Origin of the sequence: Micromonospora sp. NPDC007220, from assembly GCF_040634035.1 — a bacterium.
Classification (GTDB): Bacteria; Actinomycetota; Actinomycetes; order Mycobacteriales; family Micromonosporaceae; genus Micromonospora; species Micromonospora reichwaldensis.
Genome location: NZ_JBEYEU010000014.1, coordinates 56410 through 112652, shown reverse-complemented (window position 1 = coordinate 112652; position 56243 = coordinate 56410). Strand labels below are relative to the sequence as shown.

Genomic DNA, 56243 nt, shown 5'->3' with positions numbered 1-56243 from the left:
CGTAGAACCAGGCGGTGTCGGCGAAGGCGGTGAGCCCGAACCCGACGCCCATCACCACCGACGCCAGGGCGAGCACGTGCGATCGGCTCCGGCCCCTGATCAGCCGGGGAACGAAGAGTTGGCCGACCACGATCAGCACCCCGTTGAGCGCGATGACCGAGCCGTAGGTGGTGGGGCTGAGCCCGGAGTCGCCCATGGCGATCGGCAGCATCGAGATGTGCTGGAGGAAGACCAGCGCGGCGAACAGGTTGAGCGTCACGAAGCCGAGGAAGACCCGGTCGCGCAGGATGGTGCGCAGCGCCCCGACGGGGGCGCCGGCGCCCCGCTGGCCGCCCCCGCCGGCGGGGACCCGCCGGGTCTCGCCGACCTTGAGGAAGATGACCAGTGCGGTGATCACGGTGGTGGTCGCGTCGACCACGAAGAGCAGCAGGAAGCCGGCCTCGGCGGCGAGGCCGGCGAGGATCGCCGCGCTGGCGAAGCCGAGGTTGATCGCCCAGTAGTTCAGCGAGAAGGCGCGCAGCCGGTCCTTCTCCGGCACCACGTCGATCACCATCGCGCCGAACGCGGGCCGGGCCGCCTCGGCGAACATGCCGAGCAGCAGGGCGCCGAGCGCCACGGCCCACAGTTCCCGGGCGAAGCCGAGGGCGAGCATCATGGTGGCCGCGCCGAGATGCGCGGTGAGCAGGGTGGGCCGGCGGCCCCAGCGGTCGCTCAGCGTGCCGCCGGCGGTGGTGCCGAGCGCCCCGCCGACGCCCCAGAGGCCGAGCACCAGCCCCGCCTGCGACGCGGAGAAGCCGCGCTCCTGCGTCAGGTAGATGGCCAGGAAGACCAGGACGAACGAGCCGAGCCGGTTGATCAGGGTGCCGGCCCACAGGTACCAGAAGCTGACCGGTAGGCCGCCGGTGGTGTCCCGGAACCAACCCCGCATCGTCCGCACGCCAGCGCCCCCGTAATGACCGTCTTGATTGTTGCGCCTTACAACCTAGTGCCAGGCCGGATCTCCGGGCAGCGCATTTTCCACGTGGTGGTCGTCACGACCACCGCCCGCGCGTCGCCCGACGACGTGCGGCAGGATGATCGGCATGACTGCTAGCGAGGGGCCCACCGTCGGGACGCTGGTCCTGCTGCGGCACGGCGAGAGCGACTGGAACGCCAAGAACCTCTTCACCGGCTGGGTCGACGTCGACCTGACCGAGAAGGGCGAGACCGAGGCGCGCCGCGGCGGCGAGCTGCTGCGCGAGCACGACCTGCTGCCGGACGTGGTGCACACCAGCGTGATGCGCCGCGCGATCCGCACCGCCGAGCTGGCGCTCAACGCCGCCGACCGGCACTGGATCGCCGTGCGCCGGTCGTGGCGGCTCAACGAGCGGCACTACGGCGCCCTCCAGGGCAAGAACAAGAAGCAGACCCTGGAGGAGTACGGCGAGGAGCAGTTCATGCTCTGGCGCCGTTCGTACGACACCCCGCCGCCGCCGATCGCGGACGACGACGAGTTCTCGCAGGTCGGCGACCCGCGTTACGCGCTGCTGCCGGGCGAGCTGATGCCCCGCACCGAATGTCTCAAGGACGTCGTCGAGCGGATGCTGCCCTACTGGTACGACTCGATCGTGCCGGACATCCTGGCTGGCCGTACGGTGCTGGTGGCCGCGCACGGCAACTCGTTGCGCGCCCTGGTGAAGCACCTGGACCAGATCTCCGACGAGGCGATCGCCAAGCTCAACATCCCCACCGGCATCCCGCTGCGCTACGACCTGGACCCGCAGCTGCGCCCGCTCACCCTGGGCGGCACGTACCTGGACCCGACCGCCGCCAAGGCGGCCGCCGCCGCGGTGGCCAACCAGGGCCGCTGACGTAGCCACGGAAAGGGCCCCTTCCCGGCGCGACGCGCGTGGGAAGGGGCCCTTTGCGCGCGCTCAGCCCGCCGTGGGGGTGGTCTGTCCGGTGATCAGGTAGACCACGTGTTCGCCGGCGTTGACGGCGTGGTCGGCGAAGCGCTCGTAGAAGCGGCCGAGCAGGGTGGCGTCGATGGCGGTCTCCACCCCGTACGGCCAGTCCTCGCCGAGCAGCAGCCCGAACAGGCTGCGGTGCAGGTCGTCCATGGCGTCGTCGTCGCCGTCGAGTTCGGCGGCGAGGTCGGCGTCGGGCTTGGCGAGCACCGAGCCGATCTTGATGGCCATCCGGTCGGCGATGGCGGCCATGTCGGTGAAGGTCGGCCGCAGCTCCGCCGGGACGGCCGGCGAGGGGTGCCGGCGCAGGGCGGTCTTGGCGACGTGGTCGGCCAGGTCGCCCATCCGCTCCAGGTCGGCCGCGACGTGCAGCGCGGTGATCATCGCGCGCAGGTCGGAGGCGACGGGGGCCTGCCGGGCGAGCAGGTCGCAGACCCGCTCCTCGACGTGCCGGTAGAGCTCGTCGATCTCGGCGTCCCGCTCGATCACCGTCTCGGCCGCCCGGCGGTCCGCGGTGAGCAGGGCGTGGGTGGCCTGCCGCATCGCGGCCCGGACCCCTTCCGCCATGTCCACCAGCAGTTGGCTGACGATCTGGAGGTCAGCCCGGAACTCGTCGCGCATTGTCACGTCCTGTGGTCGCTGGTTGTCGGTCGCCCGGCCGGGGGGCCGGCGCAACGGTCGCCGGCTCCGTGGCGCGGGCGAGGGTCGCTGGTCGCCGGCCCCGGCCGGCGGGGGCAGGTACGCCGCCCACGGTAGGTCGGGCGGGGAGACCCGAGGTGAACCTCGGTGAACGACGCCGGACGCGGGAGTGAACTTTGCCGGAAGCGAAGGTGATTCATCCTATTTGTGGTGGTTGCCAGGTTAACAATGACCCTACGATCGCCGGGTGGAATGGGCGGTGACGGTCGCGGTGGCCGTGGGGCTGGCGGTCGGACTGGTCGCCGGGGTGCTGCTGCCCCGGCTCGTTCCGGCGCTGGGCGAACGCGCCACGCGGGCGGGGAGCCGGTCCGGCTACCCCCACACCTCCGGGAGGCTCCCGATAGCCGAGGATCCGCAGTCCGGCATCGGCCGCCGGACCATCGACTCCCTACGGGCCGGCGTGGTCGTGCTCGACCCCGACGACCTGCCCGTCCTGGTCAACCCGGCCGCCCGGGCGATGGGGCTGCTCCGCACCGGCCCCACCCAGGGCTCGATCGCCGCCCACCCACTGATCCGTACGCTCGCCGGGCAGGTGCGCCGCACCGGCGTGCGGCGCGAGATCGAGCTGGACCTGCCGCGGGGCCGCGACAACGCCGGGGTGAACCCGCTCGGGGTGCACCTGCGGGCGATGGGGATCGGGGCGGGCTTCATCGCCGTCGAGGCCTCGGACGTGACCGAGTCGCACCGGCTGGCCCGGGTCCGCCGCGACTTCGTCGCCAACGTCAGCCACGAGCTCAAGACCCCCATCGGGGCGCTGCAACTCCTCGCCGAGGCGCTGCTGGACGCCACCGAGCCCGCCGGGGCGGGCGCACCCGACCTCTCCGAGGACCTGGTCGCCGCGCGTCGGTTCGCCGAGCGCATCCAGCACGAGTCGACCCGGCTGGGCCGCCTGGTGCAGGAGCTGCTGGAGCTGACCCGCCTCCAGGGCGCCGAGCCGCAGCCGCCCCCGGAGCCGGTCGCGATCGACTGGGTGATCGCCGAGGTGATCGACCGGACCCGCACCTCCGCCGCCGCCCGCCGGATCGAGGTGGCCGTCGACGCCGAACGGGGCCTGACCGTCCACGGCAGCGACGCGCAGCTCGCCACGGCCGTGTCGAACCTGGTGGAGAACGCCGTCAACTACTCGGGCGAGGACACCACCGTCCGGATCACCGCCCGCGCCGCCGACGAACACGTGGAGATCTCCGTCGCCGACCAGGGCATCGGGATCGCCCCGACCGACGTCGACCGGATCTTCGAGCGGTTCTACCGGGCCGACCAGGCCCGGTCCCGGTCGACCGGCGGCACCGGCCTCGGGCTGGCCATCGTGAAACACATCGCCGGCAACCATGGCGGAAGGGTGGAGGTGTCGAGCACTCTTGGTGGTGGATCGACGTTCACCCTCCGGCTGCCCACCCGTCCCCCCGACGAGGGCCTGGCGACACCGCCGCCCGCTGGGATCGAGGCCGGTCCGGCCGAGCTCCGGCAGGCCTGACAGCACATGGAAAGGAAGTCCCGTTGAGCCGCGTACTGGTGGTCGAGGACGAGGAGTCGTTCTCCGACGCCCTGTCGTACATGCTCCGCAAGGAGGGTTTCGAGGTGTCCGTCGCCGCGACGGGGACCGCCGCCCTCACCGAGTTCGACCGGACCGGCGCCGACATCGTGCTGCTCGACCTGATGCTGCCCGAGATGTCCGGCACCGAGGTGTGCCGGCAGCTCCGGCAGCGTTCGCACGTGCCGATCATCATGGTCACCGCCCGGGACAGTGAGATCGACAAGGTGGTCGGCCTGGAGATCGGCGCCGACGACTACGTGACCAAGCCGTACTCGCCCCGGGAGCTGGTCGCCCGGATCCGGGCGGTGCTGCGGCGGCAGAGCGCCGAGGCCGCCGAGTCGGGCGGGCCGACGCTGGCCGCCGGCCCGGTCCGGATGGACATCGAACGGCACGTGGTGACCGTCGACGGCGCCGCGGTCCAGCTACCGCTCAAGGAGTTCGAGCTGCTGGAGCTGCTGCTGCGCAACGCGGGCCGGGTGCTCACCCGGGGCCAGCTCATCGACCGGGTCTGGGGGGCCGACTACGTCGGCGACACCAAGACCCTCGACGTGCACGTCAAGCGGCTGCGCTCCAAGGTCGAGCCGGAGCCGTCCGCGCCGCGCTTCATCGTCACCGTGCGGGGTCTGGGCTACAAGTTCGAGCCCTGACCGGCGTACGCACGACGGGGCCCGCGCCGCGCGCGGGCCCCGTCGTCGTCGGTCGGTCAGGCGCCGTCGGCGGGGTGCGGGGCGACCATGCCCTGCCGCCTGCGCGCCCCGCACACCTCGGCCAGCTTCGCGTACGCGGGGGCGCCCACGAGCGCGGTCAGCTCCGGGCCGTACGAGACGTACATCGGCTCGCTGCCGACGTGCGCGTCGGTGGAGGACGTGCACCACCAGTCCAGGTCGTGCCCGCCGGCACCCCAGCCCCGCCGGTCGAACTCGGAGAGCGTGGAGACCAGCACCTTCGTGTTGTCCGGACGCTTGACCCACTCCTGGTCGCGGCGGATCGGCAGCTGCCAGCAGACGTCGGGCTTGTATTCCAGCGGGTGCACCTCGTCGCGCAGCGCCTGCGCGTGCAGGGCGCAGCCGGCGCCGCCCGGGAATCCGGCGTCGTTGAGGAAGACGCACGGCCCGTCCGCCTCCTGGGTGGCGGTGCGGCGGGCGGAGCTCTTGCCGTCGATCGTGTCGTTCTCGGTCCAGTTCTTGAACCCGCGCCGGAAGTGCTGCCACGTCGCCGGGGTCAGCCGCTTGACCGCGGCCCGGACCCGCTGCTCGTCCTCGGAGTCGGTGAAGAACGCGCCGTGCGAGCAGCAGCCGTCGGCGGCCCGGCCGGCGACGATGCCGTGGCAGCCCCGGCCGAAGATGCACGTCCAGCGGGAGAGCAGCCACGTCAGGTCGGCCCGGATGAGGTGGTTGTCGTCCGCCGGGTCGGCGAACTCGATCCACTCCCGGGGAAAGTCCAGGGGCACCTCGCGGCTGCGGGGGTCGTCCGGGTCGTCCACCAGCACACGGAGTTCGATCTGGCCTGTCACCCGGCCCAGCGTACGCCCGGTGCCCCCACCGGTCCGCCGAGCCGCGCAATCCGGTTGGCCCTAGTGTCTTCAGCATGCGACTGGGTGTCCTCGACGTCGGTTCCAACACGGTGCACCTGCTGGTGGTCGACGCCCATCACGGGGCGCACCCCTGGCCGGCGCACTCGGAGAAGGTCGTGCTGCGGCTGGCCGAGCAGATCGGCCCGGACGGCGCGCTCACCGAGGCCGGCGCGGACGGCCTGGTCAAGGCGGTCGGCATGGCCAGGGCGGCGGCCGTGGGGCTGGGCGCCGAGGACCTGATCGCGTTCGCCACCTCCGCCGTCCGCGACGCCACCAACGCCGCCGAGGTGCTGGCGCGGGTGCGCGACGAGACCGACGTACGCCTGGAGGTGCTGCCGGGTGCGGACGAGGCGCGGCTGACCTTCCTCGCGGTGCGGCGCTGGTTCGGCTGGTCGGCGGGCCGGCTGCTGGTGCTGGACATCGGCGGCGGCTCGCTGGAGCTCGCGGCCGGCATCGACGAGGACCCGGCCGTGGCGGTCTCCCTGCCGCTCGGCGCCGGCCGGCTCACCCGGGACCGGCTCCGGGTGGCCCCCGACAGCGCGGCGCCGCCGCCGGCCGAGGCGGTCGACGAGCTGCGGGCGTACGTCGACGGGCTGCTGGAACCGGCCGTCGCGCAGCTGACCGCGGTGGGCTGGGAGCGGCCGGTGGCCACCTCGAAGACGTTCCGGACGCTGGCCCGGCTGGCCGGCGCGGCGCCCTCCGGCGCCGGACTGTGGGCGCCCCGCCGGCTCACCCGCGCCGGGCTGCGCCAGGTGCTCGGGTTCATCCGGCACATCCCGCCGGCCCAGCTCGCCGAGCTGGAGGGGGTCAGCGCCGGCCGGGCCCACCAGTTGCTCGCGGGGGCGGTCGTCGCCGAGGCCGTGCTGCGCCAGTTGGACGTGGACGCGCTGGACATCTGCCCCTGGGCGCTGCGCGAGGGCGTGATCCTGCGCCACCTGGACCAGCTCGGTCCGGTGTGAACCGCGAACGGTAGACGGTCCGGTGTGATCTGGGCGGTTTGCGGTCTCTCGTCACGAGGTGTCGATCGACCCCGGCTACCCTCGATGGTGTGACTTCCCGCGTCCCCGTGCTCCTGTCCACGTCCTCGGTCTTTCCTGAGCGGACCGCGGCGGCGTTCCAGTTGGCCGCCGCGCTCGGCTACGACGGCGTCGAGGTGATGGTCTGGACCGACGCCGTCAGCCAGGACTCCGGCGCGCTGCGCGGGCTCGCCGAGCACTACGGCGTCCCGGTGCTCTCCGTCCACGCGCCCTGCCTGCTGGTCACGCAGCGGGTGTGGAGCCCCGACCCGTGGGAGCGGCTGCGTCGTTCCGCGGAGCTGGCGGCGACGCTCGGGGCGCCCACCGTGGTGGTGCACCCGCCGTTCACCTGGCAGCGGGACTACGCGCGCAACTTCGCCGACGGGCTCGCCACGATCGCCGCCGACTACCCCGACCTGCGCTTCCCGGTCGAGAACATGTACCCGGTCCGGATGGCGGGGCGGCAGTTCGTGCCGTACGTCCCGGGCTGGGATCCGACCGAGACGGGGTATGACTCCTACACGCTCGACCTGTCGCACTGCGCCGCCTCGCACACCGACTCGCTGGCGATGGCCGACCGGATGGGGGCCAACCTGGCCCATGTGCACCTCGGTGACGGCACGGGTGAGGGCCGCGACGAGCACCTGGTGCCGGGGCGCGGCACCCAGCCCTGCGGCGAGCTGCTCTCCTCGCTGGCCGGGCGCGGCTTCACCGGCTCGGTCGCCGTGGAGGTCACCACCCGGGGCGCGAAGAGCCGCGCCGTGCGGGAGGCCGACCTGCGGGAGTCGCTGGCGTTCGCCCGCCAGCACCTCGGCACCCCGTCCCCGGTCGACGCCTGACCGCCGCGCCGTGCCCGGTGGCCGCCCGGAGGGCCGCCGCCCCGTGCCCGGTGGCCGCCCGGAGGGCCGCCGCGCGTGCCCGGCCGGCACCGGAGGGCCGGCCGGGCACGGCGTCAGACGGTCGTGCTGAGCGATTCCTTGCTGTTCACGCCGGCCTGCTCGCCGATGGCCGCGCGCTTGCGGGCGCGGTGGGCGGCCACGTGCGAGCGGGTGGCGCAGCGTTCCGAGCAGAACCGCCGGCAGCAGTTGGACGAGGTGTCCAGGTAGACGTTGCCGCAGCGGTCGTCGGCACACACCCCGAACCGGGCGCTGCCGTACTCGCAGAGCCAGACCGACAGCCCCCAGGCGGCGCCGGCCAGGTATTCGGCACTCACCGAGGCGCCCCGGCTGGTCACGTGCATGTGCCAGTCGCTGGAGTCGTGCCCGGAAATGCGGGGCTGCACCGGGAACGCCTCCAGCAGCGCGTTGAGCTCGGTCACCGCCTGGGCGTCCCGCCCGGATGTGCCGTACTCGAAGACGTCGCGCAAGCGCTTCTGCGCCCGCCGGAATGTCGCGAGGTCCCGTTCCGCCACCTCGTCGCGCATCCACGCGTTGTCGTCGGGGAAGAGGGCCCGGAGGTCGTCGAGGTCGTCCAGGCGGGCGTTGACGAGGTCAACGCCGGTCCGGGCGTACGCGTCGAAGTTCACGCCCACAACCGTAGACGACTCAGGGGACCCGTGGCGCGTCGATGTAGTGCGGCAGGAACCGCGCGTAGCCGTCGGTGATGAGGCTCGCGCTCTCCCGCACCCCCACCCCGGCCGACTCGCCGTCGACGATCCAGCTGCCCAGCACCATCCGGTTGCCGGCGAACTCCGGCAGCGCCCGGAACTCCTGGTAGCACCAGCCCTCGTCGCCGTAGATCCCCGGGTTGGTGATCTCGGTGTCGCCCGTGACGATCCGCACCGAGCCGCCCTCGCGGCCGAGCAGCGGCTTGGCCACGTACTCGGTCATGCCGCGCGGCGAGTCGAGGTACGCGGGCAGCAACAGCTCGTGGCCGGGGTACAGCTCCCAGAGCACGGCGAGCAGCGCCTTGTTCGACAGCAGCAGCTTCCACGCCGGCTCGATCCAGGTCGTCGGGGTGCCTGGCTCCAGCGCCAGCGGCCCGTACGGCTCGGCGAGCATCCACTCCCAGGGGTAGAGCTTGAAGCAGGTGGTGACCGGCTGGTCGGCCGCGTCGACGAAGCGGCGGCCGTCCCAGCCGAGCCGCTGGATCGGCTGGAGCGTGACCTCCAGCCCGGCCTGGCGGGCGGTCTCGGCGAGGTAGCCGGCGGTCATGTGGTCCTCGCCGGACTCCTCCTCGTTGGACCAGACCACGTGCACCCGGCGGTCGTGCAGCCCCGCGCCGATCTTCGCCCAGGCCTCGACGAGGCGCTCGTGCAGGCTGTTCCACTGGTCCAGCTCCGGCCGGGTGTGCTCCAGCCAGTACCACTGGATGATGCTCGCCTCGACCAGCGCGGTGGGGGTGTCGGCGTTGTACTCCAGCATCTTCGGCGGCCAGGTGCCGTCGTAGGCGAGGTCGAAGCGCCCGTAGAGGGTGGGCGGCGCCTCGCGCAGCGACCGGGCCACGGCCTCGGCCGCCCAGGCGGGGATGCCGAACTCGGCGTAGCGGTTGCGCGCGACGACGTGCTCGGCGGCGGCGACCGACATCCGGTGCAGCTCCTCGGTCGCCTCCTCCAGCCGCAGCACCTCGTCCAGCTCGAACGCGTACGCGGCGGTCTCGTCCCAGTAGGACATGATGCCGCCGTCGGGCAGCTCGGTGTCGACGTACACCAGGCCCTGGGAGCGGATCGTGGCGTCCCAGTCCGGTCGGGGGGTGACCGACTCCCGGCGCACCTCAGCCGCCGCAGGAGGCGAGGTGGGTGCCGAAGCCGCCCCGGTCGGGCACCGCCGCGGCGGCCGGCTCCGGCGCGGTGCGCCCGGCGGTCACCGTGGGCGCCCGCAGCGCCAGGGCCACCGTCTCGCCGCCGCCCACGGGGCCGAGGGCGCAGTCGTCATCGTCGTCGTCCGAGGACATGTTGCAGCCGGAGAGGGTGAGCGCGAGGACGGTGAGCGCGCCGAGCTGCACGGAGGCCGACCGGAGCCGGCGGCGGGGGCGTTGTTCCACGTCATCGTTGTAACCGATGGGGGCCACCGCCGTCCGCCCCCGGTCGGTGCCTGTGACGGTGTTGGGACCTGGCGACCGAGGCTGCGCCCGCTGCCCCGCGCGGGGCCACCGGCGGGCGTTACGCTCGGTCCATGCTCCGTACCGTCATCCTCGCCGCCTCCCGGTCACCCCAGGTCGAGCGGCTCGTCGCGACGGCCCCGTTCAGCCGGGACCTCGTCCGCCGGTTCGTCGCCGGCGCCAAGACCGACGACGCGTTGCGCGCGACCCGCGAACTCGTCGACGACGGTCTCGCGGTCACCCTCGACAACCTCGGCGAGGACACCGTCACCCCCGAGCAGGCCACCGCCACCCGCGACGAGTACGTCGGGCTGCTCCGGCGGCTCGCCGAGGCGGGGCTCACCCCGGCCGCCGAGGTGAGCGTCAAGCTGTCGGCGCTGGGCCAGATGTTCGACGAGCAGCTCGCCTACGACAACGCGCGGGCGATCTGCGCCGCCGCCGAGGAGGCGGGCACCACGGTCACCCTGGACATGGAGGACCACACCACCACCGACTCGACGCTGGACATCCTCGCCAAGCTGCGCAAGGACCACCCGTCGACCGGCGCCGTGCTCCAGGCGTACCTGCGGCGGACGGAGTCGGACTGCCGCGAGCTGGCCACGGCCGGTTCCCGGGTCCGGCTGTGCAAGGGCGCGTACAAGGAGCCGGAGTCGGTGGCCTACCAGTCCGCGCGCGAAGTGGACAAGTCCTACGTGCGGTGCATGAACATCCTCATGTCCGGCGACGGCTACCCGATGCTGGCCACCCACGACCCCCGCCTGATCGCCATCGGGGAGGACCGGGCCCGCTGGTTCGACCGCGGCCCCGAGCGCTTCGAGTTCCAGATGCTCTACGGCATCCGTCCGGAGGAGCAGGCCCGGCTGGCCGGCGAGGGCTACACCGTGCGCACCTACCTGCCCTACGGCGAGGACTGGTACGGCTACCTGATGCGCCGGCTCGCCGAGCGCCCGGCCAACCTGATGTTCTTCGGCCGGGCCGTGCTGTCGAAGAAGTAGGTCAGCCGTTCGACCAGCCCCGGGTGCTCAGCACCAGGCGGTAGCCGTCCGGATCGGCCACCGTCACCCCCCAGCGGTCCCAGTACGGGCCGGCGGAGACCCTCGTCCCGCCGGCCCGTTCCAGTTCTCGGACCAGCCCGTCGTCGACGGGGCCGTCGAGGTAGAGCACCAGCAGGTCCTCGGCGGTCGGCGTCGGCGCGACGGCGTGGTCCCCGCCGACGAGTTCGAGGTGCCAGTGGTCGCCCGGCCGGCCGACCATCAGCAGGTCGTGCTCGCCCGGCGCCTCGGCGGCGGAGCGCCAGAGCACGTCGAGGCCGAGTCCGCCGACCCAGAAGCGTTCGGCGGCTGCCAGGTCGCGGCTCGGTCGGGCGATGCGCAGGTGCGTGGGGGCGAGCGACATGACCCGATCGTGCGACCTGAAGCCGACGTGAGGTCAAGCCCTTGACGGCGTTGGCTAACTACATTAGCTTATCGGTTATGATGGTTAGCTATGTGGAGCGGGACGGCGGGCGGATCGCCTACGAGGTGCACGGGCAGGGGCCGCTCGTCGTCCTCTCGCACGGCATGGGGGAGAACCGCGGCTCCTTCCGCCACCTGGTCCCGCTGCTCGTCGCGGCCGGGCACCGGGTGGCGGCGGTGGACGTCCGGGGGCACGGCGCGTCCAGCGCCGGCTGGCCGACGTACGCCCCGGCGGAGGTCGGCGCCGACCTGCTCGCGGTGGTCCGCGACCTCGGCGATGGACCGGCCACCCTCGTCGGCAGCTCGTCCAGCGCGGCGGCCGTGGTCTTCGCCGCCGCCGACGATCCCGCGCTCGTCAACGGCGTCGTCCAGCTCGCCCCGTTCGCCGAGGAGCCGAAGCTCAACCCGTTCATGCGGGTGGCCCTGGCCGCCGTGCTGCGCAGCCCCCGGCTGTTCGGGCTCTTCCACCGCACGCTCTTCCCGTGCGAGCGGCCGGCCGACGACGCCGCGTACCGCAAGGCCATGGTCGCCACCCTGCGCGAGCCCGGCCGGATGGCGGCGATGCGCGGCGTGATCGCCCCGGCAGACCCGCACTGGACCGCGCGGGCGCGCGAGGTCCGGCAGCCGGTGCTGGTGCTGATGGGCACGAAGGACCCGGACTTCCGCGACCCTGGTGCCGGGGCGCGGGCGGCCCGCCGGCTCTTCGCCACCGCCGAGGCACGGATGATCGACGACTCCGGCCACTACCCGCACGCAGACCAGCCGGCGCGCACCGCCGCCCAACTCGCCGAGTTCCTGGCGGTCACCGGTGCCTAGGGCCGGGCTGACCCAGGCGAGCGTGGTGCGCGAGGCGGCCCGCCTCGCCGACGAGGTCGGCGCCGACCAGCTCACCCTCGCCGCGCTGGCCAACCGGCTCGGCGTCGCGCTGCCGAGCCTCTACAAGCACGTGCGAGGGGCCGACGCGCTCGCCCAGAAGCTCTCCGCGTTGGCCACCGCCGAACTCGCCGACGAACTGACCGCCGCCGCCGCGGGCCGGGCCGGCGGGGACGCGCTGCGGGCCGTCGCCACCGCCTACCGGGCGTACGCGCACCGGCACCCCGGTCGCTACCCGGCCACCCAGCGGGTCCCGGACCCGGCCGACCCGGAACACGTCGCCGCCGGCGAGCGGGCCGTCGGGGCGATCCGGGCCACCCTGCGGGGCTACGGGCTCGACGGCGACGACGCCGTCGACGCGACCCGGATGCTGCGTAGCACCCTGCACGGGTTCGTCTCGCTGGAGGCGGCCGGCGGCTTCGGCATGCCCCGCGCTGTCGATGCCACGTTCGACAACCTGGTCGCCGCGCTGGACGGCGCGTTCCGGTCCTGGCCCCGCGCGGACCGCCGCTGACGGGCCTGGGTCCGCTGCCGCTCTTCCCGCTGGAGCCGGCCGTGCCGGCCGTCGGCGGCCGGTGGGGCTGACCCTGGACGCGGCGACGCCCGGCCGAGGTGGGTGGCCGCCGTCGCCGTGCCGCCGTCTGCTGCCGCGCTCCGGGCTGCCAGGCGGCGTGGCTCGCCGGGCCGTGGTCGCCCGGCCGGCCCGATGGTCGTACCCTTCGGCGGGTGACTGACGGGCAGCCCGGAACGGACGGCCGACCGGTGACGGACGGCACGCCGGCCGCCGCGACAGAAGAGGCCGGGCCCGCTGACGGCCCCGAGCCGGCTGATGGGGCCGGGCCCGCTGATGGGGCCGGGCCCGCTGACGGCGCTGAGCCCGCTGACGGCGCCGGGCCCGCTGCCGAGGCCGGGCCGGCTGACGGTGCCGAGTCCATCGTCGAGGCCGAGGCCGAGATTGAGGCCGAGCCCGCCGAGAGGGCCGAGCCGGCTGGCCCCGCCGAGCCCGCCGAGAGGGCCGCGCCTGTAGAGGGGGCCGAGCCCGCCGAGGAAGCCGCGCCCGCTGAGAGGGCCGCGCCCGCTGACTCCGCCGGGACGGCCGCGCCCGCCGCGCCGGCCCTTCCGGCGGTGGGCAGCGAGCGGTCGTCGCGGCGGATCCGGCCGCTCGGGGTGGCGCTGGCGGTGGTCGTACTGCTGCTGGCCTGCGGCCTGCCCGCGGCGCTGGTGGCCGGCCTGGTGCGCGCCGGTGACCCGCCGGGGCCGGGGGCGTCCGCCGCGCCGGCCGACGACCCCGCCACCGCGGCCGCCCGCCGGCTCGGCGAGCGGATGACGGCGGAACTGGCCCGGCAGTCCGCCGCCCTGCTCGGCGGGGACCGCACCGGGTTCCTGGCGGTTGCGGAGCCGGTCGCGCATCCGGACCTGCGCCGCCGGTACGCCGCGCTGCGCGCGCTGCGGGTGACCGCCTGGCAGGCCGGCGCCAACGGCCTGCCCACCCCGGTCGAGGGCCGGCCCGGCGAGTGGCGGTTGCTTGTCGAGTTCCGCTACTGCTTCGTCACGCCGGACTGCCGCACCAGCCGCGTGCTGACCGGCACCCGGTGGCGGGAGGGGGAGCGGCCCCGGCTGCTCGCCGTGGAGCCGTCCCGGTCCGCCGAGACCGGCACCCGGCCCTGGGAGGTCAGCGCACTGGCCGTGGCCGTCGGTCGGCGTACGCTCGTGGCCACCACTCCCGCCCTGCGCAAGGAACTGCCCGACCTGCTGGCCCAGGCGGAGGCCGCCGCCCGGGTCGCCGACACGTACGCCGTGGGTGGCCGCACGCCGGACCGGTACCGGATCTTCTACGCGGGCCGGGGCGAGTGGCAGCGCTGGTACGGCGGCGGCCGGCCGAAGTGGACGGGTGGGTACGCGGTCACGGTCGGCGGCGGCCACCACGAGGTGGTGCTCAACGCCGACGGACTTGTCGCCGGCGGGGTGGACGACCTGCTCCGGCACGAGCTGACCCACGCCGCGTCCCTGCCCGAGCGGGGCTACCCGGGCAAGGGCACCTGGTGGCTGGTGGAGGGGCTGGCCGAGTACGCGGGCGCCGACGGCGAGCCGATCGACCGGTACGCGGGACTGGACGAGGTGCGGCGCCTGCTCGGCGGCGGCTGGGACGGCCGGCTCGACAGCCTCAGCCCGGCCGACGACGCCCCCGCCGACCGGGTCAGCGGCAGCTACGGCGTCTCCTACCTGGCGGTCCGGCACCTGGTCGACCGATTCGGCCCGGAGCGGCTGCTCGCCTTCTTCGCGGCCGTGGTGCACGAGCGCACGCCGGTGGACCAGGCGGCCGAGCGGGTCCTCGGCGAACCCTGGTCCGCCCTGCACGACGAGTGCGTCGGGTACGCCCGGGCCGTGGTCGGCTGACGGGCCGGGCGGCGCCGTGGCCCCCGCTGGCGCCGGTCCGGGCGGCCCTCGACATTCATGATCGACCGCTGTCGGGCCGCGCCGGGCGACCTGACACACTGGTGCCCGCTCCCAGCGCGGAGCCCCGGTCCGCGTCCGGAAGCGGCCCGGGGCACCCGTCCGGTGGCTCCGGTGGCGCCGCCGGAGCCACCGGACGCCTTCCGCGCGGCGGCCCGCTTCCGACCGTCGGGGCGGCCACGTGCGTCGGGCAGCGTCCCGACCGTCCCGGACCGGGCGGCGTGTCCCGGGCGGGGACCGATCGGACGCCGGGCGCAACAGGTTCGACAACGAACCGACCGGTCGGGTGGACACCGGCGAGAATCATGATCAGTTGTACGAAGGGATCGCGCCGGTCACAGCCGTCCCGCTACCGTACTGGTAACACGCGCGTCGCCGGTCCGGGCGGGACGAACCCGTCCGGTGGCACGCGCCGGGCATGGGATTGGTCGGTGAGCCATGGCCGGGTCGCAGTCCGACGGACGGCTGTCGGAGGTCAAGTTCCTCACCGTCGCCGAGGTGGCGACGGTGATGCGGGTGTCGAAGATGACGGTCTACCGCCTGGTGCACAGCGGTGAGCTCACCGCTGTCCGGGTCGGCCGGTCGTTCCGGGTGCCCGAACACGCGGTGCACGAATACCTGCGGGGCGCCTTTCAGGAAACCGCCTGACCCTCCCGCGGGCCGTCGTTCAAGCACGACGTAACGGGCATCGACGGGGGCGCGTTGGTCCTGCTGACGCTCTCCGGCTACCCTGGACCCCGACCGTGACCGCAGGTGCGCCCTGCCGCTTACCCCGCTGGTCCGGTCCGTTGTCCGCAAGCGGTCGCCGACGCCACACCGTGGCGTCATCCGGTCGCCCCGCACGTTGCATCGAAAGGCTTTCGTATGGGCTCGGTGGTCAAGAAGCGCCGCAAGCGCATGGCTAAGAAGAAGCACCGCAAGCTGCTGCGCAAGACCCGCGTCCAGCGTCGCCGTCTCGGCAAGTGACCGGGGCCGGGTCCCGGCCCGGCTCCCGTCGTCACTTGCCAACTGTCGACCCCCGGAGGCTCAGGTGATCACGCCGCGGATTTCCCGGTTCGATCCCTCCTGCCGGGGAAGGTGCGCGACATGACCCCCGGTGGCACCACAGGTGCCCCGGGGGTCGTCGTCGTCACCGGGGTCAGCCGGTACCTCGGCGCGCACGTCGCGGCCCGGCTCGCGGCCGACCCCCGCATCGAGCGGGTCATCGGCGTGGACCAGCCCGAGCCCGGCGCCGAGTTCTCCGACCTGCTCGACCGGGTCGAGCGCGTCCGCGTCGACGCCGGCTCGCTCGGCGGCCTCCTCGCCGACCTCGACGTCGACGCGGTGGTCCACCTGGCCCTGGTCACTTCGCCGGATCCGCAGCACGGCGGTCGCTCGGCGATGAAGGAACAGAACGTCATCGGCACGATGCAGCTCCTCGCCGCCTGCCAGCGCGCGCCCCGGCTGCGCAAGCTCGTGGTCCGCTCCTCGACGGCCGCCTACGGGGCGTCGTTCCGCGACCCGGCCGTCTTCACCGAGGAGACCGAGCCGCGCGAGGTGCCGCGCGGCGGGTTCGGCCGCGACATCCTGGACATCGAGGGGTACGTCCGCGGCTTCCGCCGCCGCCGGCCCGACGTCACCGCGACCGTGCTGCGCTTCGCGCCGTTCATCGGCTCGACCGCCGACACCACCCTCACCCGCTACTTCTCCCGGCCGGTGGTGCCCACCGTGTTCGGGCGGGACCCCCGGTTGCAGTTCCTGCACTTCGACGACGCGCTGGAGGTGCTGCACCGGTCGATCGTCGAGGACCATCCGGGGACGTACAACGTGGCCGGGCCGGGCGTGCTCTCCCTGTCGCAGGCGATCCGGCGGGCCGGTCGGGTGGCCGTGCCGGTGCTGGAGCCCGGCCTCTCCAGCGCCGCCGCGATCGCCCGCAACCTCGGCTTCGGCCGCTACGGCCTGGACCAGGTCGACCTCTTCGTGCACGGCCGGGTCGTCGACACCAGCCGGCTGGAGCGGGAGTACGGCTTCACGCCCCGTTCCACCGCCGCCGCCTTCGACGACTTCATCCGCGCCCACTACGGCGGTGTCGTCGTGAACCGGGACCAGTTGGCCGTCGCGGAGCAGCTCGTGCTGGACGGGATCCGGCAGGTCCGGGCGGCCGTACGGGAGGGCTCGTGAACGGGCCGGAGGAGCGGCGCGACGGCCGCTACGACGTACCGCTGACCGTGCCCGCGCCGGACGCGGAGCCCGCGCGGGCGAACGGACACCATCTCGGCACCCCCGACGAGCCCGACACCTCCGCCACCGACGAGACGGTCGCGCACGACGCGCCGGCCCCCGCCGACGAGCCCGACCCGGCGGCTACCGACGAGCCGGCCGCCGCCGTGGCGGACCCGGCGCCGGGCGGCACGGGACCGAACGGGGCCGCGCCGGCCCCCGCCGGGCCGGCGGTGGAGGACCGGCCCGGCGACCACTGGGACCGCAAGGTCGCCAAGGGCCTGGCGTTCCTGCGTCGTCGGCTCTCCGGCGACTACGAGGTCGACGAGTTCGGCTTCGATCCCGAGATCACCGACGCGGTCTTCCACCCGCTGCTGCGGATGCTCTACCGCGACTGGTTCCGCACCGAGGTCACCGGCCTGGAGCACGTGCCCACCGAGGGTGCCGGCCTGGTGGTCGGCAACCACTCGGGCACCGTGGCGCTGGACGCGCTGATCCTCTCGGCCGCGCTGCACGACCAGCACCCGGCCCGCCGCTACCTGCGGCTGCTCGGCGCCGACCTGGTCTTCCGGATGCCGGTGGTCTCCGAGCTGGCCCGCAAGACCGGCGGTACGGTCGCCTGCAACCCGGACGCCGAGCGGCTGCTCGGCAACGGCGAGCTGGTCGGCGTCTTCCCCGAGGGCTTCAAGGGCATCGGCAAGCTCTACTCCGAGCGCTACAAGCTGCAACGCTTCGGCCGGGGCGGGTTCGTCTCGGCGGCGCTGCGCACGGGCACCCCGATCGTGCCGGTCGCCATCGTCGGCGGCGAGGAGACCTATCCGATGCTCGCCGACATCAAGCCCCTGGCGCGGCTGCTCAAGCTGCCCTACTTCCCGGTCACGCCCACGTTCCCCCTGCTGGGGCCGCTCGGCGTGGTGCCGCTGCCGAGCAAGTGGCTGATCGAGTTCTGCCCGCCGATCCCCACCGCGCACCTGACCGACTCCGCCGATGATCCGCTGGTCGTGTTCAACCTCGCGGACCAGGTGCGGGAGACCATCCAGCAGACCCTGCACCAGTTGCTGGAGCGTCGCCCGGACCCGTTCGGCCCCTGACCGATGCGGGCGGCCCGCGTCGCTGAGGGCGCGGGCGGTCGGTGCCGCTGACGGCGCGGGCGGCCCGAGCCGTCAGCCGTCGCGGCGGCGCCGGTGCAGCGCCAACCCGGCGCCGACCGCCCCGGCGACCAGGCCGGCCGCGGCGGTGGACGGTACGGCGATCTTGACGGCGCGGCGGCCGGTGCGGAAGTCGCGGACGTCCCAGCCGCGCTGCCGGGCCTCCTTGAACAGGGCCGCGTCCGGGTTCACCGCCACGCCCCGGCCCACCATGGAGAGCATCGGCAGGTCGTTGCACGAGTCGCTGTAGGCGGTGCAGCGGCGCAGGTCCAGCCCTTCGACCGCGGCGAGCTGGGTGACGGCCTCCGCCTTGGCCGGGCCGTGCATCAGGTCGCCGACCAGCCGGCCGGTGTACGCGCCGTCGACGATCTCGGCGACCGTGCCGACCGCGCCGGTCAGACCCAGCCGCGCGGCGATCACCCGGCCGATCTCCACGGGCGCGGCGCTGACCAGCCAGACCCGCTCGCCGGCGTCCAGGTGGCGCTGGGCGAGCTGGCGGGTGCCGGCCCAGATCCGGGGCGCCATCAGCTCGTCGAAGATCTCCTCCGCGAGGCGCTCCACGTCGACCACCCGCCAGCCCTCGACGAAGGCGAGGGCGGCCTCCTTGGCCTGCGACATGTCGCCGGCGTGCTCGGTGGCGAGCAGCCGGAACCGCAGCTGCTGCCAGGCGAACCGGGCCAGGTCCGCGGTGGTGAAGTAGTCGCGCGCGGCGAGGCCCCGGGCGAACCAGTAGATCGACGCGCCCCGCATCATCGTGTTGTCGACGTCGAAGAAGGCCGCCGCGGTCGGATCGGGTTCCGGGGGCGCGAGGGGCGCGAAGTCGGTCTCCGCCCAGCCGGCGGTGTGACCGTGGGCGTCGGTGCTGACGGTCACCTTGCGGCTGCGGACCACGCGACCTCCCTCCGCTCGACCGGCGCGACATGTGCTTCCGCGAGGGTAGCCGGGCGCGCGTGGCGGCCCGCCGTCCATGGGGAGAACTGTGGCGCGGACGTCTCGGCCGGTCCGGCCGAGGCCGGGTCAGCGGTCGCCGGGGCAGGTGGCGGGGGCCGGGCCGAGGGCGTCGCTGCCGACGGGTGCGGGCCCGCCGCAGGCGATGGCCGCGCGCAGCGCGTCGGAGCGCTTACGGGCCGCGTCGAGCAGGGCGAGCGAGCGGCGGGTCCGGTCGCGTTCGGCCCGGCTGGCGTCGTCGAGGAGCCCGCCGACCGCCCGGCGCTGGCCGGTGAGGAAGGAGTTGACCGCGTCCAGCGCCGCCGGGTCCGAGCGCTGCGTCGCGGCGGTGGTCAGCAGGCGTACGCCCTGGCGGGTGTCGGCGTCCATGTCGTCCAGCACCGCGCTGAAGCCGTCCTCGTTGCCGCGCAGCGCGGCCGCCTCGGCGAGCCGGGTACGGGCGAAGTCCAGGAACAGTTGGCCCCGGCTGACGTCGGAACTGGCCAGCGCGAGCTGGGCGCGTTCGGTGGAGCGCTTCATGCCGTACAGCGCGTCGCCGGGGACGGCGTTCTCGCTGGCGGCCGAGATGCCCGAGAGGGCGACGGCGCCGGCCGCGACGCCGACCAGGATGGCGCCCCGGGCGCGGGCCCGGCGGGCGGTCACCGCCGGCAGCAGCCGGTTGCGGCCGGCGTCGGCGGCGGAGCGCCGGGACGACGGCTCGGTGGTGACGGCGGCCGGGGCACCGATGCCCTCGCGTTCGGCGGTGGCCAGGAGCATGGCCCGCAGCCCGGTGCGGAACTCCGGGTCCATCTCCACGGCGGGCGGGGCGGCGGGCAGCCGCTGACCCACCGCGACGAGCGTGGCCAACTGGTCGTCGGCCCGGGAACGGACGTGGTGTCGCCGGCCCCCGTTGGCCTCGTCGAGAAGCTGCGCGAAGCGCTCCGCGCGCCGACGGGAGAAGAGGTTGCTGTCCACCGCGGGCACCTCCTCTCGCTGGTCGCGGCCGGTCGGCCGCTGTCTTCGACAGCGACCGGTGACGGCGGGACACCACGGACGAAGGTCGTGGCCGGCCGCGCTGCCGGACCTCGGGGGCCCGGGGGATGCCGGGGCTACCACCGGTCGCACCCGGAGAAACGGTCCGCACCGGACATGGGTTACGGGGCCGGCGGAGGCGAAATCACGGAAAGTGATCGCTGTCACGGGGGCGCGACGCCACGGACCTGCGCGTACATCGCATCGATGCACGGCGTTCTTCCTGCCCGGGACTACGGTTGGAAGCCGTCCGGCAGCAGCCGGGCCAGCGCTCGTACCGCGCGGTACTGGAGGGCCTTGATCGCGCCCTCGTTCTTGCCCATCGTGCGGGCCGTCTCGGCCACGGAGAAGCCCTGCAGGAAGCGGAGCACGATGCACTCCTGCTGCTCCGGGTTGAGCTGCTTGACGGCGCTGAGCAGGGCCACGTTGGTGATGTGCTCGACGACCGCCGCCTCCGGGCTGCCCTCCGGGCCCCGGTCCTCGCGGTCGGCGTCCAGCACGTCCCCGGTGGTGACCTCCAGCCGGTAGCGGCCGGACTTGAAGTGGTCCGCCACCAGGTTCCGGGCGATGGTGACCAGCCAGGCGCCCAGGTCGCGGCCCTGCCAGGTGAAGCTGCCGATCCGCTTGAGGGCGCGCAGGAAGGTGTCGGAGGTGAGGTCCTCGGCGAGTTGCCGGTTGCCCACCCGGAAGTAGACGAACCGGAACACCGTGTCGACGTACCGGTCGTAGATCAGCCCGAACGCCTCGGACTCGCCGGCCTGGGCCCGCTCGACCAGCCCCCAGACCTCGGTCGCGGGGTCGGACGGGTCGGGCCGGCTGGGGAAGCCCGTCGAGGTGTTGACCGGCGCGGCGGCGGCCGGCACCGCCGGGAGCACGGCCGTCTCCGCGCCCGACTCGTCGGGCGCCTTGGCCGGTTCCGTGGTGCGGCGGCCCTGCGCCGGCATGGTGGGCCGGGCGGGGACGGCGACCCGGCCGCCGGCCGACTTGGCGTTGCCGCCCGGTGTCGCGGAGCGGGGCGGCGGTTCGTTCTGGTGTGGCCGGCTGCGCGTCCGGCTCGACGTGCCCTCCCCCCGGACGGCGAGGCTGCCCGTGTCGTCCAGCGGACCCCGGGCGGCGGGCCGTTCGTTGAGCTGGCCGCGGATCACCGGGTTGGTCAGGCCGGCCGGCCGTTCCGCGTATCCGAAGGTGGTCACCGCGCCGCCTCCGTCCCGCCGGCCGACCACGCCGGTCGGCGCGTCGCCGTCGTGGCCCGGCCCGCTGGGCCGGGCAGGGCTGGCTCGGGGTGTGCCGACGGGCGGCAGATCCCCTTGAGGTGCTGGTCCAATGCGCTCACAGGCACGGGGGCCTCCTCGGGCTGAGGGGTGTCGACTCACGGCAAATGGGGTGAGCCGACCCGAGTGATGATAGGGCCAACGTCACCCACGCGTGGCAAGTCCGTTACACAGGGCGGAAGTATTTCCCTCCGCGCCGCACACCTGGCGGACCGGTTGTCCGTCGTGTGCGGTTGACTTTCGGATTGCCGCGTGGTTGCGAAAGAAATTCCAGGTCAGCGCGCGTGTCGCGGGGTCGGGCGGGTCAGCGGCGCGGATGTCGACCCAGGACCGTCCGATGCGCCCGACGCGTCCCGGCGTGTCTTGTGGACGGGACCGGTCGCGTCCCGCCCGTGCCCACCGGTCGTCCCGTCGGTGGGACTCGTCCGGGCCGCCGTTCCCGCCGACCGGGGTGTCCCCTCCGGCCTCCGGCGGGCATGGCCCACAGGCCCCGCGCTGTGCCAGACTCAGCCACCGTGCAGGACGCAACCGACAGCTCCGCCTCGACCCTCGTCGAGCGGCTCCACCGGGCGGCCGCCGCCCACGGCGACCGACCCGCGCTGCACTGGCGCGATCGGACCGTCACCTGGTCCGAACTGGACGCGTCGGTGACGGCCACCGCCCACGCCCTGGCGGCCCTGCCCGGGGCGCGACCCGCCGGGTCCGACCCGACGCCGGGAGCCGCCGACCCGCACCCGCCCCGGATCGCCGTCGCGCTCGGCAACTCGCCGGACTTCGTGGTGAGCTGCCTGGCCGCGCTGCGCGCCGGGCTGGTCGCGGTGCCGGTCAACCCCGGCCTCACCGCCCCCGAGCTGCGGCACGTGCTGGCCGACTCCGGCGCCTCGGTGCTGATCGGCACCGAACGGGTACGCGAACTGGTCGCCGACGCCGCCGGGGACCTGCCCGCGCTCGTCGCCGTGCACACCGCGCCGCCGGTGGCCGACGCCGGTCAGCCGTTCCCCGACCGGGGCGGCGACGACCTGGCGCTGCTGCTCTACACCTCCGGCACCGAGGGGCGGCCGAAGGGCGCGATGCTGACGCACCGGGCGCTGGCGGCCAACCACGAGCAGGTCGGCCGCATCGACCCGCCCGTCGTCGGCCCGGACGACACCGTGCTGCTGGCGCTGCCGCTGTTCCACGCGTACGGGCTGAATGCGGGGCTGGGCGCGGTCGTCCACCATGGCGCGACGGGGGTGCTCGTCGACGACCTCGGCTCCGACGCGGGACTGGCCGTGATCGCCCGGCACCGGGTCACCGTGCTGGTCGGCGTACCGTCGATGGTGGCCGCCTGGTCCACGGCGGACGCCGCCGCCCTCGCCGCGGCGATGCCGTCGGTCCGGGCCGTGGTCTGCGGCGCGGCGCCGCTGGAGCCGGCCGTCGCGGCGCGCTTCGCCGAGGTCGCCGGCCGCCCGGTGCACGTCGGGTACGGCCTCACCGAGACCGCGCCGGTGCTCACCTCCACCCTGGTCGGCGGGGAGCCGAAGCCCGGCTCCATCGGCCGGCCGCTGCCCGGCGTCGAGTTGCGGCTGGTCGGGACCGATGGGGCCGACCTGTGGCGCGACGGCGTGGCCGAGCCGGAGGACGACGCCGACGAGCTGGACCTCTCCGACGTCACACCCGGCACCGACCCGGGCCAGGTCGTGGTGCGCGGGGCGAACGTCTTCGCCGGCTACTGGCCGGACGGCCGGGACGGCCCGGACGCCGACGGCTGGTGGCCCACCGGCGACGTGGCGTACGCCGACTCCGACGGCGACCTCTTCCTGGTCGACCGGATCGGCGAGCTGATCCTGGTCAACGGGTTCAACGTGTACCCGCACGAGGTCGAGCTGGTGCTCTCCGCGCACCCGGGGGTGGCCGAGTCGGCGGTACTGGGTGTGCCGCACCCGCGGACCGGCGAGACTGTCCGGGCGTACGTGGTGCCGGCGCCGGGGCGTCCGGTGACCGGTGAGGAGCTGCTCGCCCACTGCGCCCGCAACCTGGCCCGGTTCAAGTGCCCGACCGCCGTCGAGTTCGTCGACGAGTTGCCGCACTCGGTGATCGGCAAGGTGCGCAAGACCCTGCTCCGGACGGCGTCGTCCCCGGCGTCCCCGGTGCCGTCCCCGGCGGCGTCGCCGGAGACCCGCCCGTCGGCCCCGGCCGGCGCCAGCACGACGGAGGAGACCGATGCGTGAGCCCCGACTCACCCTGATCACCCGCCCCGGCTGCCACCTCTGCGACGAGGCGAAACTGGCGCTGGACCGGGTGGTGGCGGTCACCGGGGACCGGTGGACCGAGAAGGACGTCACCGACGACATCGAGCTGGAACGCGAGTACGGCGACCGGCTGCCCGTGGTGCTGCTCGACGGCAAGGAGCACGGCTACTGGCGGGTGGAGGAGGAGCGGCTGCTGCGGGACCTGACCACGCCGCAGCTGTGACGCCAGGCGTTAGGGTGCTCCGATGACCCCGGCGCGCAACCACCTGGTGTGGGACTGGAACGGCACCCTGCTCAACGACCTGAGCCTGGTGGTCGCCTGCACCAACGCCGCCTTCGCCAGCGTCGGCGGGCCCGCCGTGACCGCCGACGAGCACCGGGTACGGTTCCGCCGGCCGATCGCCGACTACTACGCCGAGGTGCTCGGCCGGGCGGTCGACGACGACGCGTTCGGCCGGCTGGACCGGATCTTCCACGACGCGTACCGCACCGGGCTGACGACCTGCGAGCTGGCGCACGACGCCACGGTCGCGATGGCCGCCTGGCCGGGCAGCCAGTCCCTGCTGTCGATGTGGTTCCACGAGGAACTGGTGCCGACCGTGCACACGTACGGGCTCACCGGGCACTTCGTCCGGGTGGACGGGCTGCGGGCGACCGTCGGCGGGGACCGCAAGGCCGAGTCGCTCCGGCGGCACCTGACGGAGCTGGGCGTGGACGGCCGGGACGCGGTGCTGATCGGGGACTCCGTCGACGACGCCGACGCCGCCGTGTCGGTGGGGGGCCGCGCCGTCCTCTACACCGGCGGGTTCACCGACGCGGCACGGTTGCGCGCCTCCGGCCACCCGGTCGCCGAAACCCTCAGCGAGGCGGTCAGCCTGGCGGCCACGCTGCCCTGACCGGGCCGGTGAACGTCCGCGCGCTCGCGGCAGACCGGCCTCCGTCCGCGCCCGGACGGCAGGCCGGCGGCCGGTCCGTGCGCTGGTGGCAGGGCCGGGCGGCGGGTCAGTTGCGCAGGTAGGCCAGCACGGCCAGGACCCGGCGGTGCTGCTCCGTGTCGGGCGGGAGCTGGAGCTTGGTGAAGATGTTCCGGACGTGCTTCTCGACGGCGCCGTCGGTGACCACCAGGGTCTTCGCGATCGCCGTGTTGGAGCGGCCCTCGGCCATCAGCGCGAGCACCTCGCGTTCGCGCGGGGTGAGCTCGCGCAGCGGGTCGTCGCGCCGACGCCGGGCGAAGAGCTGGCCGACCACCTCGGGGTCGAGCACCGTCCCGCCGGCGGCCACCCGGTCCAGCGCGTCGAGGAACTCGTCGATCGCGGCCACCCGGTCCTTGAGCAGGTAGCCGATCCCGCCTCCGCCGCCGCCGGTGGTGGCGAGCAGGTCGTCGGCGTACGACACCTCGACGTACTGGGAGAGGACCAGGATCGGGGTGCGGGGCACCAGGCGGCGGGCCTCCACCGCCGCGCGCAGCCCCTCGTCGGTGTGCGACGGCGGCATCCGGACGTCGACGATCGACACGTCCGGCCGGTGCGCCACCACCGCCACCACCAGCGCGTCGCCGTCGGCCACGGCGGCCACCACCTCGTGCCCGCGCTCGGTGAGCAGCCGTACCAGCCCCTCCCGGAGCAGCACCGCGTCGTCCGCGATCACGATCCGCATGTCCTGTTGTCTACCACGTACGGCTCACAGCGGGAGTTCCGCGCGGATCTTGGTGGGCCCGCCGGCCGGACTGACCACGGAGAGCCGGCCCCCGGCGGAGCGGATCCGGTCGGCGATGCCGACCAGCCCGTGCCCCTTGGCCAGGTGGGCGCCGCCCTGCCCGTCGTCGTCGACGTCGACCTCCAGCCGCCCGTCGTGCCGGGCCACGGTGACCTGGCACTCGGTCGCCCGGCTGTGCTTGGCGACGTTGGTCAGCGCCTCGGACACCACGAAGTAGGCGGTGCTCTCGACCGCCGGGTCGAGCCGGCCGGCCGGGTTGGCCAGTTCCGGGTCCACCCGCAGCTCGATCGGGATCAGGCCGCGCCCGGCCAGTGCCGCCAGGGCGCTGGGCAGTCCCCGGTCGACCAGGATCGGCGGCGCGATGCCCCGGGACAGGGCGCGCAGCTCGGCGAGCGTCTCCCGGGTCTGGGTGACCGCCTCGTCCAGGGTGCGCCCGGCGGCCCCCGGGTCGGTGGCGAGTTGCTGGCGGGCCCGGCTGAGGTCCATCGCGAGCCGGACGAGGCGCTGCTGCGGGCCGTCGTGGATGTCCCGCTCCAGTCGGCGCAGCGCGCTCGCCTCGGCGGAGACGGCGGCCCGCTTCTGCTCCTCCAGCACGGTGATCCGGTTGCGCATCTCGGCCACGCCGGTGAGCAGGGCCCGACCGAAGCCGGCCTGCAGCAGCGCGCAGCCCCGGGCCACGATCGGCAGGGTGATCAGGAAGAACAGCCCGATCGCGGTGTGCAGCCCGATCCGGACGACGGTCGAGTCGCCGAGGCCGAGGAGCTGGGGGAGGCCGACGTCCTCCGGGTCGCCGTGCGGCAGCGTCCAGTCGTACGCCCAGTAGAGGGTGCCGGCGACGGCGCCGGCCCACCAGACCAGCGTGACCACGAAGGTGACGATGGCCACGATCAGCTTGAGGATGCCGTGCGCCAGGTCGAGCCAGGACTGCGCGTCCCCCATCGGCACGAAGATCCGCCGCCAGGCGCTCGCGCCGGGCTCCGGGAGCCGGTACTGGGGGCGGATCCGGGCCTGGTGGAGCACGGTGGGCAGGCGGAGGCGCTCGATGTCGGCGAGGCCCCGGGCGGCGTAGAGGGTGCCGCTGAGGATCGGCAGGCCGATCACCGTCACGACCAGCCCCAGCCCGGCGGCCAGGCCGACCAGCAGGACGACGAAGCTGGCCAGGGCCAGCGGGAGGCCCAGCAGCACGTAGCCGGAGTCCAGCAGGAGCTGTCGGGAGATGGTCGGCGCCGGCACGGGCTGATCGGCGGCGACGGGTACGGCGGTCATGTCAAGAGGCTAGGCAGCGCGGGGCCGCCGACCCATCCCGTCGGCCCGCCTCTGCGGCGTAGGGCTGGCCCTACCGTGACCGGATCGTGGGCGAGCCGTGGGCCGCGCGATTGGTCAGAGAAGTCGTAATTGAGCAATAATCGGCGCTACCGGCACCATCGCCACCGCCCGGAGGCCGGGCGGTGGCCGGCGGCGGCCACTGGATCGATCTTGCGGAATGGAGGGGCTGGTGAAGCCGCGTCGCGAGCTATCAAGATCGCGATTTGTGCACGCGTTCACAAGCGCCTACTCTGTAGTTCCGACGCGCCCTGCTAGCACAGCCGGCAATCTCGGTCGCCAGCGGGGATCCCGAAACGGCCGGCCGCCCGAGTTGGCCGAGGATCGCACCGCACGGAGTCTCATGAGTCAGCACCGTCACCCTGGCGCGCCCGGCCGAGCCGGTGCCGTACCGGCGCTCCCGGATCTGCCGGAGGCGACCGTCGCGCGGCTCCCGGAATACCTCCGTGCCCTGCACAACCTCGCCGAAACCGGCCACGAGACCGTGTCCAGCGAGGGGCTGGCCAGCGCCGCCGGCGTGAACTCCGCGAAGCTCCGCAAGGACCTCTCGCACCTCGGCTCGTACGGGACCCGTGGCGTCGGCTACGACGTGGCGCTGCTGGTCGACCAGATCGAGTACGTGCTCGGGCTCACCCAGCGGCGGGCCGTCGCCCTGGTCGGCGTGGGTAATCTCGGTCACGCCCTCGCCGGCTACGACGGCTTCGCCAGCCGCGGCTTCCGGATCGCCGCCCTCTTCGACGCCGACCCCGCCCGGGTCGGCGAGGAGATCAGCGGGCTGGTCGTCCGGCACATCGACGAGCTGCCCCGGGTCGCCGTCGAGGAGGCCATCGCCATCGGCGTGATCGCCACCCCGGCCCCGGCCGCCCAGGCGGTGGCGGACCAGCTCGTGGCCGTCGGTGTGACGAGCATCCTGAACTTCGCCCCGTGCGTACTCTCGGTTCCGGAGGGGGTCGACGTGCGCAAGGTCGACCTCGCGATCGAGCTGCAGATCCTGTCCTTCCACGAGCACCGCAAGGCATCGCTGACCGCGCTGCCCGCCACCGGTGGGTCCGCCCTGACCGCCCTGCCCGGGGGGCTCGCCGTCACCGACCCGCAGGAGGCGATCGGCACGTGAAACTGCTCGTCGTCGGCGCGTCCTACCGCACCGCTCCCGTCGCCACGCTGGAGCAGCTCGCGGTCGGCCCCGCGGACCTCACCCGCACCCTGGACCGCCTGGTCGCCCAGCCGTACGTGACCGAGGCCGTGATCGTCTCCACCTGCAACCGGGTGGAGGTCTACGCCGCCGTGTCCGGCTTCCACGGCGGCCTCGGCGACATCTGCGCGGTGCTGGCCGACCAGGCCGGCTGCCAGCCCGCCGCGCTCGCCAACCACCTCTACGTGCACTTCGACGCCGCCGCCGTGGACCACGTCTTCCGGGTCGCCGCCGGGCTCGACTCGATGGTCGTCGGCGAGGCGCAGATCCTCGGCCAGCTCCGGGACGCCTACCATTCCGCGACCGGGGCCGACACCGCCGGGCGGCTGCTGCACGAGCTGATGCAGCAGGCGCTGCGGGTCGGCAAGCGGGCGCACGCGGAGACCGGGATCGACCGGGCCGGCCAGAGCGTGGTGACCGCCGCGCTGGAGCTGGCCGCCGGGCACCTCGACGGCGACCTCGCCGGCCGTCCCGCGCTCGTGGTTGGCGCGGGCGCGATGGGGTCGCTGAGCGTCGCCACGCTGTCCCGGCTGGGCGCGGGGCCGCTCACGGTCACCAACCGGGGCGCCGACCGGGCCGTCCGGCTGGCCGAGGCGTACGGGGCCAGCGCGACGCCGATGGCGGAGCTGACCACCGTGCTCTCCACAGTGGACATCGTAGTGGCCGCCACCGCGGCCACCGAAGCGGTCCTCACCCGTGACGTGGTGACCCGGGCGCTCGCCGGGCGCGACCCCGGCCGGGGGCCGCTGGTCCTGCTCGACCTGGCCGTGCCGCGCGACGTGGAGGCCGGCGTCGCCGAGCTGCCCGGCGTCGAGGTCATCGACATCGACCGGATGGCGACGCTGCTCGCCGACGGGCCCGCCGCCGCCGATGCCGCCGCCGTCGAGCGGATCGTGGCCGGCGAGGTCGACGCCTTCCTCACCTGGCTGCGCGGCGCCGACGTGGCGCCCACGGTGGCCGCCCTGCGTGGCCGCGCCGACGACGTGGTCGGCGCCGAGCTGCGCCGGCTCGCCCAGCGCCGCCCGGACCTCACCGACGACCAGCGCGCCGAGGTGGCCCGGACGGTGCACCGGGTGGTGCAGCGGCTGCTGCACCAGCCGACCGTGCGGGTGCGCCAGTTGGCGGCCGAACCCGGCGGCGACCAGTACGCGGCCCTGCTGCGCGAGCTGTTCGACCTCAAGGTGCCGCAGACGTCCCCGGTCGACAGCGTCCCCGACATCGTGGCCGGCGACGCCGCGCCGCCGTTCGGCCTCGCCGACCTTCCGCCGCCGTTCGGCCTCGCCGACGTCCCGCCGCCCGTCGGTCACGCCGACAATCTGCCGTCGACGGGTTCCGCCGACGTCCCGCCCCTCGGAGGTGAGCGATGAGCACGCCCCTGCGCCTCGGTACCCGGGGCAGCAAACTGGCGATGGCCCAGTCCGGCCACGTCGCGGAGGCCCTGACCGCCGCCACCGGCCGGCCCGTCGAGCTGGTCGAGGTGGTCACCGCCGGCGACCGCTCCTCCGCGCCGGTGCACCGGCTCGGCGTCGGCGTCTTCGTCTCCGCCCTGCGGGACGCCCTGACCGCCGGCACCATCGACTTCGCGGTGCACTCCTACAAGGACCTGCCCACCGCAGCGGCGGCCGGGCTGCACATCGCGGCGGTGCCGATGCGGCAGGACCCGCGGGACGCGCTTGTCGCCCGGGACGGCCGGACGCTCGCCGAGCTGCCCTCCGGCGCGACCGTGGGCACCGGAGCGCTGCGCCGCATCGCCCAGCTGCACGCCCTCGGGATGCCGCTGGAGGTCACCCCGATCCGCGGCAACGTCGACAGCCGCCTCGCGCGGGTGCTCGGCCCGGAGGCCGACCTCGACGCGGTCGTCCTGGCCCGGGCCGGGCTGGCCCGGCTCGGGCGTACCGACGTGATCACCGAGACGCTCGACCCGATGCTGATGCTGCCCGCGCCCGCCCAGGGCGCGCTGGCGGTGGAGTGCCGGGCCGACGACACGGACCTGGTCGAGCTGCTCACCGTGCTCGACCACGCACCGTCCCACGCCGCGGTCACCGCGGAGCGGGCGCTGCTGGCCACCCTGGAGGCCGGATGCTCCGCCCCGGTCGCCGCCTACGCCGTCGTCGCCGAAGGCGAGCCAACCGGCTCGGGCGTCGAGGGTGACTTCGTCCAGGAGATCTATCTGCGCGGGGCGGTGATCAGTCCGGACGGTACGAGAGACCTCCGGCTGTCCCGCACCGGAACGCTCGCCGACGCGGCGGAGATCGGCAAGGCACTCGCCGCCGAACTCCTCGACCTCGGCGCCGACTCGATCCTCGGCCACGATGGACACGCCGGCCCGGGGACCCAGCAATTTGGGAGCACAGAATGACCCGCACCCGTAAGCCCGTAGGCCGCATCGCCTTCGTCGGGGCCGGTCCCGGCGACCCGGGCCTGCTGACCCGCCGGGCGCACGACGCTCTGGTCGACGCCGACCAGGTGGTGTACGACCGGGGAGTCCCCGAGTCGCTGCTCGACGCCGTCCGCGCCCAGGCCAGGGAAGACGCCCAGTTCACTCCGGCGGAGGGCGCGCCGGGTGACGTGGCGAAGGTGCTGATCTCGGCGGCCCGTTCCGGGCTGAACGCGGTGCACCTGGTCGCCGGCGACCCGTTCGGCCACGATTCGGTCGTCAAGGAGGTGCAGGCGGTCGCGCGGACCGCCGCACACTTCGAGGTGGTTCCCGGGGTCGGCCAGGCCGAGGGGGTGGCGACCTACGCGGGCGTGCCGCTGCCGGGCGTACGGACGGCGGCCGACGTCGAGGACGTCAGCACGCTGGACTTCGACGCGCTGGCCGCAGCCGTCGGCCGGGGCTCGCTGGCCCTGGCCGTGGACGCCGGCGACCTCGCCGCGATCCGCGACGGGCTGCTCGCGGCCGGGGTGGAGGGCACCACCGGCGTCGGGGTGACCGGCGACGGCACCGGCGAGACGCAGTACACCACCACGTCGACCGTCGACTCGTTCGTCGCGGCGGCGCTCGGCTTCACCGGCCGGGTGGTCCTCACCGTCGGCGAGGGCGTGGGCCAGCGGGACAAGCTGAGCTGGTGGGAGAACCGGCCGCTGTACGGCTGGAAGGTCCTCGTGCCCCGCACCAAGGAGCAGGCCGGCGTGATGAGCGCCCGGCTGCGCGCGTACGGGGCCATCCCCTGCGAGGTGCCGACGATCGCGGTCGAGCCGCCGCGCACCCCGGCCCAGATGGAGCGGGCGGTCAAGGGCCTGGTCGACGGCCGGTACGCCTGGGTGATCTTCACCTCGGTGAACGCGGTCCGCGCGGTCTGGGAGAAGTTCGCCGAGCACGGCCTCGACGCCCGGCACTTCGGCGGCGTCAAGATCGCCTGTATCGGTGAGGCGACCGCCGACGCCGTCCGCGCGTTCGGCATCCAGCCCGAGCTGATCCCGTCGGGGGAGCAGTCCTCCGAGGGGCTGCTCGCCGAGTTCTCGCCGCACGACGAGATCCTCGACCCGGTCGGTCGGGTGCTGCTGCCGCGCGCCGACATCGCCACCGAGACCCTCGCCGCCGGGCTCACCGAGCGCGGCTGGGAGGTCGACGACGTGACCGCCTACCGGACGGTACGGGCCGCCCCGCCGCCCGCCGAGATCCGGGACGCGATCAAGTCGGGTGGCTTCGACGCGGTGCTCTTCACGTCCAGCTCGACGGTGCGCAATCTGGTGGGTATCGCGGGGAAGCCGCACGCCCGTACCGTCGTTGCAGTGATCGGGCCCAAGACGGCGGAGACCGCGACGGAGTTCGGCCTGCGGGTCGACGTCCAGCCGCCGCACGCCTCGGTCCCCGATCTGGTGGAGGCGCTCGCCGCCTACGCCGTCGAGCTGCGCGAGAAGCTCGCCGCCATGCCGGCGAAGCAGCGCCGTGGCTCGAAGGTGCAGGGGCCGACCGCCCTGAGGTTCCGGTAGTCGTAGCAGGAGGTCCGTGATGCCGTACCCCGAGATCCGGCCCCGCCGGCTGCGCCGCAACGCGGCCATCCGGCGGCTGGTCTCCGAGACCCGCGTCGACCCGGCCGAGCTGGTCGTGCCGATGTTCGTCAGGGAGGGGTTGACGGAACCGCGGGCGATCGCGTCGCTCCCGGGGGTGCTCCAGCACTCCCGGGACTCGCTCCGCAAGGCCGCGGCCGAGGCGGTCCAGGCGGGCGTCGGCGGGATCATGCTCTTCGGCGTGCCGGAGCGGCGGGACGCCACCGGCTCCGGTGGGATCGACCCGAACGGCATCCTCAACGTCGCGATCCGCGACGTCGTGGCGGAGGTGGGCGACGCCACTGTGGTGATGAGCGACCTCTGCCTGGACGAGTTCACCTCGCACGGCCACTGCGGCCTGCTCACCCCCGACGGTGGCGTCGACAACGACGCGACGCTGGAGGCGTACGCCGAGATGGCGGTCGCCCAGGCCGCCGCCGGGGTCGGTGTGGTCGGGCCGTCCGGCATGATGGACGGCCAGATCGCCGTGGTACGCCGGGCGCTCGACGCCGCGGGCCACCAGGACGTCGCCGTGCTGGCGTACGCCGCCAAGTACGCCTCGGCCTTCTACGGCCCGTTCCGGGACGCGGTGGAGTCGGCCCTGGAGGGCGACCGCCGCACCTACCAGCAGGACCCCGCCAACCTGCGGGAGTCGTTGCGCGAGGTCGAGCTGGACGTCGCCGAGGGCGCCGACATGGTGATGGTCAAGCCGGCCCTGCCGTACCTCGACGTGGTGTCGGCGGTCCGCGCGGCGGTGGACGTCCCGGTCGCCGCCTACCAGGTCTCCGGCGAGTACGCGATGGTCGAGGCGGCTGCCGCCAACGGCTGGATCGACCGGGAGCGGGTGATGCTGGAGACGCTCACCTCGATCCGCCGGGCCGGCGCGCAGATCATCCTCACCTACTGGGCGGTCGAGGCCGCCGGACTCCTCCGCCAGCGCTACTGACCCAACCCGCCCCAGCGCGACCCGCCCCGGCGCGGCGCGGCTTGGCCCAGTGCGGCGCGACCCGGCGCGGGCTGGTCCTGCCCGGCGCGGCCCGTTCGGGCGCGCCCTGATCCGGTCCGACCCCTTCGGTCTCCGACCCGGTCGGGGCAGCGGAGCGGGCCGGCTTCGAGTAGACGCCTGCTCCGCATGTCAGAATTCCTGACAGTAACGCTGAGTACTCGACCTGCGCCCCGGATCCCACCGCCCTCCGGACGCTTTGCTCTGCATTCCCATATGCGCCAGTAACCCATAGTGCCTGTTGCGTATGGGGATGCAGAGCAAAGGGCGTGCAGAGGTTCGTCGCTCCTGAGGAGGGCCCACACGGAAGTCGCTGGTCATGGCGTTGTGGCCGTCAGCGATGGTGATCGAGGGTCGTTCAGGGCCGGATTTTCCATCACTTAGCGTAGGCGGCTGCGGAAAGACCGCTCCTGTTACAGCGCGTTACTGCCTAGCTGAATGCGCCCAGGGGTGTGGGGGGAAGGACCGGTCGTCGGTTTTCCACAGGTGGCTGAGTTATCCACAGGCGCAGCGGGCGGGATTGCGGGAGAGGCATCGCAGCCGGGAGCGTGACGGGATGACCGAGCTTCCCGCCCAACCGGAAACTGACCGGGATCCCGACCGTCCGGCTGGTTCCGACCAGTTGTCCGGTGCCGCGGGGCCGTCGGGTGCCGTCGGGCCGTCGGGCGGCGATCAGGCGGTGGGTACCGATCAGGGGGCGGGATCGCGCGAGCCGCCCGTGCTGCTGACCGAGCCGTTCGACACCCCGTGGCCGGCTGCGGGCATCGTCCGGGCGGTCCGGCGGCATGCCAGCCTCAGCCAGCGGGAGCTGGCCCGGTGGGCCGGGGTGAACCATTCCACCGTCGGGCGGATCGAGGCCGGCCGGATGGTGCCGAGCATCCTGCTTCTGCGCCGCATCATCGGGGTCGCCGGGTTCCGGCTGGCCGTCGTCGACGAGTTCGGGCGGGTGTTGAAGCCGATGCGGGACTGGCAGGACACCCGCGACGGGGCGGGGCGTCGCTACCCCTCGCACCTGGACACCATTCTCGACCCCGAGCCGGGCGAGTGGTGGGCGGACATCTACGGGCTGGCCCGCCCGCCGGAGACGTTCTACCGCGACCGCCGGGTCCGCGACGCCATGCGGCGGCGCAGCCAGTGGGAGGTGCGGGTGGCGAAGTACCGCAGCGTGCCCCCGCCGCCGCGGGTGCCTCCACCACCGCGCGTGCCCCCGCCGTCGCGGCTGCCCGGCCCGGGCTTCCCGTGGTGAGCGGACGGCCCGCCGGCCAGGACGTTCCTGGGCGGCGGGCCGTCGGGTGGGCTCCGGTGTGACGTCAGTCGTCGTCGGTGATGGTGCCCACGGCGAGCGGATCGGCCAGCCGCAGGCCGGGCACCCCGGCCACGACCAGGTTCACCTTCTCGTCGGCCTCCCGCTTCCGGTCACCGCGTACGGTCACCGGGAAGGCCAGCGACGTCTGCCCGGCGGCCAGGACCTTGCAGCCGACGTACGGGTCGTAGTCGGCGCCCGCCTGGGCCGTGGTGCCGTAGGTGGCGGCGCAGAGCAGCACCGGCTGGGACAGCGGGCGCGACACCGTGACCGTGTAGGTCAGCGGCCGGGTGCCCCGGTCGCCCTCGACCACCGACGCGTCGCCGACGCTCAGCGACGCGCGGGAGCGGAAGCGGGCCACCTGCGGGTCGTGGTCGCTGGAACCCCGGCTGCCGTCGGCCGCGTGGTCGGCCGGCCAGTCGGCGTTGACGTGCGCGGCCCGCATCTGCACCAGGTCCCGGTGCAGCGCGCCGTTCACGAACAGGTGGTCCAGCGTCTGCGCCTGCCCCTCGAAGCTGTACGAGTAGGCGGACGACGGCGCGTCGGCGAGCAGGTCGTCCCACAGGTTGCGCATGCCCGCCTCGTACAGCGGCCCGAGCTGGTCCGACGGGGTGGGATCCGCCGCCGTCGCGATGGGATCGTCAGGGCGGGGGAAGACGTTCAGATCCCCGCCGTAGACCACCCGCGCGTGCGGGTCCGACGCCTCGATCGCGGTGACGATCGCGGCCCCGTACGCGGCCTGCTCCCGGCGCTGCCCGACCCGGCTGTCCGGCCCGGACGAGTAGTGGTTGCTCGCGGCCCAGAGCGTGTAACGCTCGGCGGAGCCGGGCGCGGCGGCGACCGTGAACTTGCCGAGCTGCGGCGCGCGGGTGAAGACGTTGTTCCCGTCCTTGCCGGTGGACGTGTCCACGTCGTCCGGAAGCACCGCGTTGAGCGCCTTCGGGTTCTGCACGTCCGCGTTGCCCGGCAGCGCCGCCCCCCGGTACTGGACGGTCGGAGCCGAGCCCAGCAGCGGGTCGCCGGCGGTGGGCGCCGCCAGCGACACCCGGTCGGTGCGGAACAGGAAGGCCGCGGTGATGCCCCGGGCGTCCGCGCCGGTGCGGTCGTACGCGGCCTGGTAGGCGGGGCCACCGGCGGCCGTGATGGCCAGCGCCAGGTCCTGGAGGCTGTCCGGCGCGCCGTCGGCGTTGTCCGTGGTGCCGCAGACCAGCGCGCCGCCGGAGACCGAGCAGATGTCCTGGTCCTCGGCCTCCTGCACCAGGATCAGGTCCGGGGAGTGCAGGTCGGTGGTGATCTGGTCGGCCAGCGCGACGAGCTGCTCGCGGTACTCCTGCTCGCTGCCCGGCACATAGTCGAACGGCGGACGCACCCCGGTGCAGCCGGCGTTGCCGGCGAAGTCGCAGCCGTCGAACGGGTCGTCACGGTAGTCGTACAGGTTCTCGACGTTGTAGGTCGCGACCGCGACCTCCTCCGACCGGTTGGCCGGCTTCGGCGGGTTGTTCGTCGACGGGTCGGCCCCGCCCGTGAATGCCGCCGCCTCGACCTGCACGCCGTACTTCTCGAACGAGTAGTACAGCCCGCCGACCGCGTCGGCGGTCAGCGTGTCGAACGTGCGCGCGGGCGGGAGCAGCGTGGCGCTGTCGCCCGTGGTGCCCTTCACGCCCATGCTGCCGAGCAGGACGCGCTGCCCGTTGCCGTCGTCGAAGCGGCGGCCCGGGTCGTTGTCGAGCGGGTGCGCGTCCCGGAACACCCGGCGGGCGTACGGGTCGGCGCGGTCGAGCAGCGGGTCGTCCCGGTCGATCACAAAGATCTCGGCGTCGGCGGTGGAGGCGAAGACGTTGCGCCCGCTCACCGCGCCGCTGCCGGCCCGTATCCGCAGCCGGGCGCCCTCGTGCCGCTCGAAGAAGCGCTGCGCCGCCGCCACCTCGACCGGCGGCACCGCGTCGGTCACCTGGACCTCGGCGTTCACGTCCACGCCGGAGGCGATCCGGCGCACCAGCGACGCGCCGGAGAGCTGGGTGAAGTTGAAATACTCGGAGACCCGGGCGCGCAGCACCACCTCGTCGCCGACCGTCGGCACGTAGCCGCCGATCAAAGAGGTGAACGAGCCCATGAAGACGAAGATGCCGTCCGAGCTGGTCGGGTCGCCGTCGGTGGCGTCCCTACGGCTCTGCAGGAAGAACCCGTTCTGGTCGCGGCCCGACGAGTCGCGCGCGAGGGTCCGCTGGGTGATCACGCCACGTACGTCGTACAGCGTGCTGCTGGTCCCGTTGCCGGTCCCCGGCGCGAGCGGCGACCGGTCGGCGGGGCCGGACTCTGCGTCGTTGGTCGGGCCCTGCACCTCGCCGACGGTCAGCTCCCGGGTCACCTGCACGGCCAGGGTGCAGGTGGCGGTGCCGCCGTCCGCGTCGGTGGCGGTCAGCACCACGGTGTACGCCCCGGCGGCCAGGTCGGGGCTCGTGGCGACCGTGGCGCGGGCGGTGCCGCCGACCGCGTCGGCCGGGGTGACCGCCGAGCGGCTGACGGAGCCGGCGGCCGGGGTCGGGTCGACGGAGGTGACCGCCAGGTCGACGATGCGGTCGTCCGGGTCGGTGGCGGTGACCTCCCGGGTGGCCGCCGTGCCGACCGAGGTCACCAGCGCCGGGCCGCAGGTCAGCGTGGCGGGCGCGTCGACCGGTCCGCCGCCGTCGACGACGTGCGCGCCGAGGCCGTCGAACGTGTCCACGGGGAAGCCGGCCCACTGCGCGGCCGGGTCGAACGCGTCGGAGGGGTCGGTGTCGCCCGAGGTCACGGCGGCCGACCGGCGCAGTGTGTTGTCGGCGGTGCTGGTGACGCCGGTGCCCCACTCGGTGCCCGGGTCGACGCCGACCTGGCCGATCGAGTCGAGCACGGTGCCGCCCCGACGCAGCACGATCGCGTCGTCGCCGTTGAACAGGCTGGCACTGGTGGTCTGGTCGGCCCGGTCCAGGATGCCCGGCGCGGCCGAGGCGGCGGCGAGGACGAAGGCGTCGCCGGCCGCGACGGTGCCGGTGAGGGCCAGGTTCGTCGGCGTGGTGGAGCCGTTGAAGTGCAACTGGAGCTGGTAGCCGCCGGCGGCCAGGTCGACGGCGGCGCCGGTGCCGTTGAACAGCTCGATCGCCTTGTTGTTCGACGAGCCTTCGACGTACTCGGAGATGAAGAGGTCGGTGGGCGCGGCGCTGGCCGCGGTGGGTGCGACGCCGACAGCCGCGACGGTCACGGCGGCGGTGGCGGTCGCGAGCGCGGCAAGAGTGCGGCGCGGGCGCATGAGGCCTCCACGATGGGTGGGCGGGGAACTAACGCACGTTAAGGGTCGGTGCTGACCGCCGTCCATCCCCCACCGGACAGTTTCGTGAACGTTCCGGTCAGCGTCCGGCGTCGAGGCGGTGCACCAGCTCGGCCACGTCGATGCTGTATTCGCACCACTCGCGGTCCGGGCGGTAGCCCAACTCGGCGTTGACCTTGAGCATGGCCTCGTTGGCCTGCGCGTTCCACGTCTGCACCTCGGTCAGCTCCGCCTCCGCCGAGCGCAGCTCCATCAGCATCCGCGCCTTGATCGCCCGGTCGATGCCGTAGCCCCGGTGGTCCTGCACGACGATGGTGTCGTACTGGTCGGCGCGGGTGGGATGCTGGACCGGCACGACCACCTCGGTCAGCCCCGCGACCTCACCGGTCTGCTCGTGCAGAGCGAGCACGATGTAGGGCTTCATGCCCCGCCGGTGCAGGCAGTCCAGGCTGTCGCGCAGCCGCTGCGGGTCGTAGGAGCTGGGGCGCAGCTCGCCGTCCTCGACGTCGCGCACCTCCGCCTTGGCCCGCGCGTACGTCTCGATCAGCTCGTCCGGCGGGCCGCCGGGGTGGAACTCCAGGTGGTAGCCCGCGCCGATGCCGGTGGCCATCTCGGACAGCTCGGCCCAGTCCACCCCGGACAGGTCCAGCACGCTGCGGGTCTCGACGTACTCCTTCGAGAAGCCGAGCGACTCGTAGAAGGCGACGGCCGGCGTGTCGCCGACCACCTCGACCCCGATCGACTGGAAACCCTCCTGGTAGACCCGCCTGGCGGCGGTCAGGACGAGGTCCCGCCCGAGGCCCGTGCGCCGCTCCGCCGGGTGCACCAGCACCTCCAGCACCCCGATGTCACCGAGCAGCAGCACGTGCACGTGGCCCAGGATCGCCCCCGGGCTGCCGTCGGCCGCCGGCTCCGCCTGGGCGACCCAGGAGATCCGCCGCTCACCGGGCATCACCTCGGCGAGGTATTCCCGCATGGAACTCTCCCGCCACGGCGGGTCCTGCGGCAGATCGGCCGCCAGGACCGCGTTCAGCGTGTCCAGCAGCGACGCGATCTCGACGGACGACGCGGTCCTGGGGTCCCACTCGCGCACCATCACCCGTCTAGCTTGCCGCTAACCGCTGCCCGGGGGAAGTGTCCAGTTCTCCAATGTATGCAGACGATCACTTCACGTGCGGCTCGCCTGTCCGTACCGGTTGGCGGTGTCGTAGACATCCTGGGCGTACCGGCGGACGTCGTTGTAGGACAGGATCGCGTTCCACCAGTCGGCGGGGATGGTCAGGTTCCGGCCGCCCTTGCAGAGGTAGTTGCCGGCGGCGAGGGCGGCGTCGTCCAGGTCGTGCGGGTCCTTGACGCCGTCGTTGTCGGCGTCGGCGCCGATCTCCTGCCAGGTCGTCGGGATGAACTGCATCGGCCCGACCGCCCGGTCGAGGATCGGGTCCTTGTCCATCACGCCGCGGTCCGTGTCGGGGATCCGCATCCGGCCGCCCTGCCCGTCGAGCGGCAGACCGATGATCTCAGGTAGCGCCTTGCCGTCCTGGCGGAGCGTCGCGTTGTTGGCCTGGCCGTGCCCCGACTCGACGAACCCGATGGCCGCCAGGGTGGTCCAGCTCAGCCCGCAGCTGCGGTTGGTCTGGGCGAGCACCACCTCGGCGTAGCCGTACGCCTGCACGGCCACCGGCGAGATGCCGACCTTCGGCCCGACCTGGGCGGCCCAGCCGGCCAGCGCGTCCGACGGCCGGCCGGTGATCCCGCCGGGGAGCGGACCGGGCGGCACCGTCCCGCCGGGCAGCACCGTGCCGCCGGGCAGTGGCGTCTGACCGGGCAGCACCGTGCCGCCGGGCAGTGGGGTCCCGCCGGGCAGCGGCGCCTGCGGAACGGTGGTCGGCGCGGTGGAGGTGGCGTCGACCGCGACCGGACGGGGTCCCCGGGCCGTCGCGGGCACCAGCAGCGCACCCGCCGCAGCCGTCGCCGCGACCAGGGCGAGCAGGAACACCCCGGGCAGGGTGAGTCGCCCACTGGGCCGCCGTGACCAGTCCCGGGTCGCGCGGGCGGCGCCCATCGCGACGCGGTGCGGTGGCCGGCGTACGGCGTGCGCGAACTGCACCCGGCGGCGCCGGGGCCCGGTGGCCGGTTTCGTGGCGGGCACGTCGACCTTCGTCTTCGCGAGGTCGCCCGCGCCCGTGGCCGACGCGGCGCCGGCGTCGTCACCGGTCTTCGCCCCGGGCCCGGTCGTGGAGGCCCCGGCCGCGCCGCCGGCCTTCGTGTCAGGGCCGGCTGCGGTTCCGTCGTCCGGCTTCGCGGCCGTGGCGGCGCTGTCGCCCGGCTTCCCGGTCGTGCTGGCGCTGTCGTCCGGCTTCCCGGTCGTGGCCGGCTTCGCGTCGGCGGCCGGCCCGTCGCCCGACTTCGCCTCTTCCGCCGACTGCGCCTCTTCCGCCGGCCTCGCCTCTTCCGCCGCCTTCGCTTCGGCGGTGGGCTCGGTGACCGGCCTGGTGCCGGTGGCCGGCTTCGCCTCGTCGACCGGCTTCGCCTTCTCGGCGGTGGCCTCGGTCGCCGGCTTGGCCTCGGTGGCCGGCTTCGTGTCGCCGGCGGCGGTGGATCTCAGCCAGGGGCGGCGGGGACGCGGCAACCGCGTCGCGGGTTCGGGCGCGGCGCCGGAACCGGCGAGCGGCCCGTCGATCGGTGCCGCCGGCCGCAGGGGCCGAAGGGTCGTCCTGTCCTCGCCGTCCACCACAAGTTGAGTATCACCCATGTCCCCCCGTACGTCAGGACCGGTCGTACCCTGGTGCCATGCCCCGGTACGAGTTCCGTTGCCGCGCCTGCGGCGACACCTACGAGGTCAACCGCCCGATGTCGCAGGCCGCTGAGCCGGCGTCCTGCCCGCAGGGGCACACCGACACGGTCAAGCTCCTCTCCACCGTCGCGGTCACCGGCCGGGGCGGCGGCGCGGCCGGTGGCGCGCCGGCGCCGGCCGGTGGGGGTTGTTGCGGCGGTGGCTGCGGCTGCTGACCTGCGGGCCCGCAGTCGGCTCCGGCCGACCGTTCTCACGATGCGTGATGGTCCGGTATCAGGCAGCATGAGTCCGACGTCACGGGCGGAGGTTCCACCATGTCGCCACGGATCCACCTTCCGAGCGGGTTGGTGACCTTCGTCTTCACCGACATCGAGGGCTCCACCCGGCTGGCCCAGCTGCTCGGCCCGGACTACCGCCCGGTGCTGCGGGAGCACCGCCGCCTGCTGCGCCGCACGATCGCCGCGACCGAGGGCGCGGAGCTGCTGACCGAGGGGGACTCGTTCTTCCTCGCCTTCCCCGACGCGACGGCCGCGCTGACCGCCTGCCTGACCGCGCAGCGGGCGCTGGCCAGCCACGAGTGGCCCACCGCCGAGGCCATGCCCTGGGTCCGGATGGGGCTGCACACCGGCTGGGCGGAGCCGCGCGACGGCGAGTACGTCAGCCCGGAGGTGCACCGCGCGGCCCGGATCGCCGCGGCCGCCCACGGCGGCCAGGTGCTCTGTTCGGCGTCGACGGCGCGGCACGCGGAGCCGCTGCCGCCCGACGTGTCCCTGCACGACCTGGGCCTGCACCGGCTGCGCGGCTTCGACGACCGGGAGCGGCTCTTCCAACTGGTCGCGCCCGGCCTGGAGCGGCAGTTCCCGCGGCCCCGCACCGCCGACGCGTCCGCGCACAACCTGCCGACCCCGGTCACCTCGTTCGTCGGCCGGCACGCCGAGCGGACCGAGCTGAAGCAGCTGGTGGAGGCGCACCGGCTGGTCACCGTCCTCGGCGCGGGGGGTGCGGGCAAGACGCGGTTGGCCGTGGAGCTCGCCGTCGACCTGGTGGAGTCCCATCCGGACGGTGTCTGGTTCGTCGACATCGCCGCGGTCACCGACCCGGGTCTGGTGGCGTTCGAGGTCGCCGCCGTGCTCGGTCTGCGTCCCGAGCCGGGCCGCCCGATGGTCGACACGCTCGTGGAGTACGCGGCCGCGCGCCGGATGCTCGTCCTGCTGGACACCTGCGACGCCCAGCCGGCCGCCTCGGCCGACGTAATCTCCCGGCTGCTCGCCGGCGGGGTGGGCGTCCGGGTGCTCGCCACCAGCCGGGAGTCGTTCGGCCTGCCGGGCGAGGTGGTCTGGCGGATCCCGTCGCTGTCGGTCGACCCGCCGGTGGACAGGGCGGAGAGCGACGCGGTCGCGCTGCTGCTGGACCGGACGGCGGCGGCCCGGGGCGGCCGGCCGCCGGATCCGGGCGAGTCGGCCGACCTGCGGCGGGTGGTGCGTCGGTTGGACGGGCTGCCGCTCGCCATTGAGCTGGCCGCCGCCCGGCTGCGGGTGCTCTCCGTCGGGCAGCTCGCCGAGCGCCTCGACGACGTGCTGGGCACCCTCGACGCGGGCCGGGAGGACCCTGACCCGCCGGTGGAGCCGGACCGGCCGGGCGGTCGGCCGGACACGGTGGACCTGGTGGCGGCGGCTGTGGGGATGGTGCCGCCCAGCCCGGCCGTCCGGGCGGTGCAGCGTTCCGCCACCGAGCGGCACCTGACGATGCAGGCCACTGTCACCTGGTCGTACCGCACGCTGGGGCCGCGCGCCGCCCGGTTGCTGCGCTGGCTGGCGGTCTTCGCCGGCCCGGTCGACCTGGCGACGGTGGAGTGGCTGCTCGGCGACGACCCGCTCGATCCGCTCTCGGTGCTGGTCGACAAGTCGATGGTGCTGGCGGAGCCGCATGCCTCGGGCAGCACCTACCGGATGCTGGACCCGATCCGGGCGTACGCGGCGCGGCGGCTGGCGGAGGCGGGGGAGGAGAGGTCGGCCCGTAACCGGCACGTGGCGTGGTCGACGCACGCGCTGGAGCGCGCCCACCTGGGCCCGGACGGGCGGCCGGTGACCCTGTCGCTCTACGTCCTCGACCCGCTCGCCGGCGAGCTGCGCGCCGCGCTGCGCTGGTGCGCCACCGGCGGCAGTGCCCGGGCCGGCCTGCGGCTGGCCGGGGGCCTCGACCAGTGGTGGCGGGAGCGGGGCCTGGCCCGGGAGGGGCGGCTCTGGCTGTTCCGGCTGTACGGGCGGATCGCCGAGACGGGGGAGCGGATCCCGGACGCCGAGCTGGCGGCGGCGTACCACATGCACTCGCTGCATGCCGGCGCGGACGGCGAGTTCGCCGAGGAGCTGCGCTACTCCCAGCGGGCGGAGGCGGCGGCCCGGCAGGCGGGCGACGCCGGCCTGCTCGCCCGGGTGCTCGCCGGGCGGGCGGCCCCGCTGGTCGACATGGGACAGTTCGCGGAGGCGGAGCGGATCTGCCGCGAGGTGATCGACTGGGCGTCCGGCCAGGAGGTGCTCGGCGACGCGCTCTTCGGGGTGTTCAGCCTGGCCGAGCTGCTCTGGCGGCGGGGCGCCCTGGACGAGGCGGCCGAGCTGCTGGGCGCGGCCCGCCCGGTGGAGGCGGCCCGCCCGGTGGAGCGGGGGCGGCGCTCGGTCGACATGCTGCTCGGGATGGTCGCCCTGGCGCGCGGGGACCTGGTCGCCGCGCACGAGCATCTCCAGGTGGCGCTGCGCTCGCGGATGAGCCACGGCTTCCACGGTCGGGCCTGCGACACGCTGAACGCGATGGCCGTGCGCTGCGCGGCAGGCGGTGACGGGCTCACGGCGGCCCGCCTGTTCGGCGCGGCGGGGGCGACCCGGGCGAGCATGCGCTGCGCCCCGGGCATCTACGGCGGGTACTGGGCGCAGCGGCAGGGGGAGCTGCGCCGGGAGTTGGGCGACGCGACCTTCGACGGCGCGTACGGCGAGGGGACCGAGCTGGGGCTGGAGGAGGCGGCGGCGTTGGCCCTCGCCGTCGAGCATCCGGACCTGGCGGTCGGCTCGGCGAGGTTCGGCGCCGGTCACGCCCGTGTGGCTCCCCGGCAGTCCGTCGCCCCGGACCGTCGCCGCCACCACACTGGCCACGCCTGACGGCGGGTGGGACCCGCCGGTCGGGGTCCGCGTCATCGGGCTGGCCGGGGACGCGAACCCCTGGGCGTACGGGCGCGGTCAGCGCAGGGCGGCGCGGCTCTCGGCGTCGGCCTTCATCCGGGCGGCGCGGTCGATGTCGGCCTGCTGCACGGCGGCGAGCGAGCCGAAGGCCTTGACGGCCTGGTAGTACGTCCAGGCGAGGCTGGTGCAGGCGGGCCGGACGGCGGCGTTGTACGTGGCGCAGACCCGCTTCAGGTCGGCGTAGAAGGCGTCGTCGAGGCGGGCCTTGTTCGCGGAGAACCGGCCCATCGCCTTGTAGTTGCGGTAGCCGAAGTCGTGCCGGTAGCAGGAGAGGTTGAACGTGAAGCCGAGCGGGTTGTCCGGGCTCGACGAGCAGTAGTCGGTCGACCAGTTGAATCCGTACGCCGCCCAGGCGCCCTGGTTGAGCCGGCCGGAGTTCCAGGAGTTGTAGCTGGAGGCGCTCGTCTGCGTCCAGTTGGAGAGGACGGACAGCTTCTGCGAGGTCGTGACGGCGGCGGCGGGGGAGGAGACCCCGAAGACGAAGAGCATCGTGAGCGCGGCCGAGGCGAGCAGGGTGGTGAGGCGTTTGGGCACGGGTACCTCCGCGGGGGATGGGCGGGCGGGACGGGGGTTACCGGCGGGTCACCGGAGTGCCGAACAGTGTCGATCATGAATGGGTCCGGGGGATGCGGTGCCCACCGACATTTGGTGACAGGCGTCGAAACAGACGAATGCCCCGGGCGCCAGGGGCACCCGGGGCATTCGGTGTCACGTCAGCGGACGAAGGCCGGCGGGCTGGCCGGGCTCTCGTTCGCCAGTCGGTCGAGCGCGGTCACGTAGTAGGTGTACCGCTTGCCGGCCTCGGCGGTGGTGTCCACCCAGGACTGCGTACGGCTGTCCGCGTCGGCGCGGACCGTGTCGACGAGGTGCGCCGCGTCGGCGAAGTCGCACCGGCCGGCCAGGCCGGTCCCGTCGAAGCGGTAGACCGCGTACGACGTGGCGGTGCCGAGCGGGCCCACGCCGTTCGCCGGCTGGAGCCAGTTCAGGCGGACCCCGTCGGACTGCCGCGCGGCCTTGGTGACCACCGGCATGAGCAGCGGCTTCTTCGGCAGGTGCGTCATGGTCGGGATCAGCGCCGGGCGGGAGTAGTGCTCGGCGGCGTAGATGTCGGTCGCGCCGAGCCGGTTGGCCCGCACCTGCACGGCCGAGAAGTGGACGTTGCCCAGGACCTCCGGGTACTGCCGGTTCAGCGTCAGGTGGTTGGACAGCTCCTGCGGGTTCATCCAGAAGGAGCCGTAGGCCGGGTCACCGCTCTTGTAGTCGGCCTGCCCGATGTAGAGCTGCACCCGGGTGCCCTTGACCACGTCCGCCCACCACGGCACCAGCCGGGTGTAGTCGGCGGCCGGGTACTGGCCCATGTACCAGTAGAGCTGCGGCACGATGTAGTCGATCCACTCCTCCTTGACCCACTTGCGGGTGTCGGCGGAGATGATGTCGTACGACTGGCTGCCGGTGGTGTCCGAGCCCAGCGGGTCGGCCGACTGGTTGCGCCAGATGCCGAACGGGCTGACGCCGAACTTCACCCACGGCTTCTCGGCCTTGATCTTGGCGTTCATCTCCTGGACCAGCAGGTTGATGTTGTCCCGCCGCCAGTCGGCCTTGTCCGTGAAGCCCCGGTTGTGCGCCGCGAAGGTGGCGTCGTCGGGCACCTGGTGGGTGCCGCTCGGGTAGGGGTAGAAGTAGTCGTCGAAGTGCACGCCGTCGACGTCGTACCGCTTGACCGCGTCCATCATCGCGGTCTGCACGAACTCGCGGACCTCGGGGATGCCGGGGTTGTAGTAGAGCCGGCTGCCGGCGACCCCGGCCGGCGGGTAGGCGAAGGTCCACTCGGGGTGCTCGCGGGCCGGGTGGTTGGGCGCGAGCTGGTTGATGTCGGCGCCGGCGCCGCCCGGGGCGGGCATGGAGACGCGGTACGGGTTGAACCAGGCGTGGAACTCCAGGTTGCGCTTGTGCGCCTCCTCGACCACGAACTTCAGCGGGTCCCAGCCCGGGTTCTCGCCGCGGACCCCGGTCAGGTACTCCGACCAGGGCTCGTGGGGCGAGGGCCAGAACGCGTCGGCGGTCGGCCGGATCTGGACGACCACGGCGTTGTGGTTGAGCCGCTCGGCGAGGTCGAGCAGCTGGCGGTACTCGGCCTGCTGCGTGGCGACGCGGTCCGGCGACGTCTGGGACGCCTTGCTCGGCCAGTCGATGTTGACGACCGAGGAGATCCACATGGCCCGGAACTGCCGCTTCGGCGTGGCCGGGTCGGTGACGCAGGTGGTGGTGGAGGCGGCGGTGGTCGCCGCGTCGGGTGCCGCGCTCGCCGGGGTGGCGGCGACGAGCGCGCCGAGCAGTGCGGCGGCCAGCCCGGCGGCTCCGAGCCGAGTTGCCTTCATGCGGTGTGTCCCTTCGTTGGGGCTCCCGTGTCAGGGGTTCATCGCGGCGCAGACGGCAAGATTCGCCGTTGACATTCTGCCGCTGGTAGGAAATTTTCACACCTCACGGGCTCTGCGCAAGAGTCTGGGCGCGATCGATCCGTCCGTCCACGCCGGCTCCCCCTAGTGGCCGGGCTCACGGGACGCGCCGTGGCGGAGCGCACACGGCGGGTGCTGGCCCGAATGGCCCGAGACGTGGGGATTGAGGGGGGTCCGCCCTGGGTAGCAACGCCGGTCACCGGCCGCCACCAGGGTGGTCCGGACGGTGGGAGGTGACCACGGTGTCCGTGCTGCGTACCAAACCGATCGGGGACGTGATCGCGCAGAGCGAGGCCGACGGCGAGAACGGCGGGCCCGGCCTGAAGCGCCGGCTCGGCGCCCGTGACCTCACCGGCTTCGGCATCGGCATCGTGATCGGCACCGGCATCTTCACGCTCACCGGCATCGAGGCCCGCGACAGCGCGGGCCCTGGCGTGGTGATCTCGTTCGGCATCGCCGGCCTGGTCGCCCTGCTCGCCGCCCTCTGCTACGCCGAACTGGCCTCCAGCGTGCCGACCGCCGGCAGCGCCTACACCTACGCGTACGCGACCATGGGCGAGATCGTCGCCTGGATCATCGGCTGGGACCTGCTGCTGGAGTTCGCCCTCGGCGCGGCGGTGGTGGCGCGCGGCTGGTCCGGCTACCTGGCCGAACTCGTCGGCCTGCCCACCGCCTGGTTCGGCGAGGAGGGCAGCGTCGTCAACGTCGGCGCGATCGGCATCGTGCTGCTGCTCGGCGTCGTGGCGATCGTCGGCATCCGCGAGTCGGCCCGGGTGACCAACCTGCTGGTGCTGGTCAAGGTCGCCATCTGCGTCTTCATCGTGGTCGCCGGCCTGTTCTTCGTGAAGGCCGCCAACCTCACCCCGTTCATCCCGCCGGCGCAGCCCGCCGACGGCAGCGAGGACGGCATCAAGCAGCCCGTCACCCAGGCGCTCTTCGGCCTGGAGCCCTCGGTGTTCGGCTTCGTGGGCGTGCTCAGCGCCGCCGCGGTGGTCTTCTTCGCGTACACCGGCTTCGAGGCGGTCGCCAACCTCGGCGAGGAGACGAAGCGGCCCCGCCGGGACCTCACCCTCGGCCTGCTCGGCACGCTGCTGATCTCCACGGTGCTGTACATCGGCGTCTCGCTGGTCGTGGTGGGCATGGTGCCGTACGACCAGATCGACCGGGGCGCTCCGATCGCGGCGGCCTTCAACGCGGTCGGCGCCGAGTGGGCCGGCATCCTCGTCTCCATCGCCGCCGTCGCCGGCCTGACCAGCGTGATCCTGGTCGACCTCGTGGCCATGGGCCGGATCGGCTTCGCCATCAGCCGCGACGGGCTGATCCCGCCGTCGATCGCGAAGGTGCACCCGCGCTGGGGCACCCCGTACCGGATCTCGGCCGTCATGACGGTGGCGGTCGCGCTGCTCGCCGGCTTCCTTCCGCTGTCGGCCCTGGCCGACCTGGTCAGCATCGGCGCGCTTGCGGCGTTCGTGATCGTCTCGATCGCGGTGCCGGTCCTGCGCCGCAAGCGCCCGGACCTGGACCGGCCGTTCCGGGTGCCGTTCTCCCCGGTGCTGCCGATCTTCTCGGCGCTGGCCTGCTTCTACCTGATGCTGAACCTGTCGGTGGAGACCTGGCTGCGGTTCGCCGCGTGGATGCTGCTCGGCGTGCTGATCTACTTCGGCTACGGCTACCGACGCAACCGTCTCGCCTGGCGTTCCTTGTCCCCGGATTCCCGGGAACCGGCTTCCGTCTGATCCGGCTGGTCGCGGGGTGGGGTTTCCGGGGAGCCCGGCCCGCTCCGGGCGGTCAGGCTTGATCCCTGCGCGGGCCGGGCTCCCCGGAAACCCTGTGGTGGTCGCCCTCCGCCAGCGACCTGGCGCTCAGGGTTTCTGCTGCGGCCCCGCCGTCGGGCCCTTGACGACGGGCTTGCCGTCGTTCCAGACGACCTCGTCGAGCCAGACCTGGCGGCCCGGGTCGACGGTGCCCTCCTGGCTCGGTGGCCAGGCGTGGTAGAGCAGCCAGGTGCGCCCGTCCTCGACCACCATCGAGGCGTGCCCCGGCCCGGAGGCGACCTCGTTGGTCTTCAGGATCGGGTTCTCCGGGGCCTTCACGCAGGGCCCGGCGGGCGACTCGCAGATCGCGTAGCCCTCCGCGTACTCGGCCCGGTCGTAGGCGTTCGCGGCGAAGAACAGGAACAGCCTGCCGTCGTGGCGGTGCAGGAACGGGCCCTCGATCAGGGTGCCCTCCCACGGCTCGGTCTGCTTCAGCAGCTTCGTCGGCTCGCCGACCAGGCGCAGCCCGTCGTCGGAGAGGCGCTGCGACCAGATCCAGGTGTCCACCCCGATGGCGTTGCCGTCGTTCTTCCACAGCAGCCAGAGGCTGCCGTCGGCGTCCCGGAACGGGCTGGCGTCGATCGCCCCGCCCAGCTCCGCCTGGCAGATCAGCGGGCCGGTCGAGTCGTCCCGGTACGGCCCCTGCGGCGCGCCCGCCACGGCCCGCCCGACGCACTGCCGCCCCGACTCGCGCCCGGCGACCGTGTAGTAGAGCGCGAACCGGTCCGGGGCCAGCTCGATCGCCTCGGGCGCCCAGGTCTTCCCGGCGTCCGCCCACGCCGGCAGTTCCGGCAGCGCGTCCCCGGCCGGGGTCCAGTCGACCAGGTCCGGGGAGGTGAGCACCGGGACGTTGCGGCCACCGGCGTTCGTGTGGAACAGGTACCAGGTGTCGCCCACCCGGATCGCCTGCGGGTCGGGCGCGTCGGTGCGTACGACCGGGTTGGTGAACATGCGCGCGTCGTCTCCCGTGCTCGAAGGTTCTTCTCCACCACCGCACCCGGCGACGAGCAGCGCGGCGGCGAGCACCGCCGCCGCGCCGCGCCGCCGGGTCGTCCCGACCGTCATCCCTTCAGCCCGCTGCGGGAGACGCCCTGGATGATGTGCCGCTGGGCGAGCACGAAGAGGATCAGCACCGGCACGCTGGCCAGCACCGCCCCCGCCATGATCACCGGATAGTCGGTGACGTAGGAGCCCTGGAGCAGGCCCAGGCCCGGCGGCAGGGTGAGCGTCTCCGGGCTGAACAGCACGAAGATCGGCCAGAGGAAGTCGTTCCAGTTGGTGAGGAACGACAGCACCGCCAGCGTGGCCAGCGCCGGCCTGGACAGCGGCAGCACCACCTTCCAGAAGATCTGCCACTGGTTGGCCCCGTCCAGCACCGCGGCCTCCTCCAGCTCCCGGGGCAGGGAGAGGAAGAACTGCCGCAGGAAGAACACCCCGAACGCGCTCGCCGCCCCGGGGACGATCACCACGCTCAGGGTGTCGATCCAGTTCAGCTCGTCGACGATCAGGAAGTTCGGGATGATCAACGAGGTCGGCGGGATGAACAGCGTCCCGACGATCAGCGCGAAGAGCACCCCGCGACCGCGGAACCGCATCCGGGCCAGGGCGTACGCGGCCATCGAGGCCGTCGCCACCACCAGCAGCGCGTGCGCGGTGGCGGCCAGCATGCTGTTGGCGAACCAGCGCAGCACGGGGTTGGCCGAGTTGTTCAGGATCTGCTCGTAGCCGTACCCGGAGATCGGGTCCGGCAGCCAGGTCGGCGGGATCTGCTGGGCCCCGGTGTAGGTCTTCAGCGAGGTGATGACCATCCACAGCAGCGGCAGCAGGAAGACCAGGGCGAGCGCGACCAGGGTGGCGTAGAGCGCGGTCCGGCGCAGCGCACTCCCCGGGGCGCGGCCGGTCGCCGGGGCGCCGGCGCGGGTCGGCGCGGGGGCCGGCGCGGGGGCGCGTGTGGGCGTCGTCATGGCGGTCCCCTCAGTCTTCCCGGTAGCGGAAGAGGCGGAAGTTGGCGATGCTCACGACCGCCAGCATCAGCGCGAACACGATGCTCATCGCGGCGGCACGGCCGGCGTCGTTGTCCCGCAGCCCCTCCTCGACGATGAACCAGACCACCGTGCGGGTCTCCGTGCCCGGCGCGCCCTGGGTGATCAGGAACGACTGGCCGAACACGTTCGCCGAGGCGAGCACGGTCGTGGTGATCACGAAGAGCAGCACCGGACGCAGCCCGGGGAGCGTGACGTGCCGGAACCGTTCCCAGGCGCTCGCGCCGTCCACCTTCGCCGCCTCGTACAGCTCCTGCGGGATGTCCTGGAGCCCGGCCAGGTAGATCACCGCGTTGAAGCCGGAGGTCCACCAGACGGTCACCCCGACCAGCGAGACCCAGGCCCACGGCACGGCCGTCACCCACGGGGTGTCGGCCGGCAGCCCGACCATTCCGGCGAGCCGGTTGACCAGGCCCAGGTTGGCGTCGAGCAGGAACCGCCAGAGCAGGCCGATCACCGCCACGCCCAGCACGTACGGCGCAAAGTAGATCGCCCGGAAGAAGGTCCGGCCCGGGAACGAGCGGTTCAGCAGCAGCGCCAGCCCGAGCGGGACGACCACCAGCAGCGGCACCGCGAAGACCGTGAAGATCGCCGTCGCCCGGACGCTCTGCCACCAGTCGCCGTAGACGGCCGAGTCGCTGGAGAAGAGTTCCTTGTAGTTGTCCAGCCCGACGAAGGGCCGGTTGGGCAGCTGGAAGTCCCACTGGTGCACGGAAAGCCAGAGACCGAGCAGGATCGGCAGCAGCCCGAAGACCCCGAACAGGAGCAGGTACGGGGCGAGGAAGAGGTACGGCGTCGCCCGCCCGGCCCGGCCCGCCCGGGTGCCGCCACGGGGGGCGTCGGCCGCCGGGGGCGGCGCGTCAGCACGCGCCGCCCCCGCCTCGATCACGTCCGCCACGGGGACTCAGCTCCCGTACTTCTTGCGGTTGTCCTCCAGCTGCTTGTTCGCCTTGGTCACCCCGTCGTCCAGCGCCTGCTTCGGCGACTTCTTGCCCAGCGCCGCCTCGTTGAACGAGTTGTAGAAGGTCGTCATGACCTCACCGAGGCCCGGGGCCGCCGGCGGGAAGGCCGCGTACTCCAGCTCGGGGGCGAGCGCGTTGACCTCGGCCAGCGCCTTGAAGTCGGCGCTGTCCCGCACGGCCTTGCGGGCCGGGACCTGGCCGCCCTTGGCCCAGTCCAGGGAGTGCTGGCTGAGCCAGTTGATGAAGACCTTCGCCGCGGAGACCTTGTTGGCGTCGTTGGCCCGCTGCTTGACGATCGTGAAGTTGTGCGAGTTGGCCCAGGCGGCCGGCTGCGTGCCGATCTGCGGCAGGGGCGCGACGCCCCACTGGATGTCGGGGCTCTTCTTGAGGTCGTTGATCTGCCAGATGCCGTTCCAGTTGAACGCGTTCTTGCCGCTCTTGAAGGCCAGGTAGTCGGCGTCCTGGCCGACGTTGGCCGGGGAGTGGCCCTGCTTGATCAGGTCGGTCAGCCAGGTGCACGCCTCGACGGCCTGGTCGGAGTTGAAGGTGGCCTTGGTGGCCTCGGCGTCGAAGACGCTGCCGCCCCACTGGTGCAGCAGTGAGTAGAAGGTCATGCCGCCGGTGAACTGGAACGGGCTGACCCAGAAGCCCTGCACCCCGGACTTCTTCAGCTCGGTCAGCGCGGCGGTGTACTCGTCCTTCGTCGTCGGCGGCTTGTTCGGGTCCAGGCCGGCCTTCTGCATGACCCCCTTGTTGTAGTAGAAGCCGAGGGGGTGCATGTCCAGCGGGATGCCGTACCGCTTGGAGTTGTAGAGCCCGCCCTTCCAGACGGTGGGGGCGAAGTCGCCCTCCGACAGCTCCAGGGTCTTGGCGACGTCGTCCAGCTCGGTGATCACCCCGCGCGCGGCGAAGGTGGCGAGCTGGTCCATGTGCATGACCGCGATGTCCGGGCCGGCGCCGCTGGAGGCCGCGCCGGGGAGCTTGTTGTAGTAGTCCTCCCACTGGTACGTGGCGATCGAGACGGCGATGTTCTGGTGCTCGGTGTTGAACTGGTTCACCAGCGCCTTGAAGATGTCGCCGTCGCCGCCGGTGAAGCCGTTCCACAGCTTCAGGTCCACCTTCGGGCCGGTGTAGTCCTTGCCGCCGTTGCCGGCCGCCGGGCCCGAACTGTCGTCGTCGCCGCCGCACCCGGCCAGGGTCAACGAGGCCGCGGCGCCGAGCCCGAGGCCGAGGCCGAGCAGGCGCCGCCGGCTCATTTCGTTCTGCATCATGAGGTTTCGCTCCTTGAGGGACGGGATGAAGTGTGCCTGCTCAGGACCGGTGCGGTGTCAGCCGCCGGTGGGGGAGAAGCGCAGCATGTTCCAGGAGACGGCCGGAAGGCGCACGGAGCACCGGCCGCCGTCGGTGGTGGGGTCGGGCAGCTGCCGGGGCGTCACCCGGTCGGGCTCGGCCTCGGTGTTCGTCGCCGTCGGGTCGTCCCCGGCGGCGAGGCTCAAGTGGGATCTACCGGACAGCCCCGGCAGCCCGCGCAGGTCGATGTCCAGGGGGAGGTCGTCCGAGCCCCGGTTGACCGCGAACACGGTCAGCTCGCCGGTCTCCTCGTCGTACACGGCGACCGTGTCGAGCACGGGGACCTCGCCGTACCGCTTCGTCTCGTAGGTCGGGCCGACCGGCTCGGTGCGCAGCACGGTGCCGCGGGCGTGCCGGGCGGTCAGCGCGAACGGGTGGAAGATGCTCTGCCGCCAGGCGGGGCCGCCGGTGCGGGTGCGGATCGGGGCGATCACGTTGGCGAGCTGGGCCTGGCAGGCCACCCCGACCCGGTCGGCGTGCCGGAGCAGGGTGATCAGCAGGTCGCCGACCACCACCGCGTCGACGGCGGTGAAGTCGTCCTCGATCAGCGCCGGTGCCTCCACCCAGCCGCGCCGGTCCAGGTCGGCCTGGAGACGGGACTGGTACCACACGTTCCACTCGTCGAAGGAGATCTTCAGCTTCCGCCGGTGCCGCTGCTTGGCGGCCACGTGGTCGGCCGTGGCGACGACCTCGCGGATGAAGTTGTCCATGTCGACGGCGGACGCCAGGATGCTGGCCCGGTCGCCGTCGGAGGGGTCGTAGTAGGTGTGCGCGGAGATGTAGTCGACGTGCTCGTAGGTGTGCTCCAGCACGGTCGCCTCCCAGGAGGCGAAGGTGGACATCGTCCGGTTGGAGCTGCCGCAGGCCACCAGGCTGATCGACGGGTCGATCATCTTCATGGCGCGGGCGGTCTCGGCGGCGAGCCGGCCGTACTCGTCGGCGGTCTTGTGGCCGACCTGCCACGGGCCGTCCAGCTCGTTGCCCAGGCACCAGAGCCGCACCCCGTACGGCTCCTCGGCGCCGTGCTTGCGGCGCAGGTCGGACAGCTGGGTCTCGCCCGGATGGTTCGTGTACTCCAGCAGGTCGCAGGCCTCCTGCACGCCCCGGGTGCCGAGGTTGACGGCCATCATCGGCTCGACGCCCGCCTCGGCGGCCCAGGTCATGAACTCGTCGAGCCCGAAGGCGTTGGTCTCGACGGTCTTCCAGGCCAGGTCGAGCCGGCGGGGGCGGTCACCGACCGGGCCGACGCCGTCCTCCCAGCGGTAGCCGGAGACGAAGTTGCCGCCCGGGTAGCGGACCACGGAGACGCCCAGTTCCCGGGTCAGCTCCAGCACGTCGCCGCGCAGGCCGCGCGGGTCCGCGGTGGGGTGCCCGGGCTCGTAGACCCCGCCGTAGACGCAGCGACCCATGTGCTCGACGAACGAGCCGAAGAGCCGCCGGTCGGCCGGTCCGACGGCGAAGGCCGGGTCGATGGTGAGCTGCGCGGTCCGCAAGGGGGTGCCACCTTTCCTCGTTGCCGGTCCCGGGTGACCGTGGTCACCTGGTGCTCCTGGTTTGTACAACGTTGTAAGCAACGTTGTAAAGAGGCCCCTACGCGGTAAAGTGCGCCCCATGGGGGAGGGCGACGTGGTGCGGCACAGGCTGAAGGACGTGGCGGAGCGCGCCGGCGTGTCGGTGAAGACCGTCTCCAACGTGGTCAACGGCTATGTGCACGTCCGGCCCGACACCCGGGCCCGGGTCGAGGAGGCCATCGCCGAGCTGAACTACCGGCCCAACCTCTCCGCGCGCAACCTCCGCAAGGGGCGCACCGGGATCATCGCGTTCGCGGTCCCCGAACTGGACATCCCCTACTTCGCCGAACTGGCCCGGCACGTCGTCACGGCCGCGGCCGAGCTGGGCTGGACGGTGCTGATCGACCAGACCGGCGGCGGTCGGGAGCAGGAGCGGGCGGTCGCGTCGGGCATCACCGAGCACCTGATCGACGGGCTGATCTTCAGCCCGCTGGCGCTCACCGCCGAGGACCTCACCGGGCTGGCCGGCACCCCGCTGGTGCTGCTCGGCGAGCGGGTCGACCACGGTCCCGCCGACCACGTCGGGATCGACAACGTGGGCGCCGCCCGGGAGATCACCGCCCACCTGGCCGGTCTCGGCCGGCGCCGGATCGCCGCCATCGGCTCGCAGCGCACCCCCGAGGGGGCCAGCGCACGGCTGCGGCTCGCCGGCTACACCGCCGCGCTCGCCGACGCCGGCCTCCCGTACGACGAGCGGCTGGTGGCGCCCGCGACGGCCTGGCACCGCGCGGACGGCGCCGCCGCGATGCGCGGCCTGCTGACCTCCGGCGTACGCCCCGACGCGGTCTTCTGCTTCAACGACACCCTCGCCCTGGGCGTCCTGCGCGCCCTGCACGAGGCGGGCCTGCGCGTCCCCGAGGACGTGGCGGTGGCCGGTTTCGACGACATCGAGGACGGCCGCTTCTCCGTGCCCACCCTGAGCACCATCGCGCCGGACAAGGAGCGCATCGCCCGGCTGGCGGTGGAACTGCTCGCCGGCCGGATCGACGGCGACCGCACCGCCCCGCCCCGGGAACTCTCGGCTCCCTGGCGCCTGGCCCCCCGCGAGAGCACCCTCGGCCGCTGACCCCCCCCGGCTGGCCAGGGGCGGCGGTCAGTCGAAGAAACGGGCCAGGTGGGCGGGGGTGGGGCCGTCCGCGTCCGGGGGCAGCGGGGTGAGGTCGGCGAAGATCGAGGCGCCGTCGCAGCCGACGTGCAGGGGATACCAGCGCGGGGTGCCCGGCGGGCGCTGGAGGCAGACGCCCTTGAACGTCTGCACGTCGAGCAGCCGGACGTGGGTCGGGTCGGCGACGGCGTTCACGTGCCGCCACCACGGGCTCATGATGTGCAGCACGCCGCCCGGCCGGAGCGCCCGGTGGCACTCGTCGACCAGCGGCAGGAAGTCGATCAGGTGCTCCAGGATGTGCACCGCGAAGAAGACGTCCACCGAGTCGTCGGCCAGCGGCAGCGAGCCGGAGAGGTCCGCCACCGCGTCCACCCCCGGGGCCGGGAAGATGTCCAGCCCCAGATTGCCCGGCCACTGCTTCGTGGCGCCACAGCCCAGGTCGACCACCACCGGGTCGCGCCCGCCGACGCGTACCCGGCACCAGACGCCGAGCACCCCGGCGAGCCGGCCGACCCGGTCCCGGACCAGGCGCAGCTCGTCCTGCCCGGCGACCTCGCCGCTGAGGTGGGCCACCCCCCGGTCGAAGCGCACCTCGACCGCGAGGTCGCGCAGCCGGTCGTCGTGCCGGGCCTGGTCGGCCCAGGCCTCGGTGAGGAATCCGTCGACCGCCCGCAGCCGCTCGGCCGAGGGCGGATTCTGTGCCAGCGCGACCATCCGGGCCACCTCCCGCCGGCCGATACCCGGATCCCCGCCCGTTATGCCCCGGACGCCCCGAGCAGGGCGGGCGGTCAGCCGCCGATCGTCCGCCGGGGGCGTCCGCCGCCGCGCATCCGCTGCCGGGGCGGCGGGGCGGCCGCCTTGGGCCGCTTGAGGTGATAGCGGTGCAGCTCGCTGTTGCCGGGCATGGACGGGTCCTCGCTCATCGCGACCAGCTCCCAGCCCTGGTCACCGGCCCGGTTCAGATGGGCCAGCGCGGTGTCGCCGTAGGGCGTCACGTCGACCATGGAGCCGTCGGGGCCGTACCAGACGAAGACGATCTCCCAGCCGATGTCGGTGGTGGCCGCCTGGCGGCGGCGGACCAGCAGCGCGTACTCCCACTTGAGCATGAGGTCATTCTCACCCGCCGCGAGCGGGTCGGCACGGATCAATCCTCGGCGATCCGCCCGGCGGCCACCCGCAGCCGCCGGTTCGTGGTCACGGCGTCGAGCATCCGCCGGTCGTGGGTGACCAGCAGCAGCGTGCCCGGGTAGCTGGCCAGCGCCGACTCCAGCTGCTCGATGGCGGGCAGGTCCAGGTGGTTCGTCGGTTCGTCCAGCACCAGGAGGTTCACCCCGCGCCCCTGGAGCAGCGCCAGCGCCGCCCGGGTCCGCTCGCCCGGCGACAGGGTCGCCGCCGGCCGCAGCACGTGCCCCGCGCGCAGGCCGAACTTGGCCAGCAGCGTGCGCGCGTCCGCCGGCGACAGCTGCGGTACGGCGGCGCCGAACGCGTCGATCAGCGGCACGTCGCCGAGGAACAGCCCACGGGCCTGGTCCACCTCGCCGACCACCACGCCCGGGCCGAGCGCGGCGTGCCCGGAGTCGAGAGGGAGCCGGCCCAGCAGGGCGGCGAGCAGGGTGGACTTGCCGGAGCCGTTGGCCCCGGTCACCGCCACCTTGTCGGCCCAGTCGACCTGGAGGGTCACCGGGCCGA

The 56243-nt window shown here is 73.7% G+C and carries 50 protein-coding genes and 2 pseudogenes (2 of these 52 only partly in view); 27 read left to right on the top strand and 25 right to left on the bottom strand.

The window, feature by feature from the left end; genetic code table 11:
* Positions 1–937: pseudogene (locus ABZ573_RS22640) on the bottom strand (MFS transporter); its annotated part reaches 389 nt to the left of the window's first position; the annotation flags it as partial.
* Positions 938–1082: 145 nt separating this feature from the next.
* Between ABZ573_RS22640 and ABZ573_RS22635 the strand changes: the two are divergent.
* Positions 1083–1850 carry a phosphoglyceromutase gene (locus tag ABZ573_RS22635; RefSeq protein ID WP_151453377.1) on the top strand — a complete coding sequence of 256 codons (768 nt, stop codon included), beginning with the start codon at positions 1083–1085 and terminating at the stop codon, positions 1848–1850.
* Positions 1851–1913: 63 nt separating this feature from the next.
* On the opposite strand, the gene phoU is transcribed toward ABZ573_RS22635, so the two are convergent.
* Positions 1914–2567: a phosphate signaling complex protein PhoU gene (gene phoU / locus ABZ573_RS22630; RefSeq protein ID WP_132230787.1), complete on the bottom strand. Its 654-nt coding sequence runs from the start codon at positions 2565–2567 to the stop codon at positions 1914–1916.
* A 265-nt stretch (positions 2568–2832) separates the two neighbouring features.
* Here phoU and ABZ573_RS22625 point away from each other — a divergent pair, with 265 nt between their 5' ends.
* Together ABZ573_RS22625 and ABZ573_RS22620 are read left to right on the top strand one after the other, a co-directional pair.
* Complete coding sequence (locus tag ABZ573_RS22625; RefSeq protein WP_151453378.1) at positions 2833–4119, top strand: ATP-binding protein; 1287 nt, start codon at positions 2833–2835, stop codon at positions 4117–4119.
* 23 nt (positions 4120–4142) lie between these two features.
* Positions 4143–4826, top strand: coding sequence for a response regulator transcription factor (locus tag ABZ573_RS22620; protein WP_151453379.1), 684 nt, complete (start codon positions 4143–4145; stop codon positions 4824–4826).
* A 56-nt stretch (positions 4827–4882) separates the two neighbouring features.
* Here ABZ573_RS22620 and ABZ573_RS22615 read toward each other — a convergent pair whose 3' ends face one another.
* Positions 4883–5692: a hypothetical protein gene (locus ABZ573_RS22615; RefSeq protein WP_151453380.1), complete on the bottom strand. Its 810-nt coding sequence runs from the start codon at positions 5690–5692 to the stop codon at positions 4883–4885.
* Positions 5693–5766: 74 nt separating this feature from the next.
* Here ABZ573_RS22615 and ABZ573_RS22610 point away from each other — a divergent pair, with 74 nt between their 5' ends.
* Together ABZ573_RS22610 and ABZ573_RS22605 are read left to right on the top strand one after the other, a co-directional pair.
* Positions 5767–6711 (top strand): Ppx/GppA phosphatase family protein, encoded by a 945-nt coding sequence (locus tag ABZ573_RS22610; RefSeq protein WP_327029667.1) that lies wholly within the window; start codon positions 5767–5769, stop codon positions 6709–6711.
* Between the two features lie 89 nt (positions 6712–6800).
* Positions 6801–7607 (top strand): sugar phosphate isomerase/epimerase, encoded by an 807-nt coding sequence (locus ABZ573_RS22605; protein WP_358120669.1) that lies wholly within the window; start codon positions 6801–6803, stop codon positions 7605–7607.
* A gap of 113 nt (positions 7608–7720) precedes the next feature.
* On the opposite strand, the gene ABZ573_RS22600 is transcribed toward ABZ573_RS22605, so the two are convergent.
* The 3 genes from ABZ573_RS22600 to ABZ573_RS22590 are packed head-to-tail and all read right to left on the bottom strand — an operon-like array spanning position 7721 to position 9750.
* Positions 7721–8293 carry a CGNR zinc finger domain-containing protein gene (locus ABZ573_RS22600; RefSeq protein ID WP_151453382.1) on the bottom strand — a complete coding sequence of 191 codons (573 nt, stop codon included), beginning with the start codon at positions 8291–8293 and terminating at the stop codon, positions 7721–7723.
* A 19-nt stretch (positions 8294–8312) separates the two neighbouring features.
* The gene (locus ABZ573_RS22595) at positions 8313–9479 is read right to left on the bottom strand and encodes a glutathionylspermidine synthase family protein (protein ID WP_358120665.1); all 1167 of its coding nucleotides are present in this window, start codon (positions 9477–9479) and stop codon (positions 8313–8315) included.
* A 1-nt stretch (position 9480) separates the two neighbouring features.
* Positions 9481–9750 (bottom strand): hypothetical protein, encoded by a 270-nt coding sequence (locus tag ABZ573_RS22590; protein WP_225852019.1) that lies wholly within the window; start codon positions 9748–9750, stop codon positions 9481–9483.
* 131 nt (positions 9751–9881) lie between these two features.
* Between ABZ573_RS22590 and ABZ573_RS22585 the strand changes: the two genes are divergently transcribed.
* Positions 9882–10802, top strand: coding sequence for a proline dehydrogenase family protein (locus tag ABZ573_RS22585; RefSeq protein ID WP_151453384.1), 921 nt, complete (start codon positions 9882–9884; stop codon positions 10800–10802).
* 1 nt (position 10803) lies between these two features.
* Here the strand turns inward: ABZ573_RS22585 and ABZ573_RS22580 are convergent, their stop codons facing one another.
* The gene (locus ABZ573_RS22580) at positions 10804–11202 is read right to left on the bottom strand and encodes a VOC family protein (RefSeq protein ID WP_358120660.1); all 399 of its coding nucleotides are present in this window, start codon (positions 11200–11202) and stop codon (positions 10804–10806) included.
* A 77-nt stretch (positions 11203–11279) separates the two neighbouring features.
* On the opposite strand from ABZ573_RS22580, the gene ABZ573_RS22575 reads away from it, so the two are divergent.
* The 8 genes and pseudogenes from ABZ573_RS22575 (at position 11280) to ABZ573_RS22540 (ending at position 17878) form a co-directional block, all read left to right on the top strand.
* Positions 11280–12077 (top strand): alpha/beta hydrolase, encoded by a 798-nt coding sequence (locus tag ABZ573_RS22575; protein ID WP_358120657.1) that lies wholly within the window; start codon positions 11280–11282, stop codon positions 12075–12077.
* Positions 12070–12648 (top strand): WHG domain-containing protein, encoded by a 579-nt coding sequence (locus ABZ573_RS22570; protein WP_327029663.1) that lies wholly within the window; start codon positions 12070–12072, stop codon positions 12646–12648. The genes ABZ573_RS22575 and ABZ573_RS22570 overlap by 8 nt, the downstream gene beginning before the upstream one ends.
* A 611-nt stretch (positions 12649–13259) precedes the next feature.
* On the top strand, positions 13260–14531 hold the full coding sequence (locus tag ABZ573_RS22565) for a hypothetical protein (RefSeq protein ID WP_358120654.1): 1272 nt from the start codon (positions 13260–13262) through the stop codon (positions 14529–14531).
* Between the two features lie 56 nt (positions 14532–14587).
* Positions 14588–14728: pseudogene (locus tag ABZ573_RS22560) on the top strand (ABC transporter ATP-binding protein); the annotation flags it as partial.
* Between the two features lie 298 nt (positions 14729–15026).
* A complete protein-coding gene (locus tag ABZ573_RS22555) occupies positions 15027–15236 on the top strand; it encodes a helix-turn-helix domain-containing protein (RefSeq protein ID WP_007465625.1) in 210 nt (69 codons plus the stop codon).
* A gap of 216 nt (positions 15237–15452) precedes the next feature.
* A complete protein-coding gene (locus ABZ573_RS22550) occupies positions 15453–15554 on the top strand; it encodes an AURKAIP1/COX24 domain-containing protein (protein WP_007465623.1) in 102 nt (33 codons plus the stop codon).
* Between the two features lie 120 nt (positions 15555–15674).
* The gene (locus ABZ573_RS22545; RefSeq protein ID WP_151453389.1) at positions 15675–16748 is read left to right on the top strand and encodes an NAD-dependent epimerase/dehydratase family protein; all 1074 of its coding nucleotides are present in this window, start codon (positions 15675–15677) and stop codon (positions 16746–16748) included.
* Between the two features lie 272 nt (positions 16749–17020).
* Positions 17021–17878 carry a lysophospholipid acyltransferase family protein gene (locus ABZ573_RS22540; protein WP_151453408.1) on the top strand — a complete coding sequence of 286 codons (858 nt, stop codon included), beginning with the start codon at positions 17021–17023 and terminating at the stop codon, positions 17876–17878.
* 72 nt (positions 17879–17950) lie between these two features.
* On the opposite strand, the gene ABZ573_RS22535 is transcribed toward ABZ573_RS22540, so the two are convergent.
* From ABZ573_RS22535 to ABZ573_RS22525, 3 genes are all read right to left on the bottom strand, one after another.
* A complete protein-coding gene (locus ABZ573_RS22535; RefSeq protein ID WP_358120650.1) occupies positions 17951–18826 on the bottom strand; it encodes an HAD-IB family hydrolase in 876 nt (291 codons plus the stop codon).
* Between the two features lie 126 nt (positions 18827–18952).
* Positions 18953–19837 (bottom strand): DUF5667 domain-containing protein, encoded by an 885-nt coding sequence (locus ABZ573_RS22530; protein WP_358120647.1) that lies wholly within the window; start codon positions 19835–19837, stop codon positions 18953–18955.
* 290 nt (positions 19838–20127) lie between these two features.
* Positions 20128–21087, bottom strand: coding sequence for an ECF subfamily RNA polymerase sigma factor, BldN family (locus ABZ573_RS22525; RefSeq protein WP_151453392.1), 960 nt, complete (start codon positions 21085–21087; stop codon positions 20128–20130).
* Between the two features lie 554 nt (positions 21088–21641).
* Here ABZ573_RS22525 and ABZ573_RS22520 point away from each other — a divergent pair.
* Genes ABZ573_RS22520 through ABZ573_RS22510 form a run of 3 tightly spaced genes read left to right on the top strand, consistent with a single transcriptional unit; the run spans position 21642 to position 24292 of the window.
* Positions 21642–23375: an AMP-binding protein gene (locus ABZ573_RS22520; RefSeq protein WP_358120644.1), complete on the top strand. Its 1734-nt coding sequence runs from the start codon at positions 21642–21644 to the stop codon at positions 23373–23375.
* Positions 23368–23619 (top strand): glutaredoxin family protein, encoded by a 252-nt coding sequence (locus ABZ573_RS22515; protein ID WP_121399981.1) that lies wholly within the window; start codon positions 23368–23370, stop codon positions 23617–23619. The genes ABZ573_RS22520 and ABZ573_RS22515 overlap by 8 nt, the downstream gene beginning before the upstream one ends.
* Positions 23620–23641: 22 nt before the next feature.
* Positions 23642–24292, top strand: coding sequence for an HAD hydrolase-like protein (locus ABZ573_RS22510; protein WP_151453394.1), 651 nt, complete (start codon positions 23642–23644; stop codon positions 24290–24292).
* A 106-nt stretch (positions 24293–24398) separates the two neighbouring features.
* Here ABZ573_RS22510 and ABZ573_RS22505 read toward each other — a convergent pair whose 3' ends face one another.
* Both ABZ573_RS22505 and ABZ573_RS22500 read right to left on the bottom strand, forming a co-directional pair.
* Positions 24399–25052: a response regulator transcription factor gene (locus ABZ573_RS22505; RefSeq protein ID WP_151453395.1), complete on the bottom strand. Its 654-nt coding sequence runs from the start codon at positions 25050–25052 to the stop codon at positions 24399–24401.
* A 24-nt stretch (positions 25053–25076) separates the two neighbouring features.
* A complete protein-coding gene (locus tag ABZ573_RS22500; protein WP_151453396.1) occupies positions 25077–26378 on the bottom strand; it encodes a sensor histidine kinase in 1302 nt (433 codons plus the stop codon).
* A gap of 400 nt (positions 26379–26778) precedes the next feature.
* Between ABZ573_RS22500 and ABZ573_RS22495 the strand changes: the two genes are divergently transcribed.
* The 6 genes from ABZ573_RS22495 to ABZ573_RS22470 all read left to right on the top strand — a co-directional run bounded on the left by ABZ573_RS22495 (position 26779) and on the right by ABZ573_RS22470 (position 33869).
* A complete protein-coding gene (locus ABZ573_RS22495) occupies positions 26779–27549 on the top strand; it encodes a redox-sensing transcriptional repressor Rex (RefSeq protein WP_151453397.1) in 771 nt (256 codons plus the stop codon).
* A complete protein-coding gene (locus tag ABZ573_RS22490) occupies positions 27546–28994 on the top strand; it encodes a glutamyl-tRNA reductase (protein ID WP_151453398.1) in 1449 nt (482 codons plus the stop codon). Before ABZ573_RS22495 ends, ABZ573_RS22490 begins: the two co-directional genes overlap by 4 nt.
* Positions 28991–29986, top strand: a complete 996-nt coding sequence (hemC, locus tag ABZ573_RS22485) for a hydroxymethylbilane synthase (RefSeq protein ID WP_151453399.1) — start codon at positions 28991–28993, stop codon at positions 29984–29986. Before ABZ573_RS22490 ends, hemC begins: the two co-directional genes overlap by 4 nt.
* The gene (locus ABZ573_RS22480) at positions 29983–31563 is read left to right on the top strand and encodes a uroporphyrinogen-III synthase (RefSeq protein ID WP_151453400.1); all 1581 of its coding nucleotides are present in this window, start codon (positions 29983–29985) and stop codon (positions 31561–31563) included. The genes hemC and ABZ573_RS22480 overlap by 4 nt, the downstream gene beginning before the upstream one ends.
* 19 nt (positions 31564–31582) lie before the next feature.
* The gene (gene hemB, locus ABZ573_RS22475; RefSeq protein WP_358120637.1) at positions 31583–32566 is read left to right on the top strand and encodes a porphobilinogen synthase; all 984 of its coding nucleotides are present in this window, start codon (positions 31583–31585) and stop codon (positions 32564–32566) included.
* A 736-nt stretch (positions 32567–33302) separates the two neighbouring features.
* Positions 33303–33869, top strand: a complete 567-nt coding sequence (locus ABZ573_RS22470) for a helix-turn-helix transcriptional regulator (RefSeq protein WP_192581302.1) — start codon at positions 33303–33305, stop codon at positions 33867–33869.
* Between the two features lie 64 nt (positions 33870–33933).
* Here ABZ573_RS22470 and ABZ573_RS22465 read toward each other — a convergent pair whose 3' ends face one another.
* The 3 genes from ABZ573_RS22465 to ABZ573_RS22455 all read right to left on the bottom strand — a co-directional run bounded on the left by ABZ573_RS22465 (position 33934) and on the right by ABZ573_RS22455 (position 39982).
* The gene (locus ABZ573_RS22465; RefSeq protein WP_358120634.1) at positions 33934–37212 is read right to left on the bottom strand and encodes a lamin tail domain-containing protein; all 3279 of its coding nucleotides are present in this window, start codon (positions 37210–37212) and stop codon (positions 33934–33936) included.
* Between the two features lie 97 nt (positions 37213–37309).
* Complete coding sequence (locus tag ABZ573_RS22460) at positions 37310–38326, bottom strand: GNAT family N-acetyltransferase (protein ID WP_151453410.1); 1017 nt, start codon at positions 38324–38326, stop codon at positions 37310–37312.
* Positions 38327–38398: 72 nt separating this feature from the next.
* On the bottom strand, positions 38399–39982 hold the full coding sequence (locus ABZ573_RS22455; protein WP_358120631.1) for a lytic murein transglycosylase: 1584 nt from the start codon (positions 39980–39982) through the stop codon (positions 38399–38401).
* 38 nt (positions 39983–40020) lie between these two features.
* Between ABZ573_RS22455 and ABZ573_RS22450 the strand changes: the two genes are divergently transcribed.
* A complete protein-coding gene (locus ABZ573_RS22450) occupies positions 40021–40239 on the top strand; it encodes a zinc ribbon domain-containing protein (protein ID WP_151453404.1) in 219 nt (72 codons plus the stop codon).
* Between the two features lie 99 nt (positions 40240–40338).
* Positions 40339–43173 (top strand): adenylate/guanylate cyclase domain-containing protein, encoded by a 2835-nt coding sequence (locus ABZ573_RS22445; protein ID WP_358120627.1) that lies wholly within the window; start codon positions 40339–40341, stop codon positions 43171–43173.
* A gap of 78 nt (positions 43174–43251) precedes the next feature.
* Here ABZ573_RS22445 and ABZ573_RS22440 read toward each other — a convergent pair whose 3' ends face one another.
* Positions 43252–43788 carry a phospholipase gene (locus tag ABZ573_RS22440; protein WP_327029653.1) on the bottom strand — a complete coding sequence of 179 codons (537 nt, stop codon included), beginning with the start codon at positions 43786–43788 and terminating at the stop codon, positions 43252–43254.
* Between the two features lie 179 nt (positions 43789–43967).
* Entirely contained in the window at positions 43968–45632 is a 1665-nt protein-coding gene (locus tag ABZ573_RS22435) for a family 10 glycosylhydrolase (protein ID WP_151454950.1), read from the bottom strand.
* Positions 45633–45952: 320 nt separating this feature from the next.
* Here ABZ573_RS22435 and ABZ573_RS22430 point away from each other — a divergent pair, with 320 nt between their 5' ends.
* On the top strand, positions 45953–47446 hold the full coding sequence (locus ABZ573_RS22430) for an amino acid permease (protein WP_358120743.1): 1494 nt from the start codon (positions 45953–45955) through the stop codon (positions 47444–47446).
* Between the two features lie 126 nt (positions 47447–47572).
* Here the strand turns inward: ABZ573_RS22430 and ABZ573_RS22425 are convergent, their stop codons facing one another.
* From ABZ573_RS22425 to ABZ573_RS22405, 5 genes are read right to left on the bottom strand one after another with little or no spacing between them, the layout of a single operon-like run.
* Positions 47573–48589, bottom strand: coding sequence for a glycoside hydrolase family 43 protein (locus ABZ573_RS22425; RefSeq protein ID WP_358120623.1), 1017 nt, complete (start codon positions 48587–48589; stop codon positions 47573–47575).
* Positions 48586–49488, bottom strand: coding sequence for a carbohydrate ABC transporter permease (locus tag ABZ573_RS22420; RefSeq protein ID WP_358120620.1), 903 nt, complete (start codon positions 49486–49488; stop codon positions 48586–48588). The genes ABZ573_RS22425 and ABZ573_RS22420 overlap by 4 nt, the downstream gene beginning before the upstream one ends.
* A gap of 10 nt (positions 49489–49498) precedes the next feature.
* A complete protein-coding gene (locus ABZ573_RS22415) occupies positions 49499–50464 on the bottom strand; it encodes a sugar ABC transporter permease (RefSeq protein ID WP_358120617.1) in 966 nt (321 codons plus the stop codon).
* A gap of 6 nt (positions 50465–50470) precedes the next feature.
* A complete protein-coding gene (locus tag ABZ573_RS22410; RefSeq protein WP_327029649.1) occupies positions 50471–51799 on the bottom strand; it encodes an ABC transporter substrate-binding protein in 1329 nt (442 codons plus the stop codon).
* A 57-nt stretch (positions 51800–51856) separates the two neighbouring features.
* Entirely contained in the window at positions 51857–53371 is a 1515-nt protein-coding gene (locus ABZ573_RS22405; RefSeq protein WP_358120614.1) for an alpha-N-arabinofuranosidase, read from the bottom strand.
* Between the two features lie 136 nt (positions 53372–53507).
* Here ABZ573_RS22405 and ABZ573_RS22400 point away from each other — a divergent pair, with 136 nt between their 5' ends.
* Entirely contained in the window at positions 53508–54515 is a 1008-nt protein-coding gene (locus ABZ573_RS22400) for a LacI family DNA-binding transcriptional regulator (protein ID WP_327031102.1), read from the top strand.
* Positions 54516–54542: 27 nt separating this feature from the next.
* Here ABZ573_RS22400 and ABZ573_RS22395 read toward each other — a convergent pair whose 3' ends face one another.
* From ABZ573_RS22395 to ABZ573_RS22385, 3 genes are all read right to left on the bottom strand, one after another.
* On the bottom strand, positions 54543–55268 hold the full coding sequence (locus ABZ573_RS22395) for a methyltransferase domain-containing protein (RefSeq protein WP_358120611.1): 726 nt from the start codon (positions 55266–55268) through the stop codon (positions 54543–54545).
* Between the two features lie 74 nt (positions 55269–55342).
* Positions 55343–55660 (bottom strand): hypothetical protein, encoded by a 318-nt coding sequence (locus tag ABZ573_RS22390; RefSeq protein WP_357579586.1) that lies wholly within the window; start codon positions 55658–55660, stop codon positions 55343–55345.
* Positions 55661–55698: 38 nt separating this feature from the next.
* Positions 55699–56243 carry the final stretch of an ABC-F family ATP-binding cassette domain-containing protein gene (locus ABZ573_RS22385; protein WP_358120608.1) on the bottom strand. It continues 1093 nt past the right edge of the window, so only the last 545 of its 1638 coding nucleotides appear in the window; its start codon lies off the right edge, out of view — the gene reads right to left on this strand; its stop codon occupies positions 55699–55701.

What these genes read in the sequence shown, in the direction of transcription:
- ABZ573_RS22635 (WP_151453377.1), top strand. Translation starts at nt 1,083, where the DNA reads ATGACTGCTAGCGAGGGGCCCACCGTCGGGACGCTGGTCCTGCTGCGG.
- phoU (WP_132230787.1), bottom strand. Translation starts at nt 2,567, where the DNA reads ATGCGCGACGAGTTCCGGGCTGACCTCCAGATCGTCAGCCAACTGCTG.
- ABZ573_RS22610 (WP_327029667.1), top strand. Translation starts at nt 5,767, where the DNA reads ATGCGACTGGGTGTCCTCGACGTCGGTTCCAACACGGTGCACCTGCTG.
- ABZ573_RS22585 (WP_151453384.1), top strand. Translation starts at nt 9,882, where the DNA reads ATGCTCCGTACCGTCATCCTCGCCGCCTCCCGGTCACCCCAGGTCGAG.
- ABZ573_RS22580 (WP_358120660.1), bottom strand. Translation starts at nt 11,202, where the DNA reads ATGTCGCTCGCCCCCACGCACCTGCGCATCGCCCGACCGAGCCGCGAC.
- ABZ573_RS22575 (WP_358120657.1), top strand. Translation starts at nt 11,280, where the DNA reads ATGATGGTTAGCTATGTGGAGCGGGACGGCGGGCGGATCGCCTACGAG.
- ABZ573_RS22555 (WP_007465625.1), top strand. Translation starts at nt 15,027, where the DNA reads ATGGCCGGGTCGCAGTCCGACGGACGGCTGTCGGAGGTCAAGTTCCTC.
- ABZ573_RS22550 (WP_007465623.1), top strand. Translation starts at nt 15,453, where the DNA reads ATGGGCTCGGTGGTCAAGAAGCGCCGCAAGCGCATGGCTAAGAAGAAG.
- ABZ573_RS22545 (WP_151453389.1), top strand. Translation starts at nt 15,675, where the DNA reads ATGACCCCCGGTGGCACCACAGGTGCCCCGGGGGTCGTCGTCGTCACC.
- ABZ573_RS22520 (WP_358120644.1), top strand. Translation starts at nt 21,642, where the DNA reads ATGGCCCACAGGCCCCGCGCTGTGCCAGACTCAGCCACCGTGCAGGAC.
- ABZ573_RS22515 (WP_121399981.1), top strand. Translation starts at nt 23,368, where the DNA reads ATGCGTGAGCCCCGACTCACCCTGATCACCCGCCCCGGCTGCCACCTC.
- ABZ573_RS22510 (WP_151453394.1), top strand. Translation starts at nt 23,642, where the DNA reads ATGACCCCGGCGCGCAACCACCTGGTGTGGGACTGGAACGGCACCCTG.
- ABZ573_RS22505 (WP_151453395.1), bottom strand. Translation starts at nt 25,052, where the DNA reads ATGCGGATCGTGATCGCGGACGACGCGGTGCTGCTCCGGGAGGGGCTG.
- ABZ573_RS22500 (WP_151453396.1), bottom strand. Translation starts at nt 26,378, where the DNA reads ATGACCGCCGTACCCGTCGCCGCCGATCAGCCCGTGCCGGCGCCGACC.
- ABZ573_RS22495 (WP_151453397.1), top strand. Translation starts at nt 26,779, where the DNA reads ATGAGTCAGCACCGTCACCCTGGCGCGCCCGGCCGAGCCGGTGCCGTA.
- hemC (WP_151453399.1), top strand. Translation starts at nt 28,991, where the DNA reads ATGAGCACGCCCCTGCGCCTCGGTACCCGGGGCAGCAAACTGGCGATG.
- ABZ573_RS22480 (WP_151453400.1), top strand. Translation starts at nt 29,983, where the DNA reads ATGACCCGCACCCGTAAGCCCGTAGGCCGCATCGCCTTCGTCGGGGCC.
- hemB (WP_358120637.1), top strand. Translation starts at nt 31,583, where the DNA reads ATGCCGTACCCCGAGATCCGGCCCCGCCGGCTGCGCCGCAACGCGGCC.
- ABZ573_RS22465 (WP_358120634.1), bottom strand. Translation starts at nt 37,212, where the DNA reads ATGCGCCCGCGCCGCACTCTTGCCGCGCTCGCGACCGCCACCGCCGCC.
- ABZ573_RS22460 (WP_151453410.1), bottom strand. Translation starts at nt 38,326, where the DNA reads ATGGTGCGCGAGTGGGACCCCAGGACCGCGTCGTCCGTCGAGATCGCG.
- ABZ573_RS22455 (WP_358120631.1), bottom strand. Translation starts at nt 39,982, where the DNA reads ATGGGTGATACTCAACTTGTGGTGGACGGCGAGGACAGGACGACCCTT.
- ABZ573_RS22450 (WP_151453404.1), top strand. Translation starts at nt 40,021, where the DNA reads ATGCCCCGGTACGAGTTCCGTTGCCGCGCCTGCGGCGACACCTACGAG.
- ABZ573_RS22445 (WP_358120627.1), top strand. Translation starts at nt 40,339, where the DNA reads ATGTCGCCACGGATCCACCTTCCGAGCGGGTTGGTGACCTTCGTCTTC.
- ABZ573_RS22435 (WP_151454950.1), bottom strand. Translation starts at nt 45,632, where the DNA reads ATGAAGGCAACTCGGCTCGGAGCCGCCGGGCTGGCCGCCGCACTGCTC.
- ABZ573_RS22425 (WP_358120623.1), bottom strand. Translation starts at nt 48,589, where the DNA reads ATGACGGTCGGGACGACCCGGCGGCGCGGCGCGGCGGCGGTGCTCGCC.
- ABZ573_RS22420 (WP_358120620.1), bottom strand. Translation starts at nt 49,488, where the DNA reads ATGACGACGCCCACACGCGCCCCCGCGCCGGCCCCCGCGCCGACCCGC.
- ABZ573_RS22410 (WP_327029649.1), bottom strand. Translation starts at nt 51,799, where the DNA reads ATGATGCAGAACGAAATGAGCCGGCGGCGCCTGCTCGGCCTCGGCCTC.
- ABZ573_RS22395 (WP_358120611.1), bottom strand. Translation starts at nt 55,268, where the DNA reads ATGGTCGCGCTGGCACAGAATCCGCCCTCGGCCGAGCGGCTGCGGGCG.
- ABZ573_RS22390 (WP_357579586.1), bottom strand. Translation starts at nt 55,660, where the DNA reads ATGCTCAAGTGGGAGTACGCGCTGCTGGTCCGCCGCCGCCAGGCGGCC.